The sequence below is a fragment of the Streptomyces sp. NPDC005181 genome, from assembly GCF_040608395.1.
Taxonomy (GTDB): Bacteria; Actinomycetota; Actinomycetes; order Streptomycetales; family Streptomycetaceae; genus Streptomyces.
On the sequence record NZ_JBEXID010000019.1, the window covers coordinates 1 to 57671 of the forward strand.

46 protein-coding genes, 8 tRNA genes, 1 other RNA gene and 2 pseudogenes (1 of these 57 running past the window's edge) are annotated in these 57671 nt (G+C 69.0%); 31 read left to right on the top strand and 26 right to left on the bottom strand.

Translation table 11 applies throughout. The features are described from left to right. Window positions 1-73: 73 nt before the first annotated feature. Window positions 74-274 carry a hypothetical protein gene (locus ABZV38_RS15130; RefSeq protein ID WP_356327259.1) on the bottom strand — a complete coding sequence of 67 codons (201 nt, stop codon included), beginning with the start codon at window positions 272-274 and terminating at the stop codon, window positions 74-76. Here ABZV38_RS15130 and ABZV38_RS15135 point away from each other — a divergent pair. Continuing rightward, the gene (locus ABZV38_RS15135; protein ID WP_356327260.1) at window positions 273-836 is read left to right on the top strand and encodes an HD domain-containing protein; all 564 of its coding nucleotides are present in this window, start codon (window positions 273-275) and stop codon (window positions 834-836) included. The two genes, ABZV38_RS15130 and ABZV38_RS15135, sit on opposite strands and share 2 nt — an antisense overlap. Here the strand turns inward: ABZV38_RS15135 and ABZV38_RS15140 are convergent. Beyond that, window positions 824-1291, bottom strand: a complete 468-nt coding sequence (locus tag ABZV38_RS15140) for an NUDIX domain-containing protein (protein ID WP_356327261.1) — start codon at window positions 1289-1291, stop codon at window positions 824-826. The genes ABZV38_RS15135 and ABZV38_RS15140 overlap by 13 nt on opposite strands. Then, complete coding sequence (locus tag ABZV38_RS15145; protein WP_356327262.1) at window positions 1278-2051, bottom strand: XRE family transcriptional regulator; 774 nt, start codon at window positions 2049-2051, stop codon at window positions 1278-1280. Before ABZV38_RS15145 ends, ABZV38_RS15140 begins: the two co-directional genes overlap by 14 nt. A gap of 98 nt (window positions 2052-2149) precedes the next feature. On the opposite strand from ABZV38_RS15145, the gene ABZV38_RS15150 reads away from it, so the two are divergent. From ABZV38_RS15150 to ABZV38_RS15170, 5 genes are all read left to right on the top strand, one after another. Further along, on the top strand, window positions 2150-2842 hold the full coding sequence (locus ABZV38_RS15150; protein WP_356327263.1) for a haloacid dehalogenase-like hydrolase: 693 nt from the start codon (window positions 2150-2152) through the stop codon (window positions 2840-2842). A gap of 108 nt (window positions 2843-2950) precedes the next feature. Next, window positions 2951-3853 carry a radical SAM protein gene (locus ABZV38_RS15155; protein ID WP_356327265.1) on the top strand — a complete coding sequence of 301 codons (903 nt, stop codon included), beginning with the start codon at window positions 2951-2953 and terminating at the stop codon, window positions 3851-3853. Continuing rightward, window positions 3846-4487: a hypothetical protein gene (locus tag ABZV38_RS15160; RefSeq protein ID WP_356327266.1), complete on the top strand. Its 642-nt coding sequence runs from the start codon at window positions 3846-3848 to the stop codon at window positions 4485-4487. Before ABZV38_RS15155 ends, ABZV38_RS15160 begins: the two co-directional genes overlap by 8 nt. Then, window positions 4405-5058, top strand: a complete 654-nt coding sequence (locus ABZV38_RS15165; protein ID WP_356327267.1) for a class I SAM-dependent methyltransferase — start codon at window positions 4405-4407, stop codon at window positions 5056-5058. The genes ABZV38_RS15160 and ABZV38_RS15165 overlap by 83 nt, the downstream gene beginning before the upstream one ends. Before the next feature lie 20 nt (window positions 5059-5078). After that, on the top strand, window positions 5079-5666 hold the full coding sequence (locus ABZV38_RS15170; RefSeq protein WP_353786714.1) for a CYTH domain-containing protein: 588 nt from the start codon (window positions 5079-5081) through the stop codon (window positions 5664-5666). 571 nt (window positions 5667-6237) lie between these two features. Here the strand turns inward: ABZV38_RS15170 and ABZV38_RS15175 are convergent. From ABZV38_RS15175 to ABZV38_RS15195, 5 genes and pseudogenes are all read right to left on the bottom strand, one after another. After that, window positions 6238-7962 (bottom strand): mobilization protein, encoded by a 1725-nt coding sequence (locus ABZV38_RS15175; protein WP_356327268.1) that lies wholly within the window; start codon window positions 7960-7962, stop codon window positions 6238-6240. 4 nt (window positions 7963-7966) lie between these two features. Further along, window positions 7967-8608 carry a plasmid mobilization relaxosome protein MobC gene (locus tag ABZV38_RS15180; RefSeq protein ID WP_356327269.1) on the bottom strand — a complete coding sequence of 214 codons (642 nt, stop codon included), beginning with the start codon at window positions 8606-8608 and terminating at the stop codon, window positions 7967-7969. Between the two features lie 229 nt (window positions 8609-8837). Beyond that, window positions 8838-9632: a DUF2637 domain-containing protein gene (locus ABZV38_RS15185; protein WP_356327336.1), complete on the bottom strand. Its 795-nt coding sequence runs from the start codon at window positions 9630-9632 to the stop codon at window positions 8838-8840. Between the two features lie 294 nt (window positions 9633-9926). Further along, window positions 9927-11120, bottom strand: a complete 1194-nt coding sequence (locus ABZV38_RS15190; RefSeq protein ID WP_356327270.1) for an AAA family ATPase — start codon at window positions 11118-11120, stop codon at window positions 9927-9929. Window positions 11121-11193: 73 nt separating this feature from the next. Beyond that, window positions 11194-11466: pseudogene (locus ABZV38_RS15195) on the bottom strand (DnaB-like helicase N-terminal domain-containing protein); the annotation flags it as partial. 266 nt (window positions 11467-11732) lie between these two features. Here ABZV38_RS15195 and ABZV38_RS15200 point away from each other — a divergent pair. The 3 genes from ABZV38_RS15200 to ABZV38_RS15210 all read left to right on the top strand — a co-directional run bounded on the left by ABZV38_RS15200 (window position 11733) and on the right by ABZV38_RS15210 (window position 14473). Beyond that, the gene (locus tag ABZV38_RS15200; RefSeq protein ID WP_356327271.1) at window positions 11733-12278 is read left to right on the top strand and encodes a helix-turn-helix transcriptional regulator; all 546 of its coding nucleotides are present in this window, start codon (window positions 11733-11735) and stop codon (window positions 12276-12278) included. 132 nt (window positions 12279-12410) lie between these two features. Next, window positions 12411-12710 carry a helix-turn-helix domain-containing protein gene (locus tag ABZV38_RS15205; protein ID WP_356327272.1) on the top strand — a complete coding sequence of 100 codons (300 nt, stop codon included), beginning with the start codon at window positions 12411-12413 and terminating at the stop codon, window positions 12708-12710. Next, a complete protein-coding gene (locus ABZV38_RS15210; RefSeq protein ID WP_356327273.1) occupies window positions 12707-14473 on the top strand; it encodes a tyrosine-type recombinase/integrase in 1767 nt (588 codons plus the stop codon). The genes ABZV38_RS15205 and ABZV38_RS15210 overlap by 4 nt, the downstream gene beginning before the upstream one ends. 160 nt (window positions 14474-14633) lie before the next feature. Here ABZV38_RS15210 and ABZV38_RS15215 read toward each other — a convergent pair whose 3' ends face one another. Together ABZV38_RS15215 and ABZV38_RS15220 are read right to left on the bottom strand one after the other, a co-directional pair. Next, the gene (locus ABZV38_RS15215) at window positions 14634-15848 is read right to left on the bottom strand and encodes a hypothetical protein (RefSeq protein WP_356327275.1); all 1215 of its coding nucleotides are present in this window, start codon (window positions 15846-15848) and stop codon (window positions 14634-14636) included. Between the two features lie 440 nt (window positions 15849-16288). Continuing rightward, a complete protein-coding gene (locus ABZV38_RS15220) occupies window positions 16289-19930 on the bottom strand; it encodes an AAA domain-containing protein (protein WP_356327276.1) in 3642 nt (1213 codons plus the stop codon). Window positions 19931-20237: 307 nt separating this feature from the next. Between ABZV38_RS15220 and ABZV38_RS15225 the strand changes: the two genes are divergently transcribed. Beyond that, window positions 20238-21500, top strand: a complete 1263-nt coding sequence (locus ABZV38_RS15225) for a hypothetical protein (RefSeq protein ID WP_356327277.1) — start codon at window positions 20238-20240, stop codon at window positions 21498-21500. A gap of 91 nt (window positions 21501-21591) precedes the next feature. Here the strand turns inward: ABZV38_RS15225 and ABZV38_RS15230 are convergent. After that, window positions 21592-21679: transfer RNA gene (locus ABZV38_RS15230), tRNA-Ser, on the bottom strand. Between the two features lie 109 nt (window positions 21680-21788). Here ABZV38_RS15230 and ffs point away from each other — a divergent pair. The 6 genes from ffs (at window position 21789) to ABZV38_RS15260 (ending at window position 30284) form a co-directional block, all read left to right on the top strand. After that, window positions 21789-21885: signal recognition particle sRNA small type (ffs, locus tag ABZV38_RS15235), an RNA gene on the top strand. A 115-nt stretch (window positions 21886-22000) separates the two neighbouring features. Continuing rightward, a complete protein-coding gene (locus ABZV38_RS15240; RefSeq protein ID WP_356327278.1) occupies window positions 22001-24181 on the top strand; it encodes a DNA polymerase III subunit gamma and tau in 2181 nt (726 codons plus the stop codon). A gap of 93 nt (window positions 24182-24274) precedes the next feature. Further along, window positions 24275-25525 carry a phosphoribosylamine--glycine ligase gene (purD, locus tag ABZV38_RS15245; RefSeq protein WP_356327279.1) on the top strand — a complete coding sequence of 417 codons (1251 nt, stop codon included), beginning with the start codon at window positions 24275-24277 and terminating at the stop codon, window positions 25523-25525. A 315-nt stretch (window positions 25526-25840) separates the two neighbouring features. Next, window positions 25841-27610 carry a hypothetical protein gene (locus ABZV38_RS15250; RefSeq protein WP_356327280.1) on the top strand — a complete coding sequence of 590 codons (1770 nt, stop codon included), beginning with the start codon at window positions 25841-25843 and terminating at the stop codon, window positions 27608-27610. Window positions 27611-27812: 202 nt separating this feature from the next. Continuing rightward, complete coding sequence (locus ABZV38_RS15255; protein ID WP_356327281.1) at window positions 27813-29273, top strand: N,N-dimethylformamidase beta subunit family domain-containing protein; 1461 nt, start codon at window positions 27813-27815, stop codon at window positions 29271-29273. A gap of 111 nt (window positions 29274-29384) precedes the next feature. Beyond that, window positions 29385-30284, top strand: coding sequence for a phosphoribosylaminoimidazolesuccinocarboxamide synthase (locus ABZV38_RS15260; protein WP_356327282.1), 900 nt, complete (start codon window positions 29385-29387; stop codon window positions 30282-30284). 44 nt (window positions 30285-30328) lie between these two features. Here the strand turns inward: ABZV38_RS15260 and ABZV38_RS15265 are convergent. The 6 genes and pseudogenes from ABZV38_RS15265 to ABZV38_RS15290 form a co-directional block, all read right to left on the bottom strand. Then, window positions 30329-30404, bottom strand: a tRNA-Gly gene (locus tag ABZV38_RS15265). Window positions 30405-30426: 22 nt separating this feature from the next. Further along, complete coding sequence (locus ABZV38_RS15270) at window positions 30427-30975, bottom strand: response regulator transcription factor (protein WP_356327337.1); 549 nt, start codon at window positions 30973-30975, stop codon at window positions 30427-30429. A gap of 45 nt (window positions 30976-31020) precedes the next feature. Beyond that, window positions 31021-31378: pseudogene (locus ABZV38_RS15275) on the bottom strand (ABC transporter ATP-binding protein); the annotation flags it as partial. A gap of 191 nt (window positions 31379-31569) precedes the next feature. Next, window positions 31570-31642: transfer RNA gene (locus ABZV38_RS15280), tRNA-Gly, on the bottom strand. Between the two features lie 81 nt (window positions 31643-31723). Then, a tRNA-Gly gene (locus ABZV38_RS15285) sits at window positions 31724-31795 on the bottom strand. A 125-nt stretch (window positions 31796-31920) separates the two neighbouring features. After that, window positions 31921-32256: an Lsr2 family protein gene (locus tag ABZV38_RS15290; RefSeq protein WP_356327283.1), complete on the bottom strand. Its 336-nt coding sequence runs from the start codon at window positions 32254-32256 to the stop codon at window positions 31921-31923. A 382-nt stretch (window positions 32257-32638) separates the two neighbouring features. Between ABZV38_RS15290 and purS the strand changes: the two genes are divergently transcribed. From purS to purM, 7 genes are all read left to right on the top strand, one after another. Beyond that, window positions 32639-32899, top strand: coding sequence for a phosphoribosylformylglycinamidine synthase subunit PurS (gene purS / locus ABZV38_RS15295; RefSeq protein WP_030929711.1), 261 nt, complete (start codon window positions 32639-32641; stop codon window positions 32897-32899). Next, window positions 32896-33576: a phosphoribosylformylglycinamidine synthase subunit PurQ gene (gene purQ, locus ABZV38_RS15300; protein ID WP_356327284.1), complete on the top strand. Its 681-nt coding sequence runs from the start codon at window positions 32896-32898 to the stop codon at window positions 33574-33576. The genes purS and purQ overlap by 4 nt, the downstream gene beginning before the upstream one ends. Beyond that, window positions 33573-35822 carry a phosphoribosylformylglycinamidine synthase subunit PurL gene (gene purL / locus ABZV38_RS15305; protein WP_356327285.1) on the top strand — a complete coding sequence of 750 codons (2250 nt, stop codon included), beginning with the start codon at window positions 33573-33575 and terminating at the stop codon, window positions 35820-35822. Before purQ ends, purL begins: the two co-directional genes overlap by 4 nt. Before the next feature lie 94 nt (window positions 35823-35916). After that, window positions 35917-36717 carry a sterol carrier family protein gene (locus tag ABZV38_RS15310; RefSeq protein WP_356327286.1) on the top strand — a complete coding sequence of 267 codons (801 nt, stop codon included), beginning with the start codon at window positions 35917-35919 and terminating at the stop codon, window positions 36715-36717. A 62-nt stretch (window positions 36718-36779) separates the two neighbouring features. Next, entirely contained in the window at window positions 36780-37589 is an 810-nt protein-coding gene (locus ABZV38_RS15315) for an META domain-containing protein (RefSeq protein ID WP_356327287.1), read from the top strand. 466 nt (window positions 37590-38055) lie between these two features. Then, window positions 38056-39582 carry an amidophosphoribosyltransferase gene (purF, locus tag ABZV38_RS15320; RefSeq protein ID WP_356327288.1) on the top strand — a complete coding sequence of 509 codons (1527 nt, stop codon included), beginning with the start codon at window positions 38056-38058 and terminating at the stop codon, window positions 39580-39582. A 60-nt stretch (window positions 39583-39642) separates the two neighbouring features. Continuing rightward, on the top strand, window positions 39643-40716 hold the full coding sequence (gene purM, locus ABZV38_RS15325) for a phosphoribosylformylglycinamidine cyclo-ligase (protein ID WP_030979950.1): 1074 nt from the start codon (window positions 39643-39645) through the stop codon (window positions 40714-40716). Between the two features lie 167 nt (window positions 40717-40883). Here the strand turns inward: purM and ABZV38_RS15330 are convergent, their stop codons facing one another. Continuing rightward, entirely contained in the window at window positions 40884-41141 is a 258-nt protein-coding gene (locus tag ABZV38_RS15330) for a DUF3073 domain-containing protein (RefSeq protein ID WP_030929682.1), read from the bottom strand. Between the two features lie 335 nt (window positions 41142-41476). Next, window positions 41477-42559 (bottom strand): Glu/Leu/Phe/Val dehydrogenase dimerization domain-containing protein, encoded by a 1083-nt coding sequence (locus ABZV38_RS15335; RefSeq protein WP_356327289.1) that lies wholly within the window; start codon window positions 42557-42559, stop codon window positions 41477-41479. A gap of 176 nt (window positions 42560-42735) precedes the next feature. Between ABZV38_RS15335 and ABZV38_RS15340 the strand changes: the two genes are divergently transcribed. Further along, window positions 42736-43581 carry a hypothetical protein gene (locus ABZV38_RS15340; RefSeq protein WP_356327290.1) on the top strand — a complete coding sequence of 282 codons (846 nt, stop codon included), beginning with the start codon at window positions 42736-42738 and terminating at the stop codon, window positions 43579-43581. A gap of 537 nt (window positions 43582-44118) precedes the next feature. Next, on the top strand, window positions 44119-44325 hold the full coding sequence (gene bldC / locus ABZV38_RS15345; RefSeq protein WP_003949541.1) for a developmental transcriptional regulator BldC: 207 nt from the start codon (window positions 44119-44121) through the stop codon (window positions 44323-44325). 467 nt (window positions 44326-44792) lie between these two features. Here bldC and ABZV38_RS15350 read toward each other — a convergent pair whose 3' ends face one another. The 3 genes from ABZV38_RS15350 to hrpA all read right to left on the bottom strand — a co-directional run bounded on the left by ABZV38_RS15350 (window position 44793) and on the right by hrpA (window position 49390). Next, window positions 44793-45128, bottom strand: coding sequence for a DUF6274 family protein (locus tag ABZV38_RS15350; RefSeq protein ID WP_356327291.1), 336 nt, complete (start codon window positions 45126-45128; stop codon window positions 44793-44795). 139 nt (window positions 45129-45267) lie between these two features. After that, window positions 45268-45342 (bottom strand) — tRNA-Asp (locus ABZV38_RS15355). Between the two features lie 115 nt (window positions 45343-45457). Further along, window positions 45458-49390 (bottom strand): ATP-dependent RNA helicase HrpA, encoded by a 3933-nt coding sequence (hrpA, locus tag ABZV38_RS15360; protein ID WP_356327292.1) that lies wholly within the window; start codon window positions 49388-49390, stop codon window positions 45458-45460. Between the two features lie 251 nt (window positions 49391-49641). On the opposite strand from hrpA, the gene ABZV38_RS15365 reads away from it, so the two are divergent. Further along, window positions 49642-50412 carry a thioredoxin domain-containing protein gene (locus tag ABZV38_RS15365; RefSeq protein ID WP_356327293.1) on the top strand — a complete coding sequence of 257 codons (771 nt, stop codon included), beginning with the start codon at window positions 49642-49644 and terminating at the stop codon, window positions 50410-50412. Continuing rightward, the gene (locus ABZV38_RS15370; RefSeq protein WP_356327294.1) at window positions 50409-51257 is read left to right on the top strand and encodes a cytochrome c biogenesis CcdA family protein; all 849 of its coding nucleotides are present in this window, start codon (window positions 50409-50411) and stop codon (window positions 51255-51257) included. Before ABZV38_RS15365 ends, ABZV38_RS15370 begins: the two co-directional genes overlap by 4 nt. 41 nt (window positions 51258-51298) lie before the next feature. On the opposite strand, the gene ABZV38_RS15375 is transcribed toward ABZV38_RS15370, so the two are convergent. The 4 genes from ABZV38_RS15375 to ABZV38_RS15390 all read right to left on the bottom strand — a co-directional run bounded on the left by ABZV38_RS15375 (window position 51299) and on the right by ABZV38_RS15390 (window position 53338). Next, window positions 51299-51372 (bottom strand) — tRNA-Phe (locus ABZV38_RS15375). 22 nt (window positions 51373-51394) lie between these two features. Beyond that, a tRNA-Asp gene (locus ABZV38_RS15380) sits at window positions 51395-51469 on the bottom strand. Between the two features lie 38 nt (window positions 51470-51507). Next, window positions 51508-51580: transfer RNA gene (locus tag ABZV38_RS15385), tRNA-Glu, on the bottom strand. A gap of 177 nt (window positions 51581-51757) precedes the next feature. Beyond that, window positions 51758-53338, bottom strand: coding sequence for a metallophosphoesterase (locus tag ABZV38_RS15390; protein WP_356327295.1), 1581 nt, complete (start codon window positions 53336-53338; stop codon window positions 51758-51760). Between the two features lie 101 nt (window positions 53339-53439). Between ABZV38_RS15390 and ABZV38_RS15395 the strand changes: the two genes are divergently transcribed. From ABZV38_RS15395 to ABZV38_RS15410, 4 genes are all read left to right on the top strand, one after another. Beyond that, window positions 53440-53790, top strand: coding sequence for a metallopeptidase family protein (locus ABZV38_RS15395; RefSeq protein ID WP_356327296.1), 351 nt, complete (start codon window positions 53440-53442; stop codon window positions 53788-53790). 153 nt (window positions 53791-53943) lie between these two features. Next, window positions 53944-54537: a hypothetical protein gene (locus ABZV38_RS15400; RefSeq protein ID WP_356327297.1), complete on the top strand. Its 594-nt coding sequence runs from the start codon at window positions 53944-53946 to the stop codon at window positions 54535-54537. A 209-nt stretch (window positions 54538-54746) separates the two neighbouring features. Next, the gene (locus tag ABZV38_RS15405) at window positions 54747-57089 is read left to right on the top strand and encodes a DEAD/DEAH box helicase (protein ID WP_356327298.1); all 2343 of its coding nucleotides are present in this window, start codon (window positions 54747-54749) and stop codon (window positions 57087-57089) included. A 230-nt stretch (window positions 57090-57319) separates the two neighbouring features. Continuing rightward, window positions 57320-57671: the 5' portion of an FG-GAP-like repeat-containing protein gene (locus ABZV38_RS15410; RefSeq protein ID WP_356327299.1), read on the top strand. Its footprint extends 1787 nt past the window's final position; the window shows 352 of its 2139 coding nt (coding positions 1-352); it begins with the start codon at window positions 57320-57322; its stop codon lies off the right edge, out of view.

Consider the following 57671-nt stretch of genomic DNA (forward strand, 5'->3'; position numbering starts at 1 on the left):
ACCGCCGCCGCGACGACCCACTCCCCGCACGACTCCGTCCCTGGAAACACGCCGTCCAAGAACGATCACTCACTCAAGATCTGCTGCTGTAGTACTCGTGCCCATCGCCGTGCAGGATCGCTGCCCTGGCTGCCCAAGCCAGCAGAGTCTCGGCAAGCCAGCGGACGTGACTGCCGACCTGTGCCTCGGCCGGTCCGAGGCGCATGGGCGTGCCGCTCAACAGCAGACGCAGGGTGGGTTCGGCCTTAATTCCGCTGGGGCACGTAATGAGCATGAACCGATCGATGGCGAAGTGGGCATGTTCGGTGGCCGAGGCGGAGCTGCGTGAGTCCCTTCCTCGTCGATGGATGCACTCGCAAGGGGTTGCGCGGCGCGCGGCCGAGCTGACTGAACTCCTGGGTGGTGACGCGGACCTGCTGGCTTCTGCCGCCGTGCTTCACGACGTGGGCTACGCACCGCGGCTGGCAGCGACAGGCTTTCATCCGCTGGATGGTGCCCGGTTTCTTCGTGACGACCATGCTGCGGATGAGCGGCTGGTGCGGTTGGTGGCAAACCACTCGTTGGCGTTGCTGGAGGCGGAGGAGCGCGGGCTACGGGGCGATCTGGAAGCCGAATTTCCGCTGCTCGACGACCACCGGCTCGTGGATGCCTTGGTGTATTGCGACATGACGACGACGCCTGACGGGAAGGGCACGTCTGCCGAGGATCGGCTGGAGGAGATCATGGATCGCTACGGTGCAGACAGCCTGGTGGGGCGGTTCATCCGTCGCGCATCGCCGGACATCCTCGCGGCCGTGAGTCGGGTGGAGGCGGCTTTGGCGGCTCAGCCCAGGTAGGGGTACGTGCCGGCAAGGTAGTCGCCGATCTGCTGGCGCATGCTGGGGTGGATGTCGTACTGGTCCAGGTCGCTCGGCTGGACGTAGCGGACGCCGTCGGCTTCGTCGTTGATCGTGGGCTCGCCGCCCACCGGCCGGCCGATGTATGTGTTCTCGTACTGCTGGCGGATCTCGCCGTCAGTGTAGGCCACGATGTGGTTCGGGTTCGTGTAGACCCCCAGGAACCCCGTGACCTCGGCGATGATCCCGGTCTCTTCCAGGCATTCGCGCACGGCGCACTCGGCGGCCGTCTCGCCGATGTCCTGGGCTCCCCCAGGCAGGGCCCACTGGCCGGTGTCCCGGCGGCGCTGGAGGAGTATGGCGCCGTTGTCGTCGATGACGAGCAGGTTGTTGGCGGGGATGAGCGTGTTCGCCTTGGGGGCCTTGGGGTCGTTGTAGTACTCAGTCCTGCCCATGCGGCGAAGGCCCCTTCTGGTCGGGTGTCCAGGGCCGTGCGGTGGCCCAGACAGCTTCGAAACTCTGAGCGTAGTTGTCGAACCAGCCCGCCGTGTCTGCTCTGCGGAGATGGAGGAGAGGGTTGGCACTGGCCGGCTGACCCCAGACGTGCGGGTTGATCAGGAGATCATCGTCGTACCGGAACATGGAGGTGTAGAGCGTGGTGTCGTGCAGTCTCACCTCGCATCCGGTCTCGGACAGCAGGGGCCGGTAGTAGGTCAGGGAGGCACGGATCTTGGCGGCGAGTGTGTCGCCGATTCCCTCTTCGTGGCCCCGGATTGCTGCGGCCCGGCCCTTCGAGTCGCCGAAGCAGAGCCGCACTCGCACCCCGGTTGATGCGCGTTCGGCGAGCATCTTGGCGACGTGCGGGTTTGACTGGGCGAAGAAGGTGCCGGAGAAGACGAGGACGCTGATCTGCTCCTGGGCGCCGTTGAGCAGCGACAGCCATGTGTCGCGCGGGACGCTCGCCCGGTTCTGGTAGGTCCCGACCAGCTCCTGACCTGAACCGGTGAGCTGCTGCGGCGTGCTCGGCGCCGGTGTCGGCCAGAGGAACAGCTCCTCGACCCGTAAGTGTTTGGCGACGCGGAAGCGGTGACGAGGATGGGGAACGCGCCCGCCGAGCCACCGACCAACGGTCTTGGGGTCCACCTCGCAGACTTCGGCGAGTGATTCAGGTGGGATGCCGCGCTGGGCGAGCACGGAGTGCAATCGCTCGTTCACAGGCGCCATACAAGCTGAGACGGTCAGGAGCGGCAAGGACGTTTCGGGACGTTCCCCAGAAGGAAGGGGGCCATGACCGATGTATTTACGCTGGATGCATGGAGCTCATCGTCCTGTGGGACATCGACCACACCCTCATCGAGAACGCCGGGGTCAGCAAGGAGATCTACGCCGCCGCCTTCACGGTCCTGGCGGGAAGGGCGCCCGCGGGGCCGGCACGGACGGAAGGACGCACGGACCGGCTGATCATGCGCGACATGTTCGAGCGGAACGGCCTGGTCGAGCCGGACTGGACCGCTATCGAGGGGGCGCTGTCCGGCGCAGGTGAGGTGCGTCTCCAGGACCTCAGCCGCCGGGGGACAGCCCTGCCCGGCGTGCGGGAGGTCCTGAAGGAGGTTTCCGTGCGCAGCAGTTGGGTGTCGTCGGTACTCACAGGCAATATCACGGACAACGCCCGCGTGAAGGTCGCGGCCTTCGGCCTTGACCCCCTCCTCGATCTGCCGGTGGGCGCCTACGGGGCCGATGCCCTCCAGCGCCCCGACCTGGTCGCTGTAGCCCGGGAGCGTGCCCAGCGGCTGCGGGGCGCCCCGGATGGCGTGCCCGTCGTGCTTGTCGGGGATACCCCGAGGGATGTGGAGGCCGCACTCTCCACGGGCTCCGAGATCATCGCGGTCGCCTCCGGCGTCCACGGCGCCCAAGAGCTGGCAGACGCCGGCGCCCATACGGTCCTGCCCGATCTGACGGACACCGGCCGTGTGCTCGCGATCTTGGACGCGCTCTCCGCACGCTGAAAACGTCCCGGGACGTCCTCGGAGCGTCCCGATACGCGGTGACGAGGTCCGTACCTGTCCCGCCAATATCAGGTCTCCCACCAGGCAAGCGCCCCGAAGGAGACCCTCGTGATCAGCGATGTCACCGGGATCCGCAGGATCCGGATGCTGTACCTGCAGTTGCTCTACCGCTGCAACTTCGAATGCCTGCACTGCTTCCACGGCAAACGGCTCCAGCACGCCGACGCCTTCACCACGGACGAGGCGGTCAACCTCCTCACGCTGATGCGCGACGCGTACGGCACCGAGGCCGTCACACTGCTGGGCGGCGAGCCGTTCGTCTACCGAGACCTCGCCCAGGTCGTCCGGTACGCCAAGCGGGACCTGGGCATGCAGGTCGAGATCTGCACCAACGGCTACCGGATCGAGCGCCGGCTGACCGAGATCGCTCCCGACCTGGACTTGCTCCGGGTATCGCTGGAGGGCATCGGCACGACCAACGACAAGATCCGCAAGTTCGGAAGCTACCGAAGTGCCCTGAGCGCACTCGAAATCGCGCAGCAGCTCGGCGTCCGTGCCGGCGCGACCATGACGGTCACCTCACGCAACATCGACGAGGTCCTGCCGCTTGCCCGCACACTGCGGCACTACGGGGTGGAGCAGCTGAAACTCCACTGTCTCCGGCCGGTCGGCAACGCAGCGGATCACCCCGAGCTCCTCGTCAACGACGCCACGGCCTACACCCGTCTGCGGGAGCGCTTGGCCTCGGCCGAGCTGGACATCGAGGTGATCCTCGACGAGGACCTGTCCGAGCTCGGTGCGCCGGACGCCTGCCTCCCCGCCGGGGGCCCTGTGGAGATCGAGCGGATCGAAGCTGACCCGCGCGGCGCGCTCACCATGTCCTGCAAGGCTGTCGGCAAGGACTCGCACGCCTTCTGGTACGACAAGCTCGCCGGCCACATCGACCACCGGCCGTCCGCCACCGACGAACTCACTCTCGCGGTGCCGGACGTGGTGTACGGACGTGTCTGACCCGGCGTCGTTCGAGAGCGTCGAAGGACTCCGCGGCACCGGCAAATCTACCCTCGCCCCCATGCTCGCGGCTGCCCGTGGCGCGGTACTGGTCCCGACCGTGCCGCCCACCTACCAGGCACTGCGGCAGGAGGTCGACCGGCTGGGAAACGCAGAGGCACGCATGTGCTTCTACCTCTCGGCCCTGTTCACTGCCACCGATCAGATCCAGCGGTACCTGTCCGCCGGCATCCCGGTGGTGGTCGAAAGTTACTTCGCACGCTGCCTGGCCAACCACCGCGCTTTCGGAGCCAACCTCTCCGTATCCCTGCCGCCGGGCATCCCGCGTCCCGTCACCTACTACCTCGCCTGCGCGGAGAGTGAGCGTCAGCGCCGACTCGCCAGGCGTGACAAGCCTGTCTCGCGGTGGGACGCCCTCGCCGAGATCACCGCAGACAAGATCACCGACGCCTACGCCTCGTTCCCGATGCACCGCGTGAACACCACCGGTCTCACCCCTGACGAGGTCCTCCGAGCCGTCCTGAGCACCGACCCGCAAGGAGAGCAAGCCAGTGCAGACACCCAGCATGTGGCGACACACCCTCACCTTCTTCCCTCAGTTCCTCGCCGCGCTGAAGGAGCGTACGGAGCCTGACTCCACCGTGACGGTCATCGGCGCGAGCGACGGCAGACTCGTCGTACCGCTGGCCGCGGCCGGCTACCGGGTCGTCGCCATCGAGCGCGACCCGCTCGCCCTCCACGGCGGCGAGGTCCAACTTCCGGGTGACAGAACCGGTCACGCGATGGGCATGATCGAGCGGCTGAAGCAGGAAGGGCTTCACGACCGTGTCCAGGTCGTGGAGGAGGACTTCCTCGCCTCCGAACCCATCACCGCCCCCTGTGATGCCGTCTGGACGAGCTGCTCGTGGCATTACAGTGCCAACCACCACCGGCCGTTGGGCGAGTTCGTCGACCGCATGCAGAGCCTGGTCCGGCCCGGCGGTCTGTTCGGCGCGGAGTTCATGATGCCCCTCACGCAACGCCACCACGTGCTTGAGCACTACACATCCCCCGAGAAGCTGCGGCGTTACTTCATCGGGGACTGGGACGTCCTGCTCACCCTGCGGACCAACGAGTTCACCGAGCAGGCGCACGTCGGACAGCTGCAGGACCACAACCACCGCATGGGCCTCCTCCTCGCCGCCCGTGCGTCCACCCCCTCCTAGAGCTACGGGAAGAAGGACATATGAAGCACGAGTACGAGGCCAAGTTCCTCGCCGTCGACGTCGACGGCCTCCAGGCCAAACTGACGGCGCTCGGAGCCGTCCAGGCATTTCCGCGCACCCTCCTCACCCGGAAGATTTTCGAGAACGACGCCCTCGAAGGCGGTGCCTGGGTCCGCCTGAGGGACGAGGCCACCCGCTCCACGCTCACGCTGAAGCAGGTCACCGACTCCACGACGATCGACGGCACCACCGAGATCGAGACCGAGGTGTCGGACCTGCACGCCATGGCCGAGATCCTCCGCAACGTCGGCCTGCGCGAGGTGCGCTACCAGGAGAACTATCGGGAGGAGTGGCGCCTGGGTGAAGTCGCATTCGACTTCGACACCTGGCCGGACCTCCCCACCTTCGTCGAGATCGAGGGACCCGACGAGGCATCGGTCCGCCAGGCAGCCGCCCTGCTCGACCTCGACTACACCGAGGCACGGTTCGGCAGCGTCGATGAGATCTACAAGAGCGAGGCCGGCAGGGACATCCTGGCCGAGCCCACGCTCCTCTTCGCCGACGCCGACAAGCAGGCTTCGGCCAGGGCAGCTGTCCCGAGCGAGTGATCTTGGGGACCGAGCTGTGTTTATAGAACTGGCCGTGACGCCTCGGGTCATACCCGGCATCGCCGAGTTCGCCCGCGGCGGCCTGCCCGCCGTGGCAGACACTGACGACGGCAATACATGGACTGACGGCGTCTGCTGGCTCTACTGCGGCCAGCGATGGACCCGTGTTCTATGGATCGGCCCCGTGAGTGTGGCGGGTGCCCAGGCGGCGATGTTCGCCTGCGGCCCGTGCATCCGCGCCTTGCAGGAGCAGGTCTGGCAGTCTCTCCTCCTTCACGATGAACCGACTCGCCGGGCGCTTGTTAGCAAGGCTTCTACGACCGAGCAGCCTGAGGGACGCCGCGTTGGAAGGCATCGCGCGCGGGGCAGCATGTTCCGGCGGGAGTGAGGCCGAGAACGGACAGTGGGCGTATCAACGGCTGGGCCGGTCACCATGCGTGGTGGCCGGCCCAGCCGTTGATATTCAGGCCTCTCTCTGATGCGAATCTACGCTTCCGGGGCTCACGGGCGTCCTGAGGAGACCCTCGCTGACGCTGCTGGCGGTCTCTGGGGATCTGACTCTCCTGTCGGGTCAGCGTCGGTGGCGGCTCGGCTGGCTCGTGGGCGCTGCGGTTGTCCTCGGCTGGGCGGCGGGGGAAGGGGCGCCCAAGGCCGATGCGCTGATGCTTCGCAGCCGGGCTGCCTCGGCGCGGCGATTGGGTGTGGGGTTGCGGCTGGTGTGCTGGATGCGGGTGATCAGGACGCGGGCCGGTTGGCGGGCGGTGGCCAGTTCACGTTGGGCTGCGGCTTCCTTGAGGAGCTGGTGGGGTTTGTGGCCGCTCGCTTCGGCGTCGGCGAGGACAGTGGTAAGCCCGGGCCAGCCCGGGTCGGCGAGGATCCGCTCGGCGTGTTCGGGGACAGCTGCGCGTACGTCGTTGGCAAGAGTGCGGCGGGTCCCTTCATCAGGGCGCCGGGCTTCAAGTTCGGTGAGAGTCGGACCGAGCGCGGCGTCGGCTGCTGACTGGAGGTACTGGACGGCTTGGCGGGCAGCGTCGGCCTGGTGGGCGTGGCCCCTGGCCTCGTGCCAGCGTGCAGCGAGGATGGCGGCCCAGACGAGTGCAGCCGTCAACGCTGCGAGGGCACTGCCGTCGGGGCCGGTGGCGGTGTGGGCGATGTCGCGGGCCGCGGTCCGCAGGGCATGGGCAGTACGGTCCTCGGCCCGCACCTGTGACCGCTGTGCACGGGCGAATGCCGCACTGGCTGCACGCAGTTGGGCACGGAGGCCGGCGGGGGCTTTCTGGGCGGTGGCTTCGATCAGTTCGCCCAGAGCGGTGATGTGCGCCTGTGTCCGTGCGTCCCCTTCGGCGCTCGTGTCGGCGGTCCCTGCGCCGAGGGTGTCGAGGGCTTCGGTCGCCCGATGCCAGGGAGTAGTGGGCTGGTTGCGCCGGGCGGTGGGGTGTTCCTCGGGGGCGCTGGTCTCCAGGCGGGCCTTCAGCTTGGGCAGGGACAGGTCGGGGGCGATCTTCCCGCCGGGGTGGTAGATCTGCTCGCCGCCCTTGTTCAGGTCGCCGGGGCGGCCTACGGCGTAGCCGAGGAGGTCTCCAGAGGGGCCTCGGCGGGGCTTGACCAGGATGTCGTCGGCTTCGAGGTAGGCGAGGAGTTGTTCGGTGCTGGTGGCGTGTGGGAGGGCGGAGCGGATGCGGTCTTGGAGCCACTCGCGGCTGGTCTGCTCCCAGCCGAGGCGATCGGCTTTGTGCATCTCGGCCTGGGTGGGGCGCCGGGTGCCGGTGCGGTCGCCCTTCTTCAGGCGGCGCAGCCCGTAGTCCTTCTCGATCTCCCGGCAGGCGTCGCCGACGCGGATGCCGCTGTCGTGGAGCTTGGGGCGTCGGCCGTCTTCGCGGACGGTGGTCGCGAGGATGTGGATGTGGTCGTCGGCGTGGCGTACGGCGATCCAGCGGCAGGCCAGATCGTCACCCGCGGGGGCGATGCCGGCTGCCTGGACGATGCGCTGGGCGAACTCTCCCCACTCGGTGTCGGAGAGGTAGCGGTCTTCGGGTGCGGCGCGGACGGGGCAGTGCCAGACATGGTCGGTGACAGGCTTGCCGAACTCGCCGTTGCGCAGGCGTACGGGCTCGTCGAGGTGGCGGCCGAGTTCGGTCAGGGTGGCGTTCTCGTCGCGGCCGGGGTCGGGCATGCCGAGCATGGCGAAGGCGGCGACGAGGTGCGGGTCGAGGTGTTCGTCGTGTCGGCCGGGACCGTAGAGGTAGGCGAGCAGACCGCGGGTGTTGGACCCGGCCGGTTTGATGGCGGCGATCATCCGGTCAGACCTCCGTCGGGTCAGTGGGCCGGCGCAGGGCTTCGGCGATCAGGGCGAGCAGGTGGTGGAGTTCGTCGAGGCGCTGACGGATGTCGGGCGGCGTGAAGTCGCTGTTGAGCGCGCGGGCGATCTGGTTGACGTTGACGCCGGTGTTGAGGGCGCGCAGCACCTGGGCGCGGAACATGTGGATGCGGCGTCGGTCCTCGGACAGGGGGAGGTTCGCGGTGAAGCGGCCGTCGATGAAGGCCAGGACGATGTCGGCGGCAATGCCGGATTCGCCCTTGTAGCCGTGCTCGGCGGCGGCCTCCTGGAGGGCGGCGTGCTCGTCGGCGGTGAAGCGCAGCGGGCCGACGCGGACGGTTCGCTTGGTGCCGGTGAAGCGGCGGATCGCCGGCTGGATGCTCTGCACGTCTCGCTCGCCGGCCGTCGGCTCGGCGGTGGGCGTGGGGTGGAGGATCTGCTGCTGGACGGTACGGAGCTCGTCCTGGTCGGGGTCGCCCTCGGCCCCGGCCTCCTGGTCCGGCGCCCCCTGGCGCTGGGCCCTCTCCGCCGCCCCCGGGGCGGAGCTCCCCGAAGACCGGCCATGAGTCGGACTCGGGGTACTACTGGCTCCGCCAGGAGCCGTCCGTCCGAACGCCCGCCGCAAACGTTCTGTCAGCGTAGGCGACTTCGTCAGTGTCGGCGGCCCATCGATGGCGCCGTCAGTGTGGTTCGGGTCGTGGGTCACGGATAGCTCTCCGGAAGGTGTGGGCCGGGTGGGTGGCGTGCGGAGGCCACGGCTACGACTGCGGGAGTGTGGATGAGTGATGGCGGCGGAGAGGCGGGGACCGCTTGACCGGTGGCCGTAGGAGTTCCGGCCACCGGATGGCGGGCGATCAGCCGACGTTCCGACCGATGCCGGGTTCCGACCGGAGGACTTCCATGACTTCGGTCAGCCTCTGGCCGCCGACCGTATGTCCCTTGGCACGTATGGCCTGTTGCACGATGCCCCGTGTGAGCTTGCGCTGTTCGGCCGCGGCGATCCGCCCGATCTCAACCAGTTCCTCCACCGTCGCGCTGACCGGACGCCCACCGCGCGGCTGGCGCTCCGAAATCCGGGGCGGCGGCGTTCGGCTGGAATCGGTTGCCTGCGGATTGGCGATGCGTTCGGATGGCGTAGCCTGCGGTTCCGGTGCCTCGGCGGAATTGAGTGCCGGGCGGTCGAGGGGCCGGTCGACCAGTTGGTGGATCTGCCGCATCAGCACGCCGAAGGCCAGCAGGGCTGCGGTCGGGGGAACCGCCGCGACCACGTAGTCGAGCAAGGGCACGACGCTCGCGTTGCCCGTGCCGCTGACACCGGCCACGTTGAGCCCAATGGATCCGACCGACCCGGTAGCGGTCAGGGTGACCGCCCACCAGTCGGTCACCCGGCGGAGGCCGGCGCGGAGCATGAGCAGTTCGCCCGCGACGATGAAGGCGTCCAGGGTCGCGGGCCAGGCCCATTGCCGGACCGGGGAGCTTCCCAGGCCATGCTGTCCGGCGACTTGGGCGAGGTGTGCGTAGGAGAGCCAGAAGCCGCCGGCGGTGAGGGCGATGATGGCGGTTCCGGCTGCGGCGAGGGCGTACCGCTCGGCCGCATGCTGGGCCGTTGCTTGTGGCTTCACGTCTTGGACGTGCTCGGCGTGGGGCATCGCGTGGCCTTGCTGGGTGGTGTCATGAGGGGTGTCGGGTGTGGTCATGCGGGTTCTCCGGGGTGGTTCTGCGGAGGCGATCACGGCGTTCACGCAGGGGGCGTACACGTGAGCCCCCTTCTAGAGGGGGGCTCATGCGTGAACGCTGGCGTGCGTGTGCGGCGTGAACGATCGCGTGATCGTCTGACCTGGGGTTTTGGTCTTGGCGTGTACGCCTGCGGTGAGGCGTGGGCCGGTGCGCGGGGGAGGGGTGCGTGTACGCCCTCGTGTACGGTCCCGGCGTCCGGCGCTGTGTCAGGAGACGGCGCCGATATGGCGGACTGAGGCGCGGTAGCGGGCTTGCTGGCCGCCTCCGGTGCCGCCTGCGGTGCCTTCGGCCTTGCCTGCGAGTCCGGCCCTGACGAGTCGGTCCAGGGTGCGCCTGGCTTTCTCGGTGGCCGAGCGCTCGGGGTTGTTCTGGCCGCTTTGGATCATGGCGAGTTCGCGCACGGTCAGGCCGTCGGGGCGCTGTCGCAGGATGGCGACCGGGTCGAGGGCGGGGTCGAGCGTCGAGATGCCGCGTTCGTGGTCGTGGATGACCTGGAGGGGGCCGATCTCGCCGGTGGGGGTTTTGAGGTGGTGCAGGGTGACAGCGAGGTCGCCGGCCTCCCCGGAGACGAAGAGAACGCTGCCCGCGCCGGAGGTGATCCACGTGGAGCCGTAGACGCGGTCCAGGGTGGGTTTCTGGGCGCGTGGAGCGCCCTCGGTGGCCTTGCGCTGGTGGTGGAGTTCCATGATCTCGACGCCATTGCGGATAGCTCGCTGGCGGGCGTTGTTGTAGGCGACGCCGAGGGCGTCGTCGACCAGCGTGCTCACCGCGTCCTTGAGGCTGTCGATCACGATGGTGTCGGCCTGGTGGGCTGCGGCGAGGTCGGCGAGGAGGTCGGGCTCCTTGTCCAGACTGGCGGGCAGGGGGCCCTGCCAGACGGCGAGCCCGTCGCGCAAGCGCTGCTCATGCTCGGGCCCGACGCTGCGGGCCATGGCGCGGGCGATCTGCTTGTACCGGTCCAGCGCGAGGTACAGCACCCGCCGGCTCGGTGCGACAGGCATGTCCAGGACGCTGTCCGACAGGCCCAGACGAGCGAGGATCACCTGGTGGGCCAGCGTGGTCTTCCCGACTCCCGGCGCTCCGACGATCATCAGGCTCTCTCCCGACGACCAGGCCGCCTGCTCCCGAGTGCCCCAGAGAGGTTCGGTGTCAGTGCCGGTCTCGGTGACGAAGCGCCATCCGTCGGTGATGAACCGGGAGAGTCGGCCCTGTCCCGAGGCCAGCGCACGCTCGCGCTCCGCCTGGACCTCTGCCTCCACCTCGCTGCGGATGGCATCCGGATCGGCGCCCGGCTCCATCGCCTGCTGAGCGGTCCGGATGCCGGAAGCGCGCAAACGCCTGAGGTCGGCCATCGTGCGCACGATGCCCGCGTAATAGGTGGCGCTGCTGGCGGAGGGCACGGCGTCGGCGAGCTTGGTGGACGTACACCACACCCCCGACCCGCTCCAGGTCGTCCTGGGCGCGCAGCTGGTGCGACAGAACGATGGGGTCGGTCGGATTGTCCTCGCTGTGCAGGGCGAGGATGGCGCGCCAGACCGTCTCGTGCGCGGGGCGGTAGAAATCGGCTGCGTCGAGCAGCAGGCGCACTTCGTCGATCACCTCGCCCTTGTGCATGCAGGCCCCCAGCACGGCGGCTTCGGCGTCGACGTCGTGCGGCGGAACCGCGGTGAGGTCGCCCGGCGAGGGCTGGCGGCCGGTTCCCGCGAGGTGTGGCGCGTTCGGCCGGGGTTCGTCCATACTGGACATTGAGCTCCTCAACTTGCGGGCCGTACGGGACGGCGAATCCCAGGCCACGCGGGTCAATCGTTCAGGGATGGGCGGTTACGAGAGTTCATGCTTGGCCCCCGACGTTCGTAGCGTCGGGGGCTTTTTGCGTTCGCCCCCGTTCGAGGGCGGACGTCAACAGTACCTGACGTTTTCGGAAGCGCAACGGTTGCATTCGGCTCCGGAATGGTGTTTAGTTTTCACCATCGCCCCGGCTGTCCGTCGGGCCCCGGCAAGGAGGTGCAGTGATGAGCAGTGACGAAGGCGCCTCCCGCGCGGGGCCGGAGCGGCCGCTGGCCGAAGATCACGTCGCGGAGCGCATCAAGCTCGAACGTGAGGCCCGCGGCTGGAGCACGGTCACACTGGCCGAGCGAATGGCAGACGCCGGCCACCCGGTCAACCAGTCCGCGATCTGGCGCATCGAGAGCGGCAAGCCCCGCCGCCGGGTCAACCTCGATGAGGCGCTCGGCTTCTGCAAGGTCTTTGACCTGACCTTCGACGAGCTGACCAGCCCCCCCGGCCAGCTCGCCAACCCGCTGGTCCGTCGTCTCGTCGGCGACTACGTCGCGAGATGGACGGAATGGCGGGCCCTGGGCAAGGACATGCGCCGGATCCAGGACGAACTCGCGGCGTACACGGACGCCAATCCCAACCAGGAAGACATGGTCAAGGCTCTGCTGACCCACGAGCTGACCATCGCCTCGAAGGGCGAGTTCCATCATCACCGTGGCGCCCCGACACAGCTCCGCAGCTTCCTCGGTGAGCGCATGGACGCGCCGACCGAACAGAGCTGATTCGGCCCTCGCTGCTACGAACAGCGCGGGTTTCCTGCCGTCTCCGGCTCCTTCTCTTCACGCCCATCCCTGAACGACTCGGCGGCCAAACGGGATTCGCCGTCCCACGGCCTGCCAGGAGAGGACTCTCCCTTGCCCCGAACCGAACTGCCGCTCGCCCAGATAGCCGACCTGCTGGATGTCTCCGAGGCCGACCTGCGAAAGCTGCTCTCAGAACGACGTCCAGCCGGAGGCGACACCACTCTCGTGGCCCTCACCGTTGCCGAAGCCGCGCGGCGCATCGGCATCGGCCGCACGAAGCTGTACGAGTACGTCACCTCCGGCGAGATCGCCTCGGTCAAGATCGGCAGCTTGCGTCGCATCCCAGCGGAGGCGGTGAACGAGTTTCTGGCCCGGCAGCTCACGGCCAGCGACTTCGGGGCTGCAGCATGACGCGGGACGCGACGGCGAAGGGCCGTCAGCCCAACGGTGCCTCTTCGATCTTTCGTGGGAAGGACGGTCGTTGGCACGGATACGTCACCGTCGGCACTAAGGATGACGGCACATCCGACCGGAGGCACATCAGCCGCAAGACCCGCCCTGATGTCACCAAGGCCGTTCGCGAGCTGGAGCGTCAGAGGGACAAGGGAGCTGTCCGCAAGGCCGGCCAGAATTGGACGGTGGAGACCTGGCTCGTCCACTGGGTCGAGAACATTGCCGCGCCGAACGTCTCCGAGAACACCATCGACGGCTACCGCGTCGCGGTCTACCACCACCTCATACCCGGCCTCGGTGCCCACCGCCTGGAGAAGCTGGAGCCCGAACATCTGGAGCGCTTCTACAAGAAGATGCAGGACAACGGAAGCGCCGCCGGCACCGCCCACCAGAGTCACCGGACCGTCCGTACCGCCCTCAACGAGGCGGTGCGCCGGGTTCATCTCACGGTCAACCCAGCCACGATCGCCAAGGGCCCTCGTGTCGAAGAAGAGGAGGTTGAGCCGTACTCGGTCGAGGAGGTCCAGCGCCTGCTCGCCGAAGCGAACAAGCACCGCAACACCGCACGCTGGGTCATCGCCCTGGCGCTCGGCCTGCGGCAGGGCGAGGTCCTCGGCCTGCAATGGAGCGATGTCGACTTCGAACTCGATGTGATCCGCGTACGCCGAGGCCGGCTGCGGCCCCGCTACCAGCACGGCTGCGGCGACCGCTGTGGGCGCAAGCCCGGCTTCTGCCCCCAGAAGATCAACACCCGGCGCGAGACCAAGAGCGTGAAGTCCCGCGCCGGTCAGCGGCCCATCGGCGTCCCGGGTGAGCTGATGGAGCTACTCCGCCAGCACAAGGGGGAGCAGGACCGCGAGCGGAAGCGCGCACGCGATCTGTGGACGGAGAAGGGGTACGTCTTTACCTCGCCGACCGGCGAGCCTCTGAACCCGAACACGGACTTCCACAAGTGGAAGGACTTGCTGAAGGCGGCGGAAGTTCGTGACGGCCGCCTCCACGACGCCCGCCACACCGCAGCGACCGTCCTGTTGATCCTCGGTGTCTCCGATGCGGTCGTGGACGGAATCATGGGATGGGAACCCGGGAAATCGGCTCGGATGCGTCGCCGCTACCAGCACCTGACCAGCCGCGTTCTCAAGGACACTGCCGACAAGATTGGCGGCCTCCTCTGGGGGACAGACCAGACCACGGGAAGTGCCGCGCTGGGTGCTGGCCAGAGGCCCGTCCCCGCCGAACTTGTGGTGCACGTCGCCCGGCTTGGAGACCGGCGGGTTCCCTTCCTTCACCGCGAGCACGCCGACGAGGTCGTCGCACGGTGGAGCGAGGACTGGCCCGACCGCACGGCCGGGATCGAGGAATGGGACCGCTGGCGCTGGGAACACCAGGGACCCGGCGGCGCGAGCGCCATCCGCGACCGCGTGCCGGAGCGGGCTGTGGTCTTCCACGCCCGAGCGATCTTCCTACCCGGCGGGGAACGAGCGGCGACCGGGCTCCCGGCGCAGTGGTCGGTGCCGGCCTGGGAGTTTGAGGTCAATGCCTACACAGACCGCCTCTCCGCATGGCGCACGGCTCGATGCCCCGGCCCGGGCCAAGAGGTCGAGGCCCAGGTGCGAGGCACGGGCAAGGCAGCCGTGGAGGGAGCCTTCGCCGAGGCGTGCGCACAGGCTGCGGACCGTGCGCGGTATCCGGGGAAATACGGCGACACCGACGAGTGGTGACGAAGGCCGGGCCAATATCGAGCCTGGGAGAGTGCCGCGTACTTCCAGCGCTCTCCCAGGGCGTAGTTGGTTCCCAGGGCTCAACGCGCCTCTGCGGACCGTCGTCCCCCGCCAGAGCCCTCATGCCTTCGTGATGGCACAGCGGTGCCGGAGCCAATCTTTACGGCATGGCCAAGGTGACCGGGTGGCGGATCACCACCGAGACTCCGCGGATGCCTGCTGCAAACCCATTCTCGTGTCGGCAAGTGCCGCCAACTCGCAGGGAACCGTCTTCGGAGCTCTGCGTGACCTGGGCGTGTTCGTCGTCCACGATCAGCTCGGCGAGGACCTGATCCTTCAAACGGTCTCCCCGGGCCGCGGAGACGGCGGTGTCGTCCTGGCAGCGGTCCGCCACTCGGCGCCAGCGGTCGGCGGAATCCGGATCACCGCTCCACGTCCACAGACCTGCGGCTGCCCGTGCCACTTGGGCCATGAATTCGGTTCCGCCTACGTGGACGGAGCGTGCCCTCCCTGAGCAGGGTGAGCCGACCCACGCGTAGTTACCGATGACCGCTTCGAGTGCTCCGCCCCTTCCGTCGAAGATCAGGAGGCTCGCACCGCTACCCGTCCGATCCTTGGCTGGCTTCAGGAGATCTCTGCCCAGACGTTCCGCGGCGTGGTAACCGATCCGGTGCAGCAGATTGACGACGTCCTGGGGGTTGGTTCCCTCGTCCGTTTCACCGTAGAGGACGTCCACGCGCACCCCGCGCGCCACTGCGGCCTGGATGGCGTCGCCGAGCTTCGACAGGCTCTCCAGATTCACCGTGGGTGAAGCGATCAAGACGTGGTTTGCCGTCGTGGCCAGTGCCTCGGCGATCTGGAGTTGGTGGGCCTTCCCATCAGACAACTCCGCGAACAAAGCCGCTTCGGTCGACTGGTCCGGAGAACCGTCATCCCTGCTTCCGAAGGGATCGGAGCCTTCCAGCCACGGGAAGGTGACACCCGTCTGGGGTGCCGCTGCGGCCCCGAATGCGACGGTGGGAGACTTCCGCCCTGGGATGCTCAGTGGTGTCGGCCTGTGCCCGTGGCCGACGGCCGGCATTCGGGCCTGTACCGAAGGGGTCACCTTCACTCCGGTTGCCTGTGGGGTCGGTTGGACGTCCGGGGCACTCTCCAACTCCTCTTGCCTGGTCTGCGCAGTTGCCAGGATCTCGGCTGACAGAGCCTGGTGCCAGCCACGGGGAAGCCCTGTGATGGCCCGGTCGGCGAGGTCGACGCGTACGGGGAGGTAGCGATCGACTGTCACGAGTCTGGGCCGCCCGATGCTACGCACCCACTCGCCGCTGGCTCGGGGCAGTAGCTTCTGGATCTGTGACTCGTCCAGCGCGTTGCGCACGATGCGCAAGGGGGTGGCCGGGTTGAGGTCCGGTCGTGCCTCCTGCTTCGAGACGGTCTGCACTTCACCACGCCTGGCCAGCTGCCCTGCCGTGCAATCGAAGACCAACGTGCAGGGCGCGGCCGGAGCAACGACGACCGATGCCGGGTCCTTTCCGGAAGAACATGCCTGCTGTCCTTCGTCGGTGAGGACGAAAGTAGCCTCCCGGCCGCTGGTGACAGCGACCCATCCTGCACCGACCAGGGTCACCACGGCTTCGACCATCAGCCGTTCGTGGACCCGGAAGGTATCGCACAGGGAGGTCAGGGTCGCGCCTTGGTGAGGGGCGACACCAGCCTGTGCGGCGATCTCCTCCAGAACCCGCCGCTCCAGGCGGCTGTACGGGCGGCCCCGGGCCACACTGAAGTTGACGCTGAACATGCGCACAGGTACGAGGACGATCACGAGTACTCCCTGAGATCAGCCGGGATGCGTACAGCCCTGCCATCCAGGAACCATTCGTCGAGCAGGGTGACGATCTTCTTGAAGGACCACAGGGGCTGGGACTCGTCCTCGAGGCGTACTGCCTGCACCTGGTGGAAGAAGAAGTCCCAGGACCCGACGAGGATCAGCAGGCGCTCCGCCCGCGAGAGGAGCACGTTCATCCGGCCCGGGTCGTCGAGGAACCCCAGGCCGTGGCCGATCTCCTTCTCGTTGTTGCGGACCAGGCTGATGGCGACGATGTCCGCCTGGTTGCCCTGGAAGGAGTCCACGGTGTGGGCGGGGAACCGGTTGCCGTCGGTTGCTTCGGCCTTGAGACCGAGCTGGACCTGCAGCCCGGAGGGCAGGGGTGTGCCCCGCAACTGCTGGCTGAGCAGGCTCACCTGCCGAGAGTACGGGGCGAGTACCGCGAGCTTGCCTTCGCATCCGCCGTCGGGCCCCAGGGTCCGGAGGAAGTTGGTGAGCGCGCGAGCTTCCATCGGATTGGTGTACTTCGACTGGCCGTTGTTCGGGCCGATCTCATGGGTGGCGGCATCGTTGCGGCACCACGGCACATCGAGCCAGACCACAGCCCGGTGACGGATGCCGCTCGGGGTGTGGAAACCGTGACGCACCCGCTCGACCGGTTCGCCCTTCTTGTTCAAGGTGCGGTTCATCAGTCGACCTTGGTAATACGCCTCGGAGATGAGCTGGCCGATATCCGGGTGCATGCGGTGCTGACCGATCAACTGCCCTGCGGACGCCCCCTTCGCTTCGGTGTCCGTGACAAGACGGTCCGCGCCCGTGGCCACGGCGCAGTACTCGTACAGACGGTGGAAGGTCTTCAGCCATTCCTTGGCGTACTCGCGGAACTCGTCCCGGTCCGCCTGACTGCGGCGCTCCCACGTATCGAGCCAATCCTGGTCGAGCATGCCGGACGCCCGCATTTTGAGACGGCCGAGAATGTGCGCCACCGGATCCAGCTTGTCGATTCCCTTGTGGTAGTCCTCGTACCGGTAAGGATCCAGCTGCTTGTGGTCACCGATCAGCAGCCAGCGATGCCCTGCCTGCAGTGGCAGCGCGAGGTCGAACGCGTGCGCCTTGCCCGCCTCCTCGACAATCGACCAGTCGAACGCCTGACCAGCGGCGAGGGCGACCAAGTCGCTGGCGCTGGTAGTGCAGTACGTGAGATTCGCGCCGCGTTTGACCAGTTCGACGAAGTCCGACGAACGCGGTCCGAGATCTCCCTGCTCCTGCATCATGTTGATCTCACTGACCATGGCCTTTGCATCCTCCAGCCAGGTGAGCTGCACCTTGCTGGGCGAGCTCATGGCTTCGAGCTGGGAGATGCTGCGTTGGAGCACCTGCCTGGCCACGCCCTCGACGCCATCCTCCGGCAATGTGGTGCCGGCCTTGTGCGGGCCCCGCAGTCGAATCTGCAGCGGTCTGTCAGCTTCGGGTACGTCCTGGAACGCCTCGCCCACCTTCGACCTGAGCACATCGACAGCTCCGTGGGCCTGAGCAGTGACCAGGACCTGGACGACGGGATCCTCCGTCAGGATCTCGCGCAACAGCCAGGCGACGAGAGTGGTCTTGCCCGTGCCGGGGGGCCCTTGCAGCGTGTAGATGGGCCGTACGCGGAGGATGTCCTCGATACTTGCCCGTTTGGGCTCGTCGACCCGTTCGTGGTCGAGTTCGACAGGGAGCTCGGAGGCGCCTGTGTCCATTCGGACGTGGCTCGGGGTGGCCAGAGAGCGCAGGAGGTATCCGTGCTGGTCGAGCGCGTCGATGGCCTTCTTGCGGCGCCTGAACAGACTGATCTGACCGGGCATGCCAGCGCTGCGGAGGAACCCCTCCTTCTCCAACTTCACCCGGCTTTTACTCAAGCCCGGACGGCTGAGTGTGACGTACTCGGTCGCCTGGTCCATGTCGTCGACCTGCCACACGTTGCCGTCGTCGTCGGACTGGGGGTCCCGGGGTGGGAGCTTCAGGCGGGCGCCGTCGCGGGCTCCCGACAGGATGACCTTGCGGTCGCTGCCCCGTACCTCCTTCTGCAGGAAGTCGATCAAGTCCACGCGGAACGGCTCGAAGACCTCGTGTCCTTCGGGGCGTGCGCGCTCCTTGACCACAGCCTGCTCCACGCCGTTCTCCTGCCACGGGCCGCGGACGACTTCGTACGGGAAGATCTGTGAGTCGAGGAGGAGCAGTTCGATCTGGTTGCTCACGCGGACGAACTCGTGGAAGCGGCTGAGCTCGCGTGAGACCTGCGCGCTGCGGTCGATCTTTGGCAGTGCGGGCTCCCACGACGTGGCGTTCTGCGCGATCGTACGGTCGCGGCCCACCTCGTCCCTGGCATAGGCGAACACGCGGCCGGGCGGGAGTTCGCGGAAGCTATCGTCACCCTCGCTGTAGAGCAGTGGCTGGGCGGACCGACAGTCCGCAACTTGCCAGCTGGACGTGCCGTCCTTCCCCCGGTGCGCCGTGATCCTCAGGCTGAGCCTGCCGCCGACGAGGATGAAGTACGGCCTGTTGGGAACGGCGTACAGGAGAGGTTTCTGCAGGTCTTGGCGGACGAACTCGCATGCCTCCTTTCGATGGATCGGGTCCCCAGGGATAAAAGTCCCCATGGGATCGAGGCGTAGGTGGTCACGCAGCCCGCTGTCCATCAGGTGATCGATGAACTCCAGCCGCCGCAGATCGAGGGCCAAGACGTACTGCGCGTCCTCCTGCTGGGTGCGCAGGGGGTTCGCCAGGGCCCGCGTGATGTCCTGGATCCGGCCGATGATGTCGTACGGCGCGGTCAGGCGTTCCAGCGGGTCTTCGGCGACGAGGTCCAGCAACAGCTTGCGCTCGGCCTCGGTCAGCTCGCTCTTGGAGGTGTCGATGGTCTTGAGCACTCGTGCGTGACGCTCGGGCGGGGGATTGGTCGTGAGGCGTTCGAGGTCGAGGAGTAGCCGAGCGCAGAGGATGCCGAAGGCGAACCAGTCGTCGTCCTGACGCCAGGCAGTCACACCTCCCGTGGCGCGCTCCGGTGGAACTGGCCAGCCGTCGGGAGGCTGGGCTCCTACCGGACGACCTAGTTTGACGGACCATTCGAAGCCACCGAGCCGGAGGGATTCGGCACCGAGGTCTTCATCGAAGAAGAGGGAGTCGAGGTCCACGCCCCGGTGCAGGACCTGGCGCTCGTGCAACAGGTTCAGCCCTGTGGCGACGCGCCGCAAGCCGCTCCACAACTGTTCGCGTGAGGTCGCCCCGCGGTTCGAGAGCCACGGGTAGCGTGCTCGGCGCCGCAGCGCGGTGGCGACGCGTTCGTAGCCCGGTGCCTCTAGGACCATGACGAAACAGTTGTGTTCCCGGTCGAGGCCGGCGTCCTTCAGCGCGACCAGCGCGTCGTCAGCCCTCGGGCTGCTTGCGACCTTGTACAAGGTGCGCAGTTCCTGGTCCCATAGGGCGCGCTGCACCCTGTCCGGTTGCTCACCCTCGTACGTCCACGTCTTGAGCAGGTACGTGTAGCCCTCGCTGAAAGCTTCCCAGACCTGGGATTCGCCGTCACCTATGTGCGGACCCGCGGTGATTTCGTACCTGTTCTGCAGGAGCAACGTTCCGAGTTGGGGAGCCGTCATCCATCCACCTTCAGGGGCTGGGGAGCGGGTGACCAGACACTGCGGACAGTCCTACCCGGTCGCGCGGATGAAGCGTGATCCTACTCACGTTCGCTGAACCAATGCGGCTAGTTTCGGACATGTACGCACACAACTCGGGCAGTCGTGAGGCGAGTTGTCGCGTGGGCCTTGTCCACCTGAGAGTCCGAAGGCCGTTCTGGCCGCTGGATTCGTGCCCGGACAAATCGGTAGCGCAGGGGCGACTACTTCCAACACCGCTAACCATGCGACCTGTTGGAGCGTCAGTGGTCCTTCCTATGGTGGAGGAATGGCAAATGGGGTGTGGCACACCGGATACGGCTTAGAGATCAATCTGTCCCGGCCCGACCTCGGTCACCCGGACCGTCCCGATCTGCTCCAGGAGATCACCGCTAGGGTTTCCGAGCGCAACCCGCAGCTGCTCGAATGCCTCGCCCACCACGACCAGCGCGAGTGTCTGTCCGAGTCGGGCGGCAAGTCGCCCTGGATGTTCATCCGCCGAGGGCGCGTGGGCGGCCGGCGACCGCTCGTCGCCTCGCACCTGCCGATCACGCACAAGGCGACCCCGGCCGAGAGCGCACAACATAAGGCCACCAAGGAGCGGGTCGTCGAGACCGCCGGGCAGTACGGCCTGTATGCCGAGGCCGAGGTTCCCATGGCCAACCGTCGTAGCATCTCGGACGCCGTCGTCACCGGTCCCGGCGGTCTCAGGATCGGCTGGGAGATCCAGTACCACCACCTCAGCCCGAGCAGCGTCCATCGGCGCTCGGTCAACGCTGTGGAGCACGGCATCACCCCGCTCTGGGTGGCGAAGGACCGGACGGCCTCCCTGATCGACCGGGCGCCGTGGGCGCGCGTTGACGACATGCCGTGGAAGGACATCGCCGACGGTAAGGAGATGGTGATCCGCGGCGGGTATCGGCACCTCGAAGTCTGGAAGTGCGTACCGAGCAGCGAGCGCCACTGCCTGATCAGCGAGGGCGCCGGTCATTGTGGCGCGATCCACGCGGACTGGTTTGTGCCCGCGCTGTGCCTTCCTGAGCGGAAGCCCGTCCATATCGAGGACCTGGTTCTGCAAAGTGCGACGGGTGAGAGCGTCCCGGTCTATGTGCCCAGCCGAGGGAACGGCCGCGCTGGCCGGCACATGTGGGTCTCGGTCGATGACCGCACATTGTGGCAGGAGCTCGTGGGCGAGAAGAATCCTTTCCCAGCGTCCCCGGTCGAAGACGAGGACGACGTGATCACCTTCGCCGAGCAGGAGGTCGACCGCACCTGCCGAGCGGGAGAAGAGGGCTGGTTCGTCAGCGACGGCCGGCCTCTGCGTGATCTCGATCAGCCGACCGGTGGCTTCACGTTGCCCCGCATGCCGGTCCAGCGCTCCCGCGACTCGAGCAAGATCACGGACGTAGAGCGTGCCGCCGCCTCCGCCGCGCTGGGATGCCCGCCGTGGGAGCTCGGACTGTGTGCCGGTTGCGGCCAGATGATGCGGCGCTACGGGCGGAACGCCGCCATGTACTGCAACGTGTGCAGGTCCATCCTCAACATGCGTTAGTCAGGAACTGCAACCAAAACTGCAACCACGTACGTCGAAGGGCCCCACCGCAAGCGGTGGGGCCCTTCGACGTATTGCCCGGTGAGAGCAATGGCGGAGGATACGAGATTCGAACTCGTGAGGGGTTGCCCCCAACACGCTTTCCAAGCGTGCGCCCTAGGCCACTAGGCGAATCCTCCGCGGCAAACAATACAAGACGTTGAGGAGTGCTCGCGAACACGTTCCCCGGGGCGGGGTCGGGACGGCGGACCGGTGGACTTGACCGGGGTGGGATCGGCTAAGGTAGGCATCAGCCCCTCACGTGGCGCTATCTGACTGAACTCCCCCAGGGCCGGAAGGCAGCAAGGGTAGGTTGGCTCTGGCGGGTGCGTGGGGGGCCCTTGCGTGTCCGGGGGCCTGTGCGATTTCCCGGTGTCTTCCGGTGGTGCGGGGCCGCCCGGTCCTCGGTGGTGTGCTCGGTCCGGGGCCGGTTGTCAGTCCGCCCCGATAACCTCGTAGGTGTGTCGTCCCTTGCGCTGTACCGCCGCTACCGCCCCGAGTCGTTCGCCGAGGTCATCGGGCAGGAGCATGTCACTGACCCGCTGCAGCAGGCCCTGCGGAACAACCGGGTCAATCACGCGTACCTGTTCAGTGGTCCGCGCGGCTGCGGGAAGACGACCAGCGCGCGCATCCTCGCCCGCTGTCTGAACTGTGAGCAGGGGCCGACGCCGACGCCGTGCGGGGAGTGCCAGTCCTGCCGGGACCTCGCGCGCAACGGGCCGGGGTCGATCGATGTCATCGAGATCGACGCGGCATCGCACGGTGGCGTGGACGACGCCCGTGATCTGCGGGAGAAGGCATTCTTCGGGCCCGCGTCGAGTCGTTACAAGATCTACATCATCGACGAGGCGCACATGGTCACATCGGCGGGGTTCAACGCCCTGCTGAAGGTGGTCGAGGAGCCGCCGGAGCACCTCAAGTTCATCTTTGCGACCACCGAGCCCGAGAAGGTCATCGGCACGATCCGGTCGCGTACGCACCACTACCCGTTCCGCCTCGTGCCGCCGGGGACACTGCGCGAATATCTCGCCGAGGTCTGCGGCAAGGAGAACAGCTACGTCGAGGACGGCGTGCTGCCGCTGGTCGTGCGGGCCGGCGCCGGATCCGTGCGTGACTCGATGTCCGTGATGGACCAGCTGCTGGCGGGCGCGGCCGACGACGGTGTGACATATGCCATGGCGACCTCGCTGCTCGGTTATACGGACGGGTCGCTGCTCGACTCCATCGTGGACGCGTTCGCGGCGGGCGACGGGGCCGCGGCGTTCGAGGTCGTGGACCGGGTGATCGAGGGCGGAAACGACCCGCGGCGCTTCGTCGCCGATCTGCTGGAGCGGCTGCGTGACCTGGTGATCCTGGCCGCAGTGCCGGACGCCGGCGAGAAGGGCCTCATCGACGCACCCGCCGATGTGGTGGAGCGGATGCAGGCCCAGGCGTCCGTCTTCGGCGCCGCCGAGCTGAGCCGCGCCGCCGACCTGGTCAACGAGGGGCTCACGGAGATGCGCGGGGCGACCTCGCCGCGCCTCCAGGTCGAGCTGATCTGCGCCCGCGTGCTGCTGCCCGCAGCCTTCGACGACGAGCGTTCGCTGCAGGCCCGGCTGGACCGGCTGGAGCGTGGTGCCTCCTTCGCGGCCGCCGGGACCGGCCCCGCCATGGGGTACGTAGCGGGGCCGCAGGCGCATGAGCCTGCGGCCATGGTCCCGCCGGGTGGCGGGGTGGCTGCGGCGCGGGCGGCTATGCGGGGGGACGCTCCCGAGGCCGCGCCCCCCGCCGCGCCCGTGCAGCCTGCGCCGTACGCCGCGCCTGCGCAGCCCGCCCCGGCTGCGCCCCCCGCTCCCGCCGCACCTGTCGCTCCCGCTCCGCAGCCGCCCGCCGAGGCTCCCGCGGGTGGGCAGCGTCCCGGGGCGTGGCCCGCCGCGGCCGCGCCGGAGTCCGGGCGCCGCCCCGGCGGCTGGCCCACCGCCTCCGCCCCCGGTCAGGCACCGGCTCCCGTCACCTCTGCGGCCCCCGCCCCGGCCCCGGCGGCCTCCGCTCCCGGTGCCCCCCAGCCGACCCCGAGCCCGGGCATGGCGCAGGGCGCCGCGCAGGTGCGGAACATGTGGCAGGACATCCTGGAGGCCGTGAAGAACCGGCGCCGGTTCACCTGGATCCTGCTCAGCCAGAACGCGCAGGTCACCGGGTTCGACGGCACCACGCTGCAGATCGGCTTCCTCAATGCCGGCGCCCGCGACAACTTCGCGAGCAGCGGCAGCGAGGACGTGCTGAAGCAGGCGCTCGCCGAGCAGTTCAACATGCAGTGGAAGGTCGAGGCGATCGTCGACCCGTCGGGCGGCGCGGGACAACCCCCGCAGACCGGCGGCGGCCGGCCGTCCGCTCCGCCCGCTCCGCAGCGCCCGGCCGCGCCCGCCCCGCAGCCGTACGAGTCCCGGCCCGCACCGGCCCAGCATCAGCAGCCGGGCGCCGGCCCCGCCGCAGCACCCGCCCCGCAGCCGCACACCGCCCCCGAGCCGCCGCGTCCGGTCGCCCCGGAGGACGACACTCCGGAGGCGGACGACCCGGATCTGGTCGACTCGGCGCTTTCCGGCCATGACCTGATCGTCCGGGAGCTGGGGGCCACGGTCGTCGAGGAGTTCACCAACGAGTAGCGCGGGCAGGGCAGGGCCGCGGTACGCCTCAGGGACTGTCCACGGAGCGGCGTCCGTCAAGGCCGCCGCGCCCCGGCGGTTAGGCTGCACACCGTGAAGGTCCTCGTCATCGGCGGCGGCGCCCGCGAACACGCCCTGTGCCGCTCTCTCTCCCTCGACCCCGACGTCACCGCTCTGTACTGCGCGCCCGGCAATGCCGGCATCGCAGAGGTGGCCGAACTGCACCCGGTCGACGCGCTCGACGGCGACGCCGTCGCGCGCCTCGCCACTGAACTGGGCGCCGAGCTGGTGGTCGTCGGCCCGGAGGCACCGCTCGTCGCCGGGGTCGCCGACGCCGTGCGCGCCGCGGGCATCCCCTGCTTCGGCCCCTCCGGTGAGGCGGCCCAGCTGGAGGGCTCCAAGGCGTTCGCCAAGGACGTGATGGCCGGGGCAGGTGTCCCCACCGCCCGCAGCTACGTCTGCACCACCCCCGCCGAGATCGACACCGCCCTCGACGCCTTCGGTGCTCCGTACGTCGTCAAGGACGACGGCCTCGCCGCGGGCAAGGGCGTCGTCGTCACGGATGACATCGAGGCGGCCCGTGCCCACGCCCTGGCCTGCGACCGGGTGGTCATCGAGGAGTTCCTCGACGGCCCCGAGGTGAGCCTTTTCGCGATCACGGACGGCACGACCGTGCTGCCGCTCCAGCCCGCCCAGGACTTCAAGCGGGCCCTCGACAACGACGAGGGACCGAACACCGGCGGCATGGGCGCGTACTCCCCGCTCCCGTGGGCCGACCCCAAGCTGGTCGACGAGGTCATGGAGACGGTCCTCCAGCCGACCGTCGACGAGCTCCGCCGCCGGGGCACCCCCTTCTCCGGGCTGCTGTACGCGGGTCTCGCGATCACTTCGCGCGGCGTCCGTGTCATCGAGTTCAACGCCCGCTTCGGCGACCCGGAGACCCAGGTGGTCCTGGCCCGTCTGAAGACCCCGCTGGCAGGTGTCCTGCTGGGCTCCGCCAACGGCGCCCTCGACGAGCTGCCCCCGCTCAAGTGGCGCGACGACGCCGCGGTCACCGTGGTCATCGCCTCGCACAACTACCCGGACACGCCGCGGACGGGTGACCCGATCCACGGCCTCGACGAGGTGGCGGCGCAGGATGCCCCGCATGCGTACGTCCTGCACGCCGGGACCAGGCGCGACGGCAACGAGATCGTCAGTGCGGGCGGCCGCGTGCTGTCCGTGACCGCGACCGGCGAGGACCTCGCCAGCGCGCGTGAGCGCGCCTACGCGGCGGCCGCGCGGATCCGGCTCGACGGCTCGCAGCTGCGTACGGACATCGCCCGGAAGGCTGCCGGAGTCTGACCGGGCGGCCCCGGCCGGCCCTGCACATCGCGCCCCCTCAGGCCCGAGGCAGAGGGGGCGCGGCATGTCCCGGGGCCTCCCGGCCCGCTGGCCGAGTGCCTCTGCCCTATGGACACCGGTCCGTCAGCACCTTTGCCCAAAGCCATTCCATCGAGTGACGGCTGGGCCATCCGGATGACGCCTGCCGAGGCCCCAACTAGGGTGCGGCGCAAGCGTTCCGGCACTTGGCCCACCGGCATTGCGATGTCAGTGACGGGTGCCACAGTGGGGGAGTGAGCACTACCGCCGCGGGGGCAGAGGGGGTGACGTCCGGCCGTGTCCGGTACCGGTACTGGTGAGGAGCTGGGTGCGCAGGCTGCGCGCGCCCGAGCTCTCGCCCTGCTGCGCATCCGCAGCAGGGCAACAGCCGCGGCCCTGCTGCCGGCGGCGGTCGCCGTCGTGCTGCTCGTCGCGGGCGCGCAGGGCCGTATCGGCGGTGGCGGCTGGGACGCCGTGCGCTGGACCGTGACGGCCTGCGCGGCGGCCGTGCTGCTGGGCGCCGCGGCGTTCTCGGTCGCGATCGTACGAGCGAGGCCGGCGGTCAGTCCGACCGTCCCGCTCACCGAGCAGGCCGCCCCCGATCTCTACCGGCTGGTCCGGGACCTCGCCGACCGGCTCGGTGTCCCCGCGCCGTCGGCGATAGCCCTGACACCTGACTGCGACAGCTGGCTGGAGGACCGCACACACCCTTCCGCACAGCCCGCGGAGAGCCCGGCGGCCCGGCCCGCCGCCTCCGGCGGTCGCCGGCATCGGGTGCCGGTGGCGCCTGTGCTGGTCATCGGGTCGCCGTTCCTGTGGTGGATGCGGGTCGCTGAGCTACGGGCGGTGCTCGCCCCGGTCGTCGCGGGCACGGGCCCCGCCGCCCATCCCGACATAGCCGCCGCCCGCCGTTTCGTACGAGGGCTGGACGGCGCGGTCGCCGACGCGGCCGCCCCCGCCCCCGGGCGGCTCGCACGGCTGCGCAGGCTGCCGCACGGCCTCGTCGGCTGGATCGCCCGGCTGCTGCTGCGCAGCTGTCGTGGCCATGCCGCCGCGATGGAGCGGGGTGTCGCCGCCGCCGCGTCCGAGCGTGCACAGGGTGTGGATTACGGGCTGCGGATCGCGGCTCAGGAGCAGGTCGGCCTCGCCTACGCGGGCTGGGACCGGCTGCTCACCCGGGTCGCGTTGCCGGCCTGGCGGATGGGCCGCTGGCCGTCCCGGCTCGACGCGGGCGTCGTCTCCGCCCTCACTGAACTCTCCCGGCGCGACCGCCTGGCCGATGGCTTCACCTCCCGGCTCGGCGAGCGCCCCGCCTGCGATCTCCTCGAGGAGCCGGGTGCGGCCGACGAGGCGGCCTCGCTGCTGGCCGCCCGTCTCTTCCACGGTGGCCCCGCGGAGACCGGTCCCGACTGGTCCCCCGTCGACTGGCAGCAGTATCCGGAAGAGGTCGTCGACCGGAAGTGGCGTACCGAAGCGGCCCGTCTGCTCCGTGTCCTCGACGCGATGGGCGAATGTCCCGCGTCGGCCGGAGGACCCGATGAGCCGGCCGGGGGAGCCGGGGCTGTCCGGGCCTTCGGGGCTCACGGCGCCGATCCCGTCGATGTCGCCGTGCCCACGCTGGCCCGGGTCGTCGAGCAGCTCTCCGGCCCGGGCGGGCGGGGCGAGGAGCTCGCGGCCGGGATCAGCGCGGCGGTGGCCCGCGAGGAGGCCGTAGCTCCGCAGCAGCCCCCGGCCGGCTCGCTTCCGGGCGACACCTCCGACGGGGACGCCCTGGACTTCTGGGGCACCGACCCGCTGCCGCTCTTCCCGCTCCAGCCGCCCCGTACCGGTACGGAGCTGCTCGCCGACCATGTGGCGGCGATGGTCTGCTGCGCCGCCGTGGACACGGCAGGCGCGGCGCCCGGCCTCGACTGGCTCGACGGGCCCGCCCTGCTGGTTGACGGCGAGCGCCGGGCGGATCTGGGCAGCCCCGTGCTCAGCCTGGTCGAGGACGGGGACGCCGGACCGCTGCGGTGCTGGCTCGCCTCGGTCGGCGTCCGCACCGACAAGCCCGTCCGCCTCGTGTGACCCACGGCCCACCCCGTACCCGCCAACATCTGGAGAAGTGCGTTCCGTTCACGTCAATTCGCGACGAACGGTGACGGAGTGCATGCGTTATGTGATGTGCTGGGGATCGACGCTGGCAGTCGGCGCACCACAGGCTGACACGCGGCACACCACAGTCGGCACACCACCGTTGTCTCGGGGGACTTGAGGGAGGTAAAGCGCTATGGGGGCGGAGCAGATTCGCCGGTGGGAATCGGGTGCCCTCGCGCATGCCGTCTCCGACCCCTTCGGTCAGGGCCCGCTGCCCTGGCTGCGCGGCAGTGAGAACTACTTCGACGACACCGGCCAGGTCGTCCCCTGGTACGCCGATCTCGCCCTGGCCCGCGGCACCGGCGGCGGCACCCGTACCGCCGACGACGTACACCGCCAGATCAAGGGCTTCATCTCGTCCGGCGCCGCGGCCCCCGGCGAGGCGATCGACTTCCACATCACCGTGGACCCGCCTCAGCAGTTCTCCGTGGACATCTACCGGATCGGTCATTACGGGGGCGACGGCGCCGCCAAGATCACCACCAGTCCGCGGCTCTCCGGAATCGTCCAGCCGCCCCCGCTCGCCGCCGACCGCACCGTCTCCTGCCACCACTGGTGGCAGTCCTGGCGGCTGCAGATCCCCACCTACTGGTCGATCGGCGCCTATGTCGCCGTGCTCACCACGGTCGACGGTTACCGCTCCCACATCCCGTTCACGGTCCGTGACGACCACCCGGCCGATCTGCTGCTCGTCCTGCCGGACATCACCTGGCAGGCGTACAACCTCTACCCCGAGGACGGCCGCACCGGCGCCAGCCTCTACCACGCCTGGGACGAGCAGGGCCGGCTCCTCGGCGAGGAGGACGCCGCGGTCACCGTCTCCTTCGACCGCCCGTACGCGGGCGCAGGTCTGCCGCTCCATGTCGGCCATGCCTACGACTTCATCCGCTGGGCCGAGCGGTACGGCTACGACATCGCGTACGCCGACACCCGCGATCTGCACGCGGGCCGGATCGACCCCGGCCGCTACCGGGGCCTGGTCTTCCCGGGTCACGACGAGTACTGGTCGGTCCCGATGCGCCGCACGGTGGAGGCTGCCCGGGACGGCGGCACCTCGTTGGTCTTCCTCTCCGCCAACACCATGTACTGGCAGGTCAGCCTCTCCCCGTCGCCGTCCGGCGTGCCGGACCGGCTGCTCACCTGCCGCAAGCGCCGCGGCCCCGGGAAGCCCGCGCTCTGGCGCGAGGTCGACCGGGCCGAGCAGCAGCTCCTCGGCATCCAGTACGCGGGCCGGGTCCCCGACCCCCACCCACTGGTCGTACGGAACGCGGAGCACTGGCTCTGGGACGCGACCGGGGCCGGCGAGGGCGACGAGATCGATGGCCTGGTCGCGGGCGAGGCCGACCGCTACTTCCCGCGCACCACACTCCCCGAGCACGACAACCGCATCCTGCTCGCCCACTCCCCTTACCAGGACAGCGAAGGCACGACACGGCACCAGGAGACATCCCTGTACCGGGCCCCTTCAGGCGCTCTGGTCTTCGCCTCCGGCACCTTCGCCTGGTCCCCGGCGCTGGACCGCCCCGGCCATGTGGACCCGCGTATCCAGCGCGCCACCGCCAATCTCCTCGACCGCATCTGCAAGCACGCCTGAACGGCGCGTCTCCGCCGCCACACACTGCCCCTGCTCCACCCCGCTCCACCCCACCCCACCCTGATACGGGACAATCGGAGCGACTCCTGGATCAACCTACGCGGAGGCAGCGTGTCCGGATTCGTAGAAAAGCCCGAGCCCGTGGTGGTCCCCGGACTCACCCACCTCCATACCGGCAAGGTGCGGGACCTGTACCGGAACGAGGCGGGCGACCTCGTCATGGTCGCCAGCGACCGTATGTCCGCGTACGACTGGGTCCTGCCCACCGAGATCCCCGACAAGGGGCGCGTCCTCACCCGACTGTCGCTGTGGTGGTTCGACCAGCTCGCCGATCTCGTCCCGAACCACGTCCTGTCCACGGAGCTCCCCGCCGGAGCTCCCGCGGACTGGGCCGGCCGGACGCTGATCTGCAAGTCGCTGCGGATGGTCCCGGTCGAGTGCGTCGCCCGCGGCTACCTGACCGGCTCGGGCCTCGTCGAGTACAACGAGTCCCGTACGGTCTGCGGCCTCGCCCTCCCCGAGGGTCTCGTCGACGGCTCCGAACTCCCGGCGCCGATCTTCACCCCCGCCACCAAGGCGGCCGTCGGCGACCACGACGAGAACGTGTCGTACGAGGAAGTGGCCCGCGAGGTCGGCGCGGAGACCGCGGCCCGGCTCCGCCGCACCACCCTCGACGTCTACGCCCGGGCCCGGGACATCGCCCGCGAGCGCGGCATCATCCTCGCGGACACGAAGTTCGAGTTCGGCTTCGACGGTGACGAGCTGATCATCGCGGACGAGGTGCTGACCCCGGACTCGTCCCGCTTCTGGCCGGCCGCCGCCTGGGAGCCGGGCAAGGCCCAGCCCTCGTACGACAAGCAGTTCGTACGGGACTGGCTGACCTCGCCGGCCTCCGGCTGGGACCGCAAGAGCGAACAGCCGCCCCCGGCGCTGCCGCAGGAGATCGTCGACGCGACCCGGTCGAAGTACCTGGAGGCGTACGAGCTCCTCACCGGCAACACCTGGCAGTAGGACACGAAGAAGGCCCCGGTCACGAGGACCGGGGCCTTCTTGCATGGAGCGAACGACGAGGTTCGAACTCGCGACCTCAACCTTGGCAAGGTTGCGCTCTACCAGCTGAGCTACGTTCGCATGCGCCGAAGCGCGAAGCCCACTATACCCATCCTTGCTCCCGGGCGAGACGCACTGCCGCGTGTCGGTTCTCCGCGCCGAGCTTCGAGGCGGCCGCGGAGAGGCAGTTCCGTACGGTCCCCCGCGACAGGGAGGCCCGCTCCGCGATCTCCGCCACCGGCGCCCCGTCCGCCGTCAGTTCCAGCACCTCGGCCTCGCGCGCGGTCAGCGGCGAGTTCCCGGCGGAGATCGTGTCGGCTGCCAACTCCGGTTTCACATAACGGTTTCCGGCATGCACGGTACGGATGATGCCGGCCGGCTGTCGGGCACCGACCGTCTTCGGCACGAACGCCCGCGCGTCCGCCGCGAGCGCCCGCTTCAGGTGTCCGGGGCGGCCGTGACCGGTCACGATCATGGTCCGGCAGCCGGGCAGTTCAGCCCGCAGCGATGTGGCCACACTCACACCGTCTGCACCCGGCATCTCCAGATCGAGAACCGCCACATCGGGGCGGTGGACCCGCGCCATGGCGAGCACCTCCGGACCCGTCGCCGCCTCCGCGACCACCACGGGGTCGTCCTCCAGCGCGAGCAGCGCGGCGAGCGTACTTCCTGTCCTGACGTCTCACGTGCCGTCGTGGCGTGCATCGAGCCGCAGGAGTTCCACGTCCGACTGCTCTGCCCAGCACAGCAGTTCGCGCAGCGACTCCTGCAGCCGGTGGGTGCGGATCTCGATCTGCCGTCCGTCGGCCGCGGCCCGCAGCCCCAGCGGGAGCCGCCGCGCGCCGACCCCGGCAGGCAGCTCAACCGGATGCGGGCCGGACGGGACGCGGTCACCTCGGCAGGCGTGCCCGCCACCACGATCCGGCCCCGGTGCATGATCGCCGGCCGGCCGGCCGGCGAGGGATTCCGCCTCTTCCAGGTAGTGCGTGGTGAGCAGGACCGTCGTGCCGCCGTCCCGCAGTGTCTTCCAGCAGTTCGACGGTGGACGTCTTGCCCGCCCCGTTCGCCTCGATCAGGCATTCATCGCTGGTCATGCCTTCAGATTTCCGCCGGATCACGACCGCGAGCTGTGCGCGCTGTCACCACTGCTCATGACAAACGTCATGGGCGGTCACGGAGTCGGGCGCCGGAATACGACGAAGGCCCTGGTCGATATCGACCAGGGCCTTCGAACTACACGATCAAGAGCGGACGACGAGATTCGAACTCGCGACCCTCACCTTGGCAAGGTGATGCTCTACCAACTGAGCCACGTCCGCATTGCCGCCGCTCAGCTTTCACTGGGCGGTGCGAGCACCACTCTACCTGATCCACCACAGTGGTCCATAAGAGCGATGCAGAGCGGGTGACAGGAATTGCACACTGCGCCTTCCCCCTGGAAGGGGGATGTTCTGCTACTGAACTACACCCGCACGCTGCGTGAGGTTCGGCCTTTCGGCCTTGCCCCTCGGCGTGCTCCAGACTCTAGCCGACCTGATGGGGTGTCGCGCAAGTCGGTGCCTGCGGGGTGTCGCTGCAGCGTGCGCTCCGGTGCCCCTCAACTTGCCTCGCGGAAGGCCTCGTAGACCTTCTTGGGGATCCGGCCGCGGGCCGGTACGTCCATTCGGTGGGACCGGGCCCAGGCGCGCACGGCCGCCGGGTCGGGTGCGAGCGAGGTGTGCCGGTACGACACGGGAGTCTTGCCGTGCTTGCTGGCATTTGTCTGCTTACGGCCGGCTGCCATGTACGGGGCCAGAGCCTTGCGCAGTTTCTTTGCATTGGACGGATTCAGGTCGATCTCGTACGACTTCCCGTCCAGGGCGAAGGTAACCGTTTCCGCCGCTGCTCCCCCGTCGATGTCGTCGGAGAGCGTGACCACTACGCGCTGAGCCACGGATATTGGTCCTTTCCTACGGCACCGGCGCGTCTGGCATGCGCTGATGCCGGCCTTCCGGCTGCTGGGCGGATGAGGGCCGACATGTGTCGACTGTTTAGAGGCAATACTGCTTTCCCTGCTAATCATTTGTACAGCGGTAGGCACCGCATTGTGAAGCCCAGCCAATTACCTCCGCGTGTCCGCCTTCTATGCGCGATCCCGTGAGGATTTTTTTTGCGGGATTTTTCCCGCACGTTGTCACGGCCGATATCTCCGCGTGATCACGGCCCGCCGATATCTACCCGCGTAGAATTTCTGGCCAGGTAGGCTGAGGTCACCTGCGGGGGTCTGGGGAGCCCCCCGGAGAAACAGCCGCACCACACCACCACCGGGAGTGCCAGTGGCACGCGTCGTAGTCGACGTCATGCTCAAGCCCGAGATCCTCGACCCGCAGGGACAGGCGGTGCAGCGTGCACTGCCCCGTCTCGGCTTCGAGGGAATCGCGGACGTACGTCAGGGAAAGCGTTTCGAGCTCGAGGTCGAGGGGCCGGTCGACGATGCCGCCCTCACCCGCATTCATGAGATGGCCGAGACGTTCCTCGCCAACACCGTCATCGAGGACTTCACCGTGAAGGTGGAGAAGGCCGAGGAGTCGAAGTGACTGCTCGTATCGGAGTCGTCACCTTTCCCGGCACGCTCGACGACCAGGACAGCCTGAGGGCCGTCCGGGTCGCGGGCGCCGAACCCCTATCGCTGTGGCACCGCGACAAGGACCTGCACCAGGTCGACGCGGTCATCCTGGCGGGCGGCTTCTCCTACGGCGACTATCTGCGGGCCGGAGCCATCTCCCGGTTCTCGCCGGTCATGGAGACCGTCATCGAGCAGGCCAAGGCCGGAATGCCGGTCCTCGGTATCTGCAACGGCTTCCAGATTCTGACCGAGGCGCATCTGCTGCCCGGCGCGATGTTGCGCAACAACCACCTGCACTTCATCTGCCGCGACCAGAAGCTGCGTGTCGAGAACGCGGAGACTGCCTGGACCTCGGACTACTCCGCAGGCCAGGAAATCTCCGTACCGCTCAAGAACATGGACGGGCGTTACGTCGCCGACGAGCGCGTCCTCGACGAGCTGGAAGCGGAGGGCCGCGTCGCCTTCCGCTACCTGGACGTGAACCCCAACGGTTCGCTGCGCGACATCGCCGGCATCACCAACGCCGCAGGCAATGTCGTCGGTCTGATGCCGCACCCGGAGCACGCCGTCGAGCCGCTGATCGGAACCGGTCGCACCGACGGCCTCGGTTTCTTCACCTCGATCATCAAGAAGCTGGTCAACGCATGAGCCTGGATACGGTCAAGCACGCGGCCGAGACCCCGGACGTCGCGCAGCCCTGGAAGGAGCTCGGCCTCAAGGAGGACGAGTACGCCCGGATCCGCGAGATCCTGGGCCGCCGTCCCACCGGCGCCGAGCTCGCCATGTACTCCGTGATGTGGTCCGAGCACTGCTCGTACAAGAGCAGCAAGGTTCACCTCAAGCAGTTCGGCGAGAAGGTCCCCGCCAACGACGCGATGCTCGTCGGCATCGGCGAGAACGCCGGTGTGGTCGACGTCGGTCAGGGTTACGCGGTCACCTTCAAGGTCGAGTCGCACAACCATCCCTCGTACATCGAGCCCTACCAGGGCGCGGCCACCGGCATCGGCGGCATCGTCCGCGACATCCTCGCCATGGGTGCCCGCCCCGTCGCGGTCGTCGACCCGCTGCGGTTCGGCGCTGCCGACCATCCCGACACCAAGCGGGTCCTGCCCGGCGTCGTCGCGGGCATCGGCGGGTACGGCAACTGCCTGGGTCTGCCGAACATCGGCGGCGAGGTCGTCTTCGACGCCTGCTACCAGGGCAACCCGCTCGTCAACGCCGGCTGCATCGGCGTGATGAAGCACGAGGACATCCACCTCGCCAAGGCCTCCGGCCCCGGCAACAAGGTGATCCTGTACGGCGCCCGCACCGGCGGCGACGGCATCGGCGGCGTCTCGGTCCTGGCCTCGGAGACCTTCGAGTCGACCGGCCCGGCCAAGCGTCCGGCCGTCCAGGTCGGCGACCCGTTCCAGGAGAAGCTCCTCATCGAGTGCACCCTGGAGATCTTCGGCGAGAAGCTCGTCGCCGGTATCCAGGACCTCGGCGGTGCCGGCCTGTCCTGCGCCACCTCCGAGCTGGCCTCCGCCGGCTCCGGCGGTATGCGTGTCGAGCTGGACACCGTTCCGCTGCGCGACTCCTCCCTCTCGCCCGAGGAAATCCTCATGAGCGAGTCGCAGGAGCGCATGTGCGCGATCGTCGAGCCGGGCAAGGTCGACCGCTTCCTGGAGATCTGCGAGAAGTGGGACGTCATCGCCACCGTCATCGGTGAGGTGACCGAGGGCTCGCAGCTGGAGATCTTCTGGCACGGCGAGCAGATCGTCGACGTGCCGCCGCGGTCCGTCGCCCACGAGGGCCCGACGTACCACCGCCCGTTCGCCCGCCCGTCCTGGCAGGACGCGCTGCAGGCCGACGACGCGAACAAGCTGGCCCGCCCGGCGAATGCGGCCGAGCTGCGTGAGCAGGTCCTCAAGCTGGTCGCCTCGCCGAACCAGGCATCGAAGGCGTGGATCACGGACCAGTACGACCGGTTCGTGCAGGGCAACACCGTGCTCGCGATGCCCGAGGACGCCGGCATGGTCCGGATCGACGAGAAGTCGAACCTGGGCGTGGCCATGGCGACCGACGGCAACGGCCGGTACGCGAAGCTCGACCCGTACACGGGCGCGCAGCTCGCCCTGGCGGAGGCGTACCGCAATGTCGCCACCTCCGGCGCCAAGCCGCTCGCCATCTCGGACTGCCTGAACTTCGGTTCGCCCGAGGACCCGGACGTCATGTGGCAGTTCGCCGAGGCCACCCGTGGTCTCGCGGACGGCTGCCTGGAGCTCGGCACCCCGGTCACCGGCGGCAATGTGTCGCTGTACAACCAGACCGGTGAGACGGCGATCCACCCGACGCCGGTCGTGGCCGTGCTCGGTGTGATCGACGACGTGACGCGGCGTACGCCGGTCGCCTTCAAGGAAGAGGGCCAGCTCCTCTACCTGCTCGGCGACACGCGTGAGGAGTTCGGCGGCTCGGCCTGGTCCGAGGTCGTCCACAACCACCTCGGCGGGCTGCCGCCCAAGGTCGACCTGGGCCGCGAGAAGCTGCTCGGCGAGATCCTGATCTCGGCGTCCCGCGACGGCATGGTCGACGCGGCGCACGACCTCTCCGACGGCGGTCTGATCCAGGCGGTCACCGAATCCTGCCTCCGTGGCGGGAAGGGTGCCCGGCTGGTCGTGCCGGACGGTCTGGACGCGTTCACGTTCCTCTTCTCGGAGTCGGCGGGCCGCGCGGTCGTCTCGATTCCGCGCAGCGAGGAGCTCCGCTTCAACGACATGTGCGGGGCGCGGGGTCTGCCGGTCACCCGGATCGGTGTCGTGGACGGCGAGGAGATCGAGGTCCAGGGCGAGTTCAGCATCCCGCTGAGCGAGCTCCGTACGGCACACGAGGCGACGATTCCGGGTCTGCTCGCCTGAGCCGGACGCGCTGTTCCACTGCGATACGTCTGAGCCCCCGCCCGGTCCGCCGGGCGGGGGCTTCGTCGTGGGGACACCCCGTAGGCTCGCTGCCATGCCGCCGTCCCAGAAGCGCGCCCGCCGCTACGACCTCGTCCGGACGCGAACCGCCGTACAGGCGCAGTTCGCGCATGTCCGGGCTGCAGTCGGCACGTTGACGCCCGATCAGCTCGCTCTGCCGACCCGGCTCGGGGAGTGGACGGTGCGCGAGCTCGTCGCCCATCTGGCGATGGCCGTTTCGCATGTCTGCCGGAACCTGGAGCTGCCGGAGCCGCCCGGCGAGAAACCCGACCTCACGCTGCTGGAGTGGCCGTTCTCGACCGCCGGGCGAGCCGGCCGGATTGCCGATGACGCCAAGGCGCTCGCTGCGGACCGCCCCGACCTCGGCGCGTTGTACGCGGAGGTCGCCGACCGGTTCGAGGCGGTGGTGCCGGGCGTGGGCGAGGACCGGCTGCTGCCCACCCGGGTGGGAGTGATGCGGCTGGGCGACTTCCTCGTCACCCGCACGGTCGAACTCGTCGTGCACACGGACGACCTGAACGCGGCGACCGGGCTGGACATCCCGTACGACCGGCAGGCCCTCGCCGCCTGCACCCGGCTGCTCACGGACGCCCTCGCGCAGAAGGCACCCGGCGGCTCGGTCGAGGTGCGCGTCCCGCCGTTCGCCGTCGTCCAGTGCGTCCAGGGGCCGAAGCACACCCGCGGTACGCCGCCCAATGTCGTCGAGACCGATCCGCTGACCTGGATCCGGCTCGCCACCGGGCGTATGCAGTGGTCCCGGGCGCTCGACGAGGCGAAGGCCAGCGCGAGCGGTGAGCGGGCCGATCTGGGCGATCTGCTGCCGCTGCTCGGCTGAGAGGAAGGCGGGGGAACCGGATCGGCTCCTCGTCCCGTCACATGGCCATGTTCGGACAACGTATGGCTGTCAGCGTCCTGGCCCTCCTCACTCTCGTCGCCTGCGGTACGGAGTCGGGTTCCCGAGCCGGTCCCGGTTCGGGAACCGACGACAGCGACTCCGTACGGACCGGCCCTACCGTCACCGGCATCCACTGGAAGGCCGACTCCGTGACGGTCGGCGGCAAGAAGACCGCAGCTCCTGACGGCGTCCATGTCACGATCACACCCGACGGCAAGGCCACCGGAAACTTCGGCTGCAACCACTTCTCCGCCACGGTCAGGATGAAGGGCGACGGCCTCATCGTCACCCGGGTGGCGTCGACCGCGATGGGCTGCGAGAAGGACGTCGAGAAGTTCGAGAGGGCCATGGCCCGCGCCTTCAGCGGCACGCTCACCGCGGCCGTGGCGGACAGGACCCTCACCCTGACCACGGCGAAGGGCGACGTCCTCGCATTCACCTCGGAGCCTTCGGCCCCGCTCATCGGCACCACCTGGACCGTGACCGCTCTGGTCTCCGGCTCGGTCGCCTCGTCGCTGCCCGCCGGTGCGGGGAAGAAGGCGCAGCTGACCTTCGGCAAGGACGACTCCGTACAGGGCAGCCCCGGCTGCAACCAGATCCGCGGCACAGCGACGGTCTCCGGCTCCAGCGTCACGTTCGGCCGGATCAACGGCACCAAGATGATGTGCCCGGATCCGCAGATGAAGGTGGAGCGCGCGCTGCTCGCGATCCTGGACGGGCGGGCGACGTACCGGATCGATCACCGCACGCTGACCCTCACCGCGGCGAGCGGGGAGGGGTTCAGCGCCACGGCAGCCGCACCCGGGAAGTGAATCAGGGCCGGCAGCTTCGGCTCGGCCCGTGCCCGTCTCGCACTCCGGACCGGGCGACACGCACCCGCAGCCCCGCCCGCAGCGCACTCGACAGTGACGCCGCCGGGTGCGCCGAAGCCGCATAGCGGCCTCCGTGTCCTGCGTCGGGTGTGAGGCTCGCCACGAAACGAGCGTTCGGCCAGCGCTCCCGACGCCCTGCCGGCGGACTCACCGAGCGCCACCACCGGGCCCGGCGCCCCCGGGAACACCCCCTGGCCTGAACTAGCCGGTAACCCGCCGGCAGGCCCGGCGTCAGCCGCCCTGCGGCGGATCCTGCCCCGCCTCCGCCCCCGCCGACAGCCGACAGCCATCACTGTCCGTGATCACTCGATTCGCCCCGGGAGCAGTGCTTCGGCGCCCTTCCCAGGTGTTCCGGAGAGGTCTGCCCAATTCGGACCAGTGACCGATCTCGCCTACACTCGGTGGCGTGCCCCGTGGTGATGGACGACTCAACCACGACCTGCTCCCCGGAGAGAAAGGCCCCCAGGACGCTTGTGGCGTCTTCGGTGTCTGGGCTCCGGGTGAAGAGGTCGCCAAGCTCACCTATTTCGGACTGTATGCCCTGCAGCACCGTGGACAGGAGTCCGCGGGTATCGCAGTGAGCAACGGGTCCCAGATCCTGGTCTTCAAGGACATGGGACTGGTCTCGCAAGTCTTCGACGAAACGTCTCTGGGATCTCTCCAGGGCCATATCGCGGTCGGTCATGCCCGCTACTCCACCACCGGTGCCTCGGTGTGGGAGAACGCGCAGCCGACGTTCCGTGCCACCGCGCACGGCTCGATCGCCCTGGGTCACAACGGCAACCTGGTCAATACGGCCCAGCTCGCCGAGATGGTCGCCGACCTTCCCCGCAAGGACGGCCGCGCCACCCAGGTCGCCGCCACGAACGACACCGATCTGGTGACTGCGCTGCTCGCCGGCCAGACCGACGACGACGGCAAGCCGCTCACGATCGAGGAGGCCGCCACCAAGGTGCTTCCCGATGTGAAGGGCGCCTTCTCGCTCGTCTTCATGGACGAGCACACCCTCTATGCCGCTCGCGACCCGCAGGGCATCCGCCCGCTGGTCCTCGGCCGGCTGGAGCGTGGCTGGGTGGTGGCCTCCGAGTCCGCCGCCCTCGACATCTGCGGCGCCAGCTTCGTCCGTGAGATCGAGCCGGGCGAGCTCGTCGCCATCGACGAGAACGGTCTGCGCACCTCGCGGTTCGCGGAAGCGAAGCCCAAGGGCTGCATCTTCGAGTACGTCTATCTGGCCCGCCCCGACACCGACATCGCCGGGCGGAATGTGTACCTCTCCCGCGTGGAGATGGGCCGCAAGCTGGCCGCCGAGGCCCCGGTCGAGGCCGATCTGGTCATAGCTACCCCGGAGTCCGGCACCCCCGCCGCCATCGGTTACGCGGAGGCCAGCGGCATCCCGTTCGGTGCCGGTCTGGTCAAGAACGCGTATGTCGGCCGGACCTTCATCCAGCCGTCCCAGACCATTCGCCAGCTGGGCATCCGCCTCAAGCTGAACCCGCTCAAGGAAGTCATCAAGGGCAAGCGTCTGGTGGTCGTCGACGACTCGATCGTCCGCGGCAACACCCAGCGCGCGCTGGTCCGGATGCTCCGCGAGGCCGGCGCCGCCGAGATCCACATCCGGATCTCGTCCCCGCCGGTGAAGTGGCCCTGCTTCTTCGGTATCGACTTCGCGACCCGCGCGGAGCTGATCGCCAACGGCATGACGGTCGACGAGATCTGCACGTCGATGGGTGCCGACTCGCTCGCGTACATCTCGCTCGACGCGATGGTCGAAGCGACGACGATCGCCAAGCCGAACCTGTGCCGCGCCTGCTTCGACGGTGAGTACCCGATGGAGCTCCCGGACCCGGAGCTGCTCGGCAAGCAGCTGCTGGAGACCGAGCTGGCGGCAGGCCCCGCGGCCACCGCCGCGACCGACGCGCTGCGTCGGCCGTGACCGGTCAGGCACACCGGCCCTGCCACCAGCCCCGTATTTCCACACGAAAGATCCCAGGCAATGTCTGAGACAACAGGTGCTTCCTACGCGGCAGCGGGCGTCGACATCGAGGCCGGCGACCGTGCCGTCGAGCTGATGAAGGAGTGGGTGAAGAAGACGCAGCGCGCTGAAGTCGCGGGCCTTGGCGGCCTGGGCGGTTTCGCCGGCCTCTTCGACGCCTCGGCGCTCAAGCGTTACGAGCGTCCGCTCCTCGCCTCCGCCACCGACGGCGTCGGTACGAAGGTCGACCTCGCCCGCCAGATGGGTGTGTACGACACCATCGGCCACGACCTCGTCGGCATGGTCGTCGACGACCTGGTCGTCTGCGGCGCCGAGCCGCTCTTCATGACCGACTACATCTGCGTCGGCAAGGTGCACCCCGAGCGCGTCGCGTCCATCGTGAAGGGCATCGCCGAGGGCTGTGTCCTGGCGGGCTGTGCCCTGGTCGGTGGCGAGACCGCCGAGCACCCGGGCCTGCTCGGCCCCGACGACTTCGATGTCGCCGGCGCCGGTACGGGCGTGGTCGAGGCCGACCGGCTGCTCGGCCCGGACCGTATCCGTAAGGGTGACGCGGTCATCGCGATGGCGTCGTCCGGACTTCACTCCAACGGGTACTCGCTCGTCCGCCACGTCGTCTTCGACCGGGCCGGCTGGGCGCTGGACCGGGACGTCGAGGAGTTCGGCCGCACGCTCGGCGAGGAGCTCCTGGAGCCCACCAAGATCTACTCGCTGGACTGCCTGGCGCTGACCCGCACGACCGAGGTGCACGGCTTCAGCCACGTCACCGGTGGCGGCCTCGCCAACAACCTCGCCCGGGTCATCCCCGACGGGCTGCACGCCACGGTCGACCGCTCCACCTGGACGCCCGGCGCAGTCTTCGACCTGGTCGGCAAGGCCGGTCAGGTCGAGCAGCTGGAGCTGGAGAAGACGCTCAACATGGGTGTCGGCATGATCGCGATCGTCCCCGCGGAATCGGTGGACGTCGCGCTGACGACGCTGGCCGACCGCGGAGTCGACTCCTGGGTCGCCGGTGAGATCACGGATCGCGGCACGCATGCCACGGGCGCCGAGCTCACGGGTTCGTACGCGCGATAGGCGGGGTGGGGGCAGGACGCACCGGAGCCGTCCGGTGGCTGTTCTGCCCTCCATCGCCGGGCGGGCCGGGAATGCCCGCATCTCGGCCCGGCACGACTCATCCGGATCCGGACAGCACAGAACCCGGTCCGGGCAAGCCCGAACCGGGTTGTTGTGTCAGCGCGAGGTCAAGCGCCGCGGCGCTGTGACGACGGACCGGACTGATCGTCCTCGTCCTCGTCCTCGTCGTCGTTGTACAGATCCGCGTACTGTGCGTACGGGTCATCTTCCTCGTCGTCGTCCTCGAACGGCTCTGCGTTCGGTGGTTGACTCGAAGGCGATGCGCCCAGCTCATTGGCCAGACGCGACAGGTCAGTCCCGCCGCTGCTGTACTTCAGCTGGCGGGCGACCTTTGTCTGCTTGGCCTTTGCCCGGCCGCGCCCCATGGCTCGACCCCCTCGGTGACGGGGCTCGACGGCCCCAGAGTCTTGACACGCGTTCATGTTTCAGGACGGACTCTCGGCAGAGAGACCGTGCCCGTAGGGCTTTAACGGTACCTGCTTCCGTGGCCATACGGTACGCCGCCCGCATCACACGCCCCGGAACAGGACCAGCAAGGAGCCCCGTCCTCGCTGGTCAACTGCGATTTTAACCTCTTCTTGGCATGCGACCCGCCGACCGGCGTGAGTCTTGTCTCGCCGGCCGGCGAATCGTGGGCCGTGAAGTGCCGCGGAACGGGCATGGCGCCTGGTGAGACACCCTCGACCCTCGGTGACGGATGTCAGCGGCGGCGCGCCTCGTCCATCCGCTGCTCGGCGATCCGGTCGGCCGCAGCGGCCGGCGGAATGCCGTCCTCCTTCGCGCGTGCGAATATGGCAAGCGTGGTGTCGAAGATCTTTGAGGCCTTCGCCTTGCACCGGTCGAAGTCGAAGCCGTGCAGCTCGTCGGCGACCTGGATGACACCGCCCGCGTTCACCACGTAGTCGGGGGCGTAGAGGATCGCACGGTCCGCGAGGTCCTTCTCGACACCCGGGTGCGCCAGCTGGTTGTTGGCCGCACCGCACACCACCTTGGCCGTGAGCACCGGAACGGTGTCGTCGTTCAGCGCGCCGCCGAGCGCGCACGGGGCGTAGATGTCGAGGCCCTCGGTGCGGATCAGCGCGGCGGTGTCCGCGGCGACCGTGACCTCGGGGTGGCGCTCGGTGATCCGGCGTACCGACTCGTCGCGTACGTCCGTGATGACGACCTCGGCGCCGTCCTTCAGCAGATGCTCGACGAGGTGGTGGCCGACCTTGCCGACGCCTGCGACCCCCACTTTTCGGCCACGCAGTGTCGGGTCGCCCCAGAGGTGCTGGGCCGAGGCCCGCATGCCTTGGAAGACACCGAAGGCGGTGAGGACGGAGGAGTCGCCGGCGCCGCCGTTCTCCGGGGAGCGGCCGGTGGTCCACCGGCACTCGCGGGCGACGACGTCCATGTCGGCGACATAGGTGCCGACGTCGCAGGCGGTCACGTAACGCCCGCCGAGCGAGGCAACGAACCGGCCGTAGGCCAGCAGCAGTTCGTCGGTCTTGATCTTCTCGGGGTCGCCGATGATGACGGCCTTGCCGCCGCCGTGGTCGAGACCGGCCATGGCGTTCTTGTACGACATGCCGCGCGCCAGGTTCAGCGCATCCGCGACGGCCTCCTCCTCGGAGGCGTACGGATAGAAGCGGGTGCCGCCGAGGGCCGGGCCCAGGGCGGTGGAGTGGATGGCGATGACGGCCTTGAGGCCGCTGGCACGGTCCTGGCAGAGCACGACCTGCTCGTGTCCCCCCTGATCCGAGTGGAACAGGGTGTGCAGGACGCCGTCGGTCACATCGGTCACTGTGGTGACTCCCAAGTACGAAGCGGCGGAAGACCCTCCTGAAGGTGGGGAGGGCCCCGGACCGACCGGCACGGTCGGTCCGACTGGGCAAGAGCGTAAGTCCTGCGCGGACGTAGATCTGTTCCAGTGCCGAGGATCACCCCCCGGCGGAGTACGGGCGTGACACGATTTGCTGCATGTCGGTGGTGTCTTCGGTGCTCGTCCCATACGCGTCCTACCTCCGGGTGTACGAACCGCTGGCCGCCTTCCCGGAGCCGGAACGTGCCCACTGGGCCCGGTATGCGGGGCGCGCCCGTATCCCCACGGCCCAGGACGAACTGCGCCGTTCGCTGGCGGACTTGGTGGCCACTCCGCCGGTCGGGGTGCCGGTGCACGAGAGCGGGGACGCGTTCGTCGCCGAGGTGGACGGCGTGGTGTGCGTCTGTCCGTGGCGGACCCGGCTGCGTGGCTGGCTGGCGCTGGGGGAGCTGGCGGAGATGTTCCCGGCTCCGGTGCTCGACGCGGTGCTGCCGCCGGTGGTGCGCGGGCAGGCGGCCGCGGACCACGAGCGGTGGGCGGAGCGCAATCCGGACGCCCGGCCGTGGATTCGAACCGCGGTGTGGCAGGTTCCGGTGCGCTGGTTCGTCCTCTTCTCCGACGAGGAGCGCGAACACACCGGGGCGGCCGCGGACAGGGGAGCGCCGGTGCTGCGCTACCGGACCCCGATGGTGCAGGCGCGTCGCCGGCTGGCCCGGGCGCTGAAGACGCTGCGCGACAGTGTCGACGAGGGTCCGCTGACCGAGGGACTGGTGGACGTCGGGCGCTGGCTGGAGGAGTTCCATCCGCGTGCGCTGGTCGAGCTGGACTACGGCGGCCTGGTGTACGCGCTGTCGGCGAAACAGCTCGCCGAGGACCGGTCGGCGCTGGATGTCGCCGCGGGCATCGCGGCGCTGCAGGCCGGTGACACCGAGGGCGCGGGCGAGGCGTACGGGCGGCTGGCCGAGCGATGGCGCGCCGTAAGGGACCGTCAGTTCGCCAACTGATCCCGGCCGGTCGGAGCAGCTCCTGAACCGTTGTCCCGTGTGACGCGTGAGAGTGGTGAGAGCGAAGGGGCGGGAGCGCACTCGAGTGGCCCTAGGACCTATGTCCCGAAGCGGGCCTTTGCCTCAAGGGTGACGGATAGCACTAACTGGGCCCTTGCGCCCTTCCCTACTCCTCGTGCCAAAATAGGACAAGGAGTCCGGGGAGGACTCTTTCCGTCCAAGTAAGGGCGGAATGCTCAGCATTGCACGCTATGGGGGGTCTGGTGACTCCTGATCGCTCTGTGACTGATCGTCACGGTGGTGTGACTGTCCGCTATGGCATGGTCCATCGGCTTCCGTCGCTGATGAACACCTGGGAGGGCAATTCCATCGGTTTGGCCGACGTGGCTGGACGGATGGTGTAGTTGTAGTGCCGAGGACAAGCCGTTCGTCCTATAACCGACTCGGCCCGCGTCCGCCATTTCGGGCAACGTGGGTCAAGGTGCAGAATTTAGAGGAAAGAACCGAGATGGTTCGGTTCTCCCGAGGAGGCCGCTCATGACCGCTCGCACCCCTGATGCCGAGCCGCTGCTGACCCCGGCTGAGGTTGCCACGATGTTCCGCGTGGACCCGAAGACGGTCACCCGTTGGGCCAAGGCAGGCAAGCTCACGTCCATCCGCACGCTCGGTGGACATCGCCGGTACCGCGAGGCAGAGGTCCGCGCACTGCTTGCGGGTATTCCGCAGCAGCGCAGCGAGGCCTGACACACCCCTGTCGCCGCGCCACAACCGGGCTGCCCGGGTCCCCCAACCCGCGTTCGCCCACCCATAGCTCCACACGACGGGCGTCCGCCCCAACGGGCGCCATACCTATGCAATACGGGTGCGTCGTTCGATCGCGCTGGACTCCGCCGGGTCCAGCGCGATCTTTTTTTGTGCCCGCGCTGCGGATGGTCGTCCCTGTGGGGCGGCCCGGGATCGGCTGTGCGTCGGCTTCGGTGCCGGCTGTTGTGCGGCCTGTCCGGCCCTGTCGGACGGGCCCCTCGGTGCTCTTTCGGCGGTCCCCCGGTGACCCTGCCCGAGTGGTGCAATTGCACATATTAAATTCGCCAGTTGTAGGAAGGTGTAAAGTCACCCTTTCTCAAAACTCATACAGTGACTCCCGTCACATGGCTCGAGTCTTGCCAGGACCGAGCCTGCCACTGCCGGGAAGAGGAATTCCTCGCCCCTGGTCACGGGGCGACGGGACTTTCCTCCTCGTCCTTCACGCCGTCGGTCGACGCCTCGGAGGCGTCGGCGGGCGTGGCGACCGCCGCGATGTCCGGAACGGCCGCCGGCGCCCCGTCGGGTAAGCCCGGTGGTTCGGGGGGGCGCGTGGGCCCCGAGGCCGTCACGTACCCCAGGGAGCCCACGGCGGGTTCCATGGAGTCGTCGGCGGGCTCCATGGCGAGCCGCAGGAGCCGATGACAGATCGGGCAGTGCCGGGTGAGATGCCGGTAGCCGGAAGCGGCCGCCAGATGGGCGCGCAGCAGCGCGCGGGTCTCGTGCCTCGCTGTGGATGCCGCCATCCGCGCCACCTCCCGGTGGAACGCGCCGCCCCGCACCGAGGAACAGGGGCAGTCCCTGCTGTCTGAGTACTCGTTGGCAGTTGCCGGAGTCAAGACACGCGAAAGCCCGGATCCTTGAGGATCCGGGCTTTCGTTACTGCGGTCCTGACGGGATTTGAACCCGCGGCCTCCACCTTGACAGGGTGGCGAGCACTCCAAACTGCTCCACAGGACCAGGTTTTCGCTGCTGCCTTGCGGCTGGCTGCGAAAACAGACTGTACAGGAGGTTGGAGGCTCTGGTCGACCTCACTCCTGGTGGTGGTTCGGTTACGTCCCCGAGGTCGCCCGGGTCACGGCGCCGCGGCGTCGATCGCCTTCACGATCCGCTTGTCGGAGACGGGGTAGGCGGTGCCCAGGGCGTGCGCGAAATAGCTGACCCGGAGCTCCTCGATCATCCAGCGGATGTCCAGGACCTCCTGCGGAACGGGCCTGCCCTGCGGCATCTGTTCGAGCAGCCAGGCGTACTCGTCGTGCATCTCGTGGACCTTGGCCATGCGCGTGGTGTCGCGCTGGACGGCGGTCGGCATCTGCTGCAGCCGGCGGTCCGCGGCGACCAGATAGCGCATCAGGTCGGGCAGCCTGCGCAGCCCGGTCTTCGTGACGAAGCCCGGCGGTACGAGGGCCGCGAGCTGGTCCCGTACATCGGTGACGTTGTTGACCAGGACGAGGCTGTTGGTGGCCTTCAGGCGCCGCTCGCAGGCCTGCCAGGCGGCCAGCACCTGCTGCACCTGGGCGACGGCGTGCTCGGTCAGGGCGACGAGATCGGCACGGACCTTGTCGTACAGCTTCCGGAACGACTCCTCGTCCCAGGCCGGCCCGCCGTGGGCGCCGATCAGCCGGTCCGCGGCCGCCGTCGCGCAGTCCTCGAACAGCGCCTGGATGGAGCCGTGCGGATTGCGGGACAGGGCCAGCTTCTGCTGGTTCGTCAGCTTGTCCGAGGCGAACTTGGCGGGGTTCACCGGGATGTTCAGCAGGATCAGCTTCCGGGTGCCGCGCCACATGGACTGCAGCTGCTCGGCCTCGGTGTCGAAGAGCCGTACGGCCACGGTCTCGCCCTGGTCGACCAGCGCCGGGTACGCCTTGACCGGCTGGCCGGCCCGCCGGGTCTCGAAGACCCGGTTCAGGGTGCCGATCGTCCAGTCCGTGAGGCCCGACCGCTCGATAGACTCGCCCGACGGGCCCGCGGTGGCCGCAGCGGCCTGCGAGAGGGCCTGACGGGCCTTGGGGCGCAGCTGGAGCTTCAGCGCCTCCAGGTCCTTGTCCTCGGCCACCTTGCGGCGCCGCTCGTCGACGATCCGGAACGTGATCTTCAGATGGTCCGGGATCCGGGTCAGGTCGAAGTCGTCGGCGGAGACCGGGACGCCGACCATCCGCTGGAGCTCACGCGCGAGAGTGGCCGGCAGCGGCTCCTGCAGGGGCACCGCCCGGTCCAGGAACCTGCCGGCGTAGTTCGGCGCGGGGACGTAATGCCGGCGGATCGGCTTGGGCAGCGAGCGGATCAGCTCGGTGACGACCTCTTCGCGCAGACCCGGGATCTGCCAGTCGAAGCCCTCCGAGGTGACCTGGTTGAGCACCTGGAGCGGGACATGGACGGTCACACCGTCCGCGTCCGCGCCGGGCTCGAACTGGTACGTCACCTTGAACTTGAGCCTGCCCTGCCGCCAGGAGTCCGGATAGTCGTCCTTGGTGACGGCCCCGGCCTTCTCGTTGATGAGCATCGAGCGCTCGAAGTCGAGCGCGTCCGGCTCGTCGCGGCGCTTGTGCTTCCACCAGGAGTCGAAGTGCGCGCCGGAGACGACGTGCTCGGGGATCCGCTGGTCGTAGAAGTCGAAGAGCGTCTCGTCGTCCACGAGGATGTCGCGGCGGCGCGCCCGGTGCTCCAACTCCTCGACCTCGCCGAGAAGTTTGCGGTTGTCGTGGAAGAACTGATGGTGCGTCCGCCAGTCGCCCTCGACCAGCGCGTTCCGGATGAAGAGATCGCGGGACGTCTCCGCGTCGATCCGGCCGAAATTGATCTTGCGCTGGGCGACGATCGGTACGCCGTACAGCGTGACCCGCTCGTACGCCATCACCGCCGCCTGGTCCTTCTCCCAGTGCGGCTCGCTGTATGTGCGCTTCAGCAGATGCTGGGCCAGCGGTTCGATCCACTCCGGCTCGACCTTGGCATTGACCCGCGCCCACAGCCGGGACGTCTCGACCAGCTCGGCCGACATCACGAACCGCGGCTGCTTCTTGAAGAGCGCCGAACCGGGGAAGATCGCGAACTTGGCGCTGCGCGCACCCAGGTACTCGTTCTTCTCGGTGTCCTTCAGCCCGATGTGCGACAGCAGCCCGGCCAGCAGCGAGGTGTGCACCGCCTGCTCGGGCGCGGCCAGGTCCGCCGAGGACTCCTCGAGATGCATGCCCATCTGCTTGGCGACCGTACGCAGCTGCGCATAGATGTCCTGCCATTCGCGGATGCGCAGGAAGTTCAGATACTCCTGCTTGCACATCCGGCGGAAGCTGGACGAGCCGCGCTCCTTCTGCTGCTCGCGGATGTACCGCCACAGATTCAGGAACGCCAGGAAGTCCGACGTCTCGTCCTTGAAGCGGGCGTGCTGCTGATCGGCCTGCGTCTGCTTGTCGGAGGGCCGCTCGCGCGGGTCCTGGATGGAGAGCGCGGCGGCGATCACCATGACCTCGCGCGCGCAGCCGTTGCGGTCCGCTTCGATGACCATGCGGGCGAGGCGCGGGTCGACGGGCAGCTGCGAGAGCTTCCGACCCAGCTGCGTCAGCCGTTTCTTCGGATCCTTCTCGTCCGGGTCAAGTGCGCCGAGCTCCTGGAGGAGCTGCACACCGTCGCGGATGTTGCGGTGGTCCGGCGGGTCGATGAAGGGGAACTTCTCGATGTCGCCGAGGCCGGCCGCGGTCATCTGGAGGATGACGGACGCCAGGTTCGTACGGAGGATCTCCGCGTCCGTGAACTCCGGGCGGGTCAGGAAGTCGTCCTCGGAGTACAGCCGGATGCAGATGCCGTCCGACGTACGGCCGCAGCGGCCCTTGCGCTGGTTGGCGCTGGCCTGCGAGATCCGCTCGATCGGCAGCCGCTGGACCTTGGTGCGGTGGCTGTAGCGGGAGATGCGGGCATTGCCCGGGTCGATCACGTACTTGATGCCGGGGACGGTCAGCGAGGTCTCGGCGACATTCGTCGCCAGGACGATCCTGCGGCCGGTGTGGCGCTGGAACACCCGGTGCTGCTCGGCGTGCGACAGACGCGCGTAGAGGGGGAGCACCTCGGTGTGGCGGAGGTTCTTCTTGTTCAGGGCGTCCGCGGTGTCGCGGATCTCGCGCTCGCCGGAGAGGAAGACCAGGACATCGCCGGGGCCTTCCGACTGGAGCTCGTCGACGGCGTCGCAGATCGCGGTGATCTGGTCGCGGTCGGAGTCGTCGCCCTCTTCCTCGAGCAGCGGCCGGTAGCGCACCTCGACCGGGTACGTACGCCCGCTGACCTCGACGATCGGTGCGTCGCCGAAGTGGCTGGCGAAGCGCTCCGGGTCGATGGTCGCCGAGGTGATGACGACCTTCAGATCGGGGCGCTTGGGCAGCAGCCGGGCCAGATAGCCGAGCAGGAAGTCGATGTTCAGCGACCGCTCGTGGGCCTCGTCGATGATGATCGTGTCGTACGCGAGCAGCTCGCGGTCCGTCTGGATCTCGGCCAGCAGGATGCCGTCCGTCATCAGCTTCAGATACGTGGCGTCGGGGTTCACCTGGTCGGTGAAGCGGACCTTCCAGCCGACCGCCTCGCCGAGCGGGGTCTTCAGCTCGTCGGCGACGCGCTCGGCGACCGTACGAGCCGCGATCCGGCGCGGCTGGGTGTGCCCGATCATGCCCCGGACGCCACGCCCCAGCTCCATGCAGATCTTGGGGATCTGCGTGGTCTTGCCGGACCCGGTCTCACCGGCGACGATCACGACCTGGTGGTCGCGTATCGCCTCCAGGATCTCGTCCTTCTTCTGACTGACCGGAAGTTCTTCCGGGTACGAGAGAGTGGGCACCCGAGCGGCGCGCCCTGCGAGCCGCTCGGCTGCCTTCCCGGCCTGGGTGGCGATCTCGTGCAGCATGGCCTGCTGGGCCTCGGGCTTACGGATCCGGCGCGCCCCTTCGAGGCGGCGGCCGAGCCGGTGCGCGTCGCGGAGCGAGAGCTGTCCGAGCTGGGACTGGAGATCGGCGAAGGAAGTAGACATACGGGTCCCAGGATCGCACCCGGGCCCGAGGAACGGCGAACATATTTCGCGCGGTCTGCGTCACGGCCGTGGTGACCGTGGGGAAGCTCCGGATCACAGCACGTACCATTTCGGGCAACCGATCTTCGTACCGCAGTCGAAAGCCGGTCCCTGCGTCCGCCCCGGTGGAACTCTCCGTACTGCGGGTCCAGACGTCCCTGCACCACCCGGCCGTCCCCTCGCCACCCCGCATTACGAGCACGGAGCTTGCCATGTCCACGCCCAAAACCTCCTCGCCGAAGCCCTCCGCCAGGAAGCCGCTGCTCTACGGCATCGGCGTCGTCCTCGCCGCCGCGCTGCTCGGCTACGCCTCCTACCGGGCCACCGCTCCCGACCACTCGGGCTCCGCGTCCTCATACGTCGCCGAGGTCACTGCCGACCCGGACGCCGGCGTCTACCCCGAACTGGCCGGGCTCGCCCGCCGCGACCCCGGCGACAAGCTCGCGCAGGGCCGGGCGGACGCACCCGTCGTCCTCATCGAGTACGCCGACTTCAAGTGCGGCTACTGCGGCAAGTTCGCCCGTGACACCGAATCCGCTCTGGTGAAGAAGTACGTCGGCAACGGCACCCTGCGCATCGAATGGCGCAACTTCCCGATCTTCGGCGCCGAGTCCGTGGCCGCCGCGCGCGCCGCCTGGGCCGCCGGCCAGCAGGACCGCTTCTGGCAGTTCCATGCCGCCGCGTACGCCGAGGGGGTCAAGGAGAAGGGCTTCGGCAAGGCCCGGCTGAAGGCCCTCGCCCGGCAGGCGGGGGTGGCGGACCTCGACCGCTTCGCCCGCGATGCCGACAGTTCAGCCGCGTCCGCCGCGGTGAGCAAGGACCAGGAGCAGGGATACGGGATCGGTGCCACCTCCACCCCGTCGTTCCTGATCAACGGCCGGCCGATCGCAGGCGCCCAGCCGATGGAGGTCTTCACCCAGGCCATCGACGCGGCGGCCGACCGGGCCAGGAACACCAAGGACGCCAAGGGCGCCGACAAGTGACCTCGGACATCGGCTACTTCGCCGCCCTGCTCGGCGGGCTGCTGGCTCTCGTCAGTCCGTGCAGCGCCCTGCTGCTGCCCGCCTTCTTCGCCTACTCCATCGACTCCGCCGCACGGCTGGTGGCCCGTACCGGCATCTTTTACGCCGGTCTGGCCACCACCCTTGTGCCGCTCGGCGCCGCCGGCTCGTATGCCGGACGGCTCTTCTACAGCCACCGCGACCAGCTCGTCCTCGGCGCCGGCTGGCTGATCATCGTCCTCGGCGCGGCGCAGATCGTGGGCCTCGGCTTCGCCTCGCGCCGGATCGCCGCGCTCAGCGGCCGGATCAGGCCGACGACCGCACTCTCGGTCTATGCACTCGGCGCCGTCTACGGCCTGGCCGGCTTCTGCGCCGGGCCGATCCTCGGCAGCGTCCTGACGGTGGCGGCGGTCAGCGGCAGCCCCGTCTACGGCGGACTGCTGCTCGCCGCCTACGCCCTGGGCATGGCCGTCCCGCTGTTTCTGCTCGCGCTGCTCTGGGAGCGCTTCGACCTCGGCCGCCGGGCGTGGCTGCGCGGTCGGACGTTCCGGCTCGGCCGTTTCGAGCTGCACACCACGACCCTGTTGTCGGGACTGTTCTTCATCGGGCTGGGTGCGCTGTTCCTCGCCTACGACGGGACGACCGCGCTGCCCGGACTGCTGGATGTGGACGATTCGTTCGCCGTCGAACAGTGGGCCCGGCGCATCGGTGAGCAGGTGCCGGACGCGACTGCCCTGGTGACTGCGGTCGCGGTGGTGCTGCTGGTTCTCGGGGTACGGGCGTGGCGCCGCCGGGACGTGAACTCCACGGACCGGGAAGAAACCTGACACGACGAAGGCCCCATCCGGTGGACGGGGCCTTCGAGAGGTGGCTGGGGCCGGGATCGAACCGGCGACCTATCGCTTTTCAGGCGATCGCTCGTACCAACTGAGCTACCCAGCCACGCAGCACTTACGAGCTGCAGCGGTCCTGACGGGATTTGAACCCGCGGCCTCCACCTTGACAGGGTGGCGAGCACTCCAAACTGCTCCACAGGACCAAGCTGTTGTGTGACTAAGTGTCGCACAAGGTGGTGCGTGCCCCCAACGGGATTCGAACCCGTGCTACCGCCTTGAAAGGGCGGCGTCCTGGGCCACTAGACGATGAGGGCAAAACTGCTAGTGTCGCTACTTCTGCGTCTATCGCCCCGCTGAGGGACGTGAGAAGCATGTGACTCCGCTTCCCCTCAAGAGGTTCCGCTTCTTCTTCAACCTCTGGGGTCTCGGAACGGTCAAGCCCTGACCGGCGCCCTTGGGCACGTCGGAGACTGTACTACGGCGTTTCGGTGTCAGCCAAACCGAATAGGCGAAGGGGTCGCTCCGGGTTGGTTCCCCTCCGGCAGATGGCGGCTGACCTCGGCCGACGTCAGGCCGAGCCCGCCCAGCGTGATTTCGTCCCAGGCCTGCAGACGGCGGGTCGCGCGGTCCAGATAGAGCACCGACGCCCGCACCTGTTCCGGCTTCTTGTTCTGTACGGCGCGCAGCCCGCCGCCGCCCGTGGAGCCCTCGACCTTGAGCCGGGTGCCGAATCTCATCAGCTCGTTCTGCCGGTGGTGCACATGGCCGGCGAGGACCAGCGGAACCGTGCCGTCCGTCTCGCGGGCCGCGTCCGGCTCGTGGGTGACGGCGATGTCGACCGGCGTGCCGGCCTGCTCCTGGTCGCGCAGCGCGGAGGCGAGCCGCATGCCCGCCATCCGCTCGGCGGCCGCGCCCTGGGCGGGCAGTGAGCGGTCCGGGGTGAACTGGGGGTCCCCCATGCCGGCCACCCGCAGCCCGCCGACATTCACCGCCCGGCCGTCGTCCAGCACATGCACGTTCTTGAACCGCTCCAGATATTTCTGGGTGATGCGCGAGTCGTGGTTGCCGCGGACCCAGACGTAGGGCGCGCCGAGGTCGCGGATCGGGTCGAGGAAGCCGTTCTCGACGGCGGAGCCGTGGTCCATCGTGTCACCGGAGTCGATGACCACGTCGATGTCGTACTGCCGGACCAGCGATCCGATGATCTGCCAGGACGCGGGGTTGAGGTGGATGTCGGAGACATGCAGGACGCGGAGGGTGGCGGGGTCCGGCCGGTAGCTGGGGAGCGTCGACGTGGCGTCGTACAGCTTGGTCACATTGGTGACGAGCCGGGCCAGTTCGCGCTGGTAGACATCGAAGTCGGTGACGATCGAGCGGGCGTCACCGACCACCGAGGGAGCGCTGGAGAGCAGCCCGGAGAACTTGGGTTCCAGCACGGACTTCGGGTTCCACGTGGCGTACGCGCTGAGGCCGGACGCGGCCAGGAGCGCCAGCGCGAGCCCTCCGGCGGCCAGGGCGCGGCGCGGGTGGCGGTAGACGGCGAGGCCCAGCGCGGTGGCGCCGGAGACGACGGCCGTGCAGGAGCGCAGAGCGAGATCGCGGGCGCCGGCGGAGACGTCCTCGGTGACCTCCTGCTGGAGCCCGGAGAGCCGTTCGGGGTGCTGGACCAGGGCCTGGGAGCGCACCGGGTCGAGGCGGTCGATATCGACGTCGAGACGGACCGGGGCTATGTGGGAGTCCAGCTCCAGGGCGCCGAGCGGAGCCACATTGATCTTCGTGCCGCCGGTGAGGGAGGGGCGCAGGGCCATCGTGGTGTCCATGGGCCCGACGGGCGTACGGACACTGCCGACGATCAGCAGCCCCAGCCAGGCACCGAACACGACGACGGCGACCAGGCCCAGCGCGCGGGCGTAAGGATGCGAGGCACTGCTGGGGGAGGGCGCGAGGGTGAGGGTGTTGCCGGTGTCGGCGGGACGGGAGTGGTGGTGGCGCAGGGCGCGGGCCACCGCGCCGGCTGCTGCGGTCACTCCGGCCAGGGCGGCTGCTGCTGCGCGGAACGGGTCGCGGGGCATTGGGCGCGTATGCCCGGGGAGCGGGGCGGCCATGCGGGGCGAGGGGAGACGGGGAGCGCCGGCCGGGGGCCGGGCGGCCGGGGTTACGTGACAATGGCGGGGTGCTGGAGATGACGCGCGAAGAGTTCGAGGAACTGGTCGCCGAGGCCCTGGACCGCATTCCGCCGGAGTTGACGCGGCTGATGGACAACGTCGCGGTGTTCGTCGAGGACGAACCGGACCCCGGCGATCCGGGGCTGCTCGGGCTGTACGAGGGCACGCCGCTGACCGATCGCGGTGAGTGGTACGCCGGGGTGCTGCCGGACCGGATCACGATCTACCGGGGGCCGACGCTGCGGATGTGCGAGTCGCACGAGGACGTGATCGCCGAGACGGAAATCACGGTCGTCCACGAGATCGCCCACCATTTCGGCATCGACGACGAGCGGCTGCACGCGCTGGGTTACGGCTGAGCCGGCGGGTGGAGAGGGAACGGCTGTTCGGGGCCGGCGGGGCGTAGCGGCGTCCGGGATCGGGGTGCGGGGCGTGTCCCTTGCGGGGGAACGGGAGTTGGGCACAGCGTCCCCTCCCGTCTGTTCCCGCCCCGCCTCCCGGAGGTGCCGCCCGTGCGCCAGTCGCCCGTCTTGTCCGTCCCTGTCCGATGGGCAGCCGTCACCGCAGTGACGATCGCCACGTCCACCGGCTGCATGAGCGTCAGCGACGACGGCGGGAAGCCGGTCCCGTCGCAGTCGGCCCGGCCGACGGGCTCGGTGACCGAACCGGACGGCTCCACGGTGGCCGGTACGGGCCGGGCCCGAACCGGCAGCGGCGCCGAGGCTCACTCCGACCGGGAGTCCCCCGAATCGGCGGATCCGAGCGCCTCTGCGGGCGCCTCGGCAGCTCCCGGCGGCGGGCAGGCGACCGCCGGGCCCGGCGGTCCGCTGCCGACGCGGGGAGGGCACCTGCCGACGCCCTCGCCGCAGGGGCCCGGCGGGCCGCAGCAGCCGCCGGGGCCGTCGTCGGAGCCTTCGGGGCCTTCCGAACCGTCCGGGCCGGCCACCCCCGAGCCGTCGAGCACGCCCGATCCGGAGCCGTCGGATCCGCCTCCGGGGCCGTCCGAGTCGCCGGCCGCACAGCTCCGTAGCAACGCGATGAGCGTGCCGGACGGACTGGAGGCCATGCGGACGCCCGAGGTATCACCGCAGGTGGGGCCGGTGTAGCCGGCGGTTCGGGACGCGCGGTTTGCGCAATGTGGGTGGGGGTGCGTATGGTAGTAGATCGTTTGATCCCATTGCCCGGCGCCGACACAGAAGAGCGCCGTGTGGCGCGTACTCTCCCTTGCCGTGGCTGGACCGCATTGAGGCGGTCGAAATTGCGAATCACGGAGTTATGGGCGCGTGCCGAGACTCCGGAAGGTTTCGCATTTCGCATGTCCAATTTCAGCTCTGACAACACCGTCATGCCCGAGAACGACGAGATTGTCACCGCAGCCGAGGCCGTAGTGGCCGAGGCCACCGAGGTGTCCGAGTCGACCGAGACCGTCGACTCCACCGAGGCCACCACTCCCACCGACACCACTCCCACCGACACCACTCCCGCCGACGCCTCCGCCGATGCTGAGGACGCCGAGCCGACCGTCACCTTCGGGAGCCTGGGGCTGCCCGAGGGCATCGTCCGCAAGCTCGCGCAGAACGGTGTGACCTCGCCCTTCCCGATCCAGGCCGCGACCATTCCGGACGCCCTGGCCGGCAAGGACATCCTGGGCCGTGGCCGTACCGGCTCCGGCAAGACGCTCTCCTTCGGTCTGCCGACCCTGGCCACGCTGGCCGGCGGCCACACCGAGAAGAAGAAGCCCCGCGCGGTCATCCTCACCCCGACCCGTGAGCTCGCGATGCAGGTCGCGGACGCGCTGCAGCCGTACGGCGATGTGCTCGGCCTGAAGATGAAGGTCGTCTGCGGCGGTACGTCGATGGGCAACCAGATCTACGCGCTGGAGCGCGGTGTCGACGTCCTCGTCGCCACCCCGGGCCGGCTGCGCGACATCATCAACCGGGGCGCCTGCTCCCTGGAGAACGTCCAGGTCGCCGTCCTCGACGAGGCCGACCAGATGTCCGACCTGGGCTTCCTGCCCGAGGTCACCGAGCTGCTCGACCAGGTTCCGGTCGGCGGTCAGCGCATGCTCTTCTCCGCCACGATGGAGAACGAGATCGGCACGCTGGTCAAGCGCTACCTGAACAACCCGGTGAGCCACGAGGTCGACAGCGCCCAGGGCAACGTCACGACCATGTCGCACCACGTCCTCGTCGTGAAGCCGAAGGACAAGGCGCCGGTCACTTCCGCCATCGCCGCCCGCAAGGGCCGCACGATCATCTTCGTCCGTACCCAGCTGGGAGCGGACCGCATCGCCGAGCAGCTCATCGAGTCGGGCGTGAAGGCGGACGCGCTGCACGGTGGCATGACGCAGGGCGCCCGTACCCGCGTTCTTGAGGACTTCAAGAAGGGTTACGTCAACGCGCTCGTCGCGACCGACGTCGCCGCCCGCGGTATCCACGTCGACGGCATCGACCTGGTGCTGAACGTGGACCCGGCCGGTGACCACAAGGACTACCTGCACCGTTCGGGCCGTACCGCCCGGGCCGGCAAGTCCGGTGTCGTCGTCTCGCTGGCGCTGCCGCACCAGCGCCGCCAGATCTTCCGCCTGATGGAGGACGCGGGCGTCGACGCCTCCCGTCACATCGTGCAGGGCGCGGGCGTCTTCGAGCCGGAGGTCGCCGAGATCACCGGTGCCCGTTCGCTGACCGAGGTCCAGGCCGACTCCGCGAACAACGCCGCCAAGCAGGCGGAGCGTGAGGTCGCCGACCTGACCAAGCAGCTGGAGCGCGTCCAGCGCCGTGCCGGTGAGCTCCGCGAGGAGGCCGACCGTCTGGTCGCCCGTGCCGCGCGCGAGCGGGGCGACGACCCCGAGGCAGCAGTGGCCGAGGCGGCCGCCGAGGCGGAGGCCGCGATCGAGGCCGCCGTGTCCGTACCGGAGCAGCCTGCCGCGCGTGACGACCGTCGTGACGACCGCGGCAACTTCGACCGTCGCGACAGCCGCGGTGGCGACCGCCGGGACGACCGGGGCGGCGACCGCGGTGGGTACCGCGGCGGTGACCGCGGCGGTGACCGCGGTGGTGACCGTGGTGGTTTCCAGCGTCGTGACGACCGTCCGTCCGGTGGCTTCCGCCGTGACAACGACCGTCCGTCGTTCAACCGCGACCGTCGTGACGACCGCGGTGGTGAGCGTGGTGGTGACCGTGGTGGTTTCCAGCGTCGTGACGACCGTCCGTCCGGTGGCTTCCGCCGTGACAACGACCGTCCGTCGTCGTTCAACCGTGACAACGACCGTCCGTCGTTCAACCGCGACCGTCGTGACGACCGCAGTGGTGAGCGTGGTGGTGACCGTGGTGGTTTCCAGCGTCGTGACGACCGTCCGTCCGGTGGCTTCCGCCGTGACAACGACCGTCCGTCGTCGTTCAACCGTGACAACGACCGTCCGTCGTTCAACCGCGACCGTCGTGACGAGCGTCCGGCCGGTGGCTTCCGCTCCGGTGGCAGCGACCGCCCGTTCAACCGCGACCGTCGTGACGACCGTCCGGCCGGTGGCTTCCGCTCCGGTGGCAGCGACCGTCCGACCGGCCGCCGCGACGACCACCGCGGTGGCACGGGCACCGGCACCAACACCGGTACCTTCGGCCGTCGTGACGACAAGCCGCGCTGGAAGCGCAACGGCTGAGTGCAGTGAAGACCTGCTGAAGGTCTGCTGAAAGCGGGCCCGTCCTTTTCGGACGGGCCCGCTTTTCTTTTCGCTTACGTCACAAGCGGAACGGCTGCTAATATCCGGCAACTTGCACAGGGCATGGACAGGCGCACGGCCGGGGGGCTTTGCCCGATTCCTTTGCGGCAGGCCGCCGTTGACTCCCTGTGTCATTCATGCCTTTTCAGGCATATCGGGGAGGGGCCCTCTTGGCACGCCTTGTTTTCGTACGCAGCCGTTCCGTCGGGCGCGGTCGCGCGACCCTGGCCGCTCTCACCGTGGTCGCGGCCGGACTCGGCACGATGTCGAGCGCCAGTGCCGCGGACACGCCGACCCCCGTACAGACGGGCGGGGTCTGGGGCATCGACTTCGCCGGCGGAACGCTGAACACGGTGGAAATCGCGCCGAGCGGTGAGCAGTTGGTCTTCGCGCGCCAGGTTGCCCAAGACGGGGCGACGGTGGGCGACCGGACTTCCATGGGATACGCCGGCACTTACGCAAACGGCGCCCAGATCAAGCGCGTGCCGTGCGACGCCGGTTCCTGTGTGCCGCTGCGCGCCA

Bases quoted from the DNA above. Each gene is read 5' to 3' on its own strand.
- ABZV38_RS15135 (WP_356327260.1), top strand. From the start codon at position 273: ATGAACCGATCGATGGCGAAGTGGGCATGTTCGGTGGCCGAGGCGGAG.
- ABZV38_RS15130 (WP_356327259.1), bottom strand. From the start codon at position 274: ATGCTCATTACGTGCCCCAGCGGAATTAAGGCCGAACCCACCCTGCGT.
- ABZV38_RS15140 (WP_356327261.1), bottom strand. From the start codon at position 1,291: ATGGGCAGGACTGAGTACTACAACGACCCCAAGGCCCCCAAGGCGAAC.
- ABZV38_RS15150 (WP_356327263.1), top strand. From the start codon at position 2,150: ATGGAGCTCATCGTCCTGTGGGACATCGACCACACCCTCATCGAGAAC.
- ABZV38_RS15170 (WP_353786714.1), top strand. From the start codon at position 5,079: ATGAAGCACGAGTACGAGGCCAAGTTCCTCGCCGTCGACGTCGACGGC.
- ABZV38_RS15175 (WP_356327268.1), bottom strand. From the start codon at position 7,962: ATGATCGCCGCCATCAAACCGGCCGGGTCCAACACCCGCGGTCTGCTC.
- ABZV38_RS15185 (WP_356327336.1), bottom strand. From the start codon at position 9,632: ATGCCCCACGCCGAGCACGTCCAAGACGTGAAGCCACAAGCAACGGCC.
- ABZV38_RS15200 (WP_356327271.1), top strand. From the start codon at position 11,733: ATGAGCAGTGACGAAGGCGCCTCCCGCGCGGGGCCGGAGCGGCCGCTG.
- ABZV38_RS15210 (WP_356327273.1), top strand. From the start codon at position 12,707: ATGACGCGGGACGCGACGGCGAAGGGCCGTCAGCCCAACGGTGCCTCT.
- ABZV38_RS15220 (WP_356327276.1), bottom strand. From the start codon at position 19,930: ATGACGGCTCCCCAACTCGGAACGTTGCTCCTGCAGAACAGGTACGAA.
- ABZV38_RS15225 (WP_356327277.1), top strand. From the start codon at position 20,238: ATGGCAAATGGGGTGTGGCACACCGGATACGGCTTAGAGATCAATCTG.
- ABZV38_RS15255 (WP_356327281.1), top strand. From the start codon at position 27,813: ATGGGGGCGGAGCAGATTCGCCGGTGGGAATCGGGTGCCCTCGCGCAT.
- purL (WP_356327285.1), top strand. From the start codon at position 33,573: ATGAGCCTGGATACGGTCAAGCACGCGGCCGAGACCCCGGACGTCGCG.
- ABZV38_RS15310 (WP_356327286.1), top strand. From the start codon at position 35,917: ATGCCGCCGTCCCAGAAGCGCGCCCGCCGCTACGACCTCGTCCGGACG.
- ABZV38_RS15315 (WP_356327287.1), top strand. From the start codon at position 36,780: ATGGCTGTCAGCGTCCTGGCCCTCCTCACTCTCGTCGCCTGCGGTACG.
- purM (WP_030979950.1), top strand. From the start codon at position 39,643: ATGTCTGAGACAACAGGTGCTTCCTACGCGGCAGCGGGCGTCGACATC.
- ABZV38_RS15330 (WP_030929682.1), bottom strand. From the start codon at position 41,141: ATGGGGCGCGGCCGGGCAAAGGCCAAGCAGACAAAGGTCGCCCGCCAG.
- ABZV38_RS15340 (WP_356327290.1), top strand. From the start codon at position 42,736: ATGTCGGTGGTGTCTTCGGTGCTCGTCCCATACGCGTCCTACCTCCGG.
- bldC (WP_003949541.1), top strand. From the start codon at position 44,119: ATGACCGCTCGCACCCCTGATGCCGAGCCGCTGCTGACCCCGGCTGAG.
- ABZV38_RS15350 (WP_356327291.1), bottom strand. From the start codon at position 45,128: ATGGCGGCATCCACAGCGAGGCACGAGACCCGCGCGCTGCTGCGCGCC.
- hrpA (WP_356327292.1), bottom strand. From the start codon at position 49,390: ATGTCTACTTCCTTCGCCGATCTCCAGTCCCAGCTCGGACAGCTCTCG.
- ABZV38_RS15365 (WP_356327293.1), top strand. From the start codon at position 49,642: ATGTCCACGCCCAAAACCTCCTCGCCGAAGCCCTCCGCCAGGAAGCCG.
- ABZV38_RS15390 (WP_356327295.1), bottom strand. From the start codon at position 53,338: ATGCCCCGCGACCCGTTCCGCGCAGCAGCAGCCGCCCTGGCCGGAGTG.
- ABZV38_RS15405 (WP_356327298.1), top strand. From the start codon at position 54,747: ATGTCCAATTTCAGCTCTGACAACACCGTCATGCCCGAGAACGACGAG.